Annotated in this window: 55 protein-coding genes and 5 pseudogenes (2 of these 60 running past the window's edge); 31 read left to right on the forward strand and 29 right to left on the reverse strand. The window is 66.3% G+C overall.

The features are described from left to right. Nucleotides 1–158, forward strand: partial view of a DUF2637 domain-containing protein gene (locus AC5W7N_RS29860; RefSeq protein WP_194989627.1) — the end only. It extends 826 nt beyond the left edge of the window; 158 of the gene's 984 nt are visible here — the last part of the coding sequence; the start codon falls outside the window, past its left edge; its stop codon occupies nt 156–158. 89 nt (nt 159–247) lie between these two features. Beyond that, nucleotides 248–913, forward strand: a complete 666-nt coding sequence (locus AC5W7N_RS29865) for a hypothetical protein (protein WP_495922495.1) — start codon at nt 248–250, stop codon at nt 911–913. Between the two features lie 69 nt (nt 914–982). Here AC5W7N_RS29865 and AC5W7N_RS29870 read toward each other — a convergent pair whose 3' ends face one another. Further along, a complete protein-coding gene (locus AC5W7N_RS29870) occupies nt 983–1,519 on the reverse strand; it encodes a hypothetical protein (protein ID WP_194989625.1) in 537 nt (178 codons plus the stop codon). A gap of 84 nt (nt 1,520–1,603) precedes the next feature. Here AC5W7N_RS29870 and AC5W7N_RS29875 point away from each other — a divergent pair, with 84 nt between their 5' ends. The 7 genes and pseudogenes from AC5W7N_RS29875 to AC5W7N_RS29905 form a co-directional block, all read left to right on the forward strand. Further along, the gene (locus AC5W7N_RS29875) at nt 1,604–2,785 is read left to right on the forward strand and encodes a DUF4192 domain-containing protein (RefSeq protein WP_495922497.1); all 1,182 of its coding nucleotides are present in this window, start codon (nt 1,604–1,606) and stop codon (nt 2,783–2,785) included. 113 nt (nt 2,786–2,898) lie between these two features. Further along, a complete protein-coding gene (locus AC5W7N_RS29880; RefSeq protein ID WP_495922499.1) occupies nt 2,899–3,579 on the forward strand; it encodes a hypothetical protein in 681 nt (226 codons plus the stop codon). A gap of 1 nt (nt 3,580) precedes the next feature. After that, on the forward strand, nt 3,581–4,180 hold the full coding sequence (locus AC5W7N_RS29885) for a hypothetical protein (protein WP_194989622.1): 600 nt from the start codon (nt 3,581–3,583) through the stop codon (nt 4,178–4,180). A 352-nt stretch (nt 4,181–4,532) separates the two neighbouring features. Beyond that, the gene (locus AC5W7N_RS29890) at nt 4,533–5,336 is read left to right on the forward strand and encodes a class I SAM-dependent methyltransferase (RefSeq protein ID WP_495922501.1); all 804 of its coding nucleotides are present in this window, start codon (nt 4,533–4,535) and stop codon (nt 5,334–5,336) included. Nucleotides 5,337–5,563: 227 nt separating this feature from the next. Further along, entirely contained in the window at nt 5,564–5,995 is a 432-nt protein-coding gene (locus tag AC5W7N_RS29895) for a hypothetical protein (RefSeq protein ID WP_194989620.1), read from the forward strand. Between the two features lie 298 nt (nt 5,996–6,293). Further along, entirely contained in the window at nt 6,294–6,983 is a 690-nt protein-coding gene (locus tag AC5W7N_RS29900; protein WP_495922503.1) for a DUF5753 domain-containing protein, read from the forward strand. A 161-nt stretch (nt 6,984–7,144) separates the two neighbouring features. Then, nucleotides 7,145–7,339 (forward strand): annotated as a pseudogene (locus AC5W7N_RS29905) (hypothetical protein); the annotation flags it as partial. A gap of 64 nt (nt 7,340–7,403) precedes the next feature. Here AC5W7N_RS29905 and AC5W7N_RS29910 read toward each other — a convergent pair. The 4 genes from AC5W7N_RS29910 to AC5W7N_RS29925 all read right to left on the reverse strand — a co-directional run bounded on the left by AC5W7N_RS29910 (nt 7,404) and on the right by AC5W7N_RS29925 (nt 10,864). Next, nucleotides 7,404–7,835, reverse strand: a complete 432-nt coding sequence (locus tag AC5W7N_RS29910; RefSeq protein ID WP_495922505.1) for a hypothetical protein — start codon at nt 7,833–7,835, stop codon at nt 7,404–7,406. A 240-nt stretch (nt 7,836–8,075) separates the two neighbouring features. Then, nucleotides 8,076–8,549 carry a MerR family transcriptional regulator gene (locus AC5W7N_RS29915; protein WP_495922507.1) on the reverse strand — a complete coding sequence of 158 codons (474 nt, stop codon included), beginning with the start codon at nt 8,547–8,549 and terminating at the stop codon, nt 8,076–8,078. 19 nt (nt 8,550–8,568) lie between these two features. Then, nucleotides 8,569–9,798 (reverse strand): SDR family NAD(P)-dependent oxidoreductase, encoded by a 1,230-nt coding sequence (locus AC5W7N_RS29920; RefSeq protein WP_324197298.1) that lies wholly within the window; start codon nt 9,796–9,798, stop codon nt 8,569–8,571. After that, a complete protein-coding gene (locus tag AC5W7N_RS29925; RefSeq protein ID WP_495922509.1) occupies nt 9,731–10,864 on the reverse strand; it encodes a GDSL-type esterase/lipase family protein in 1,134 nt (377 codons plus the stop codon). The genes AC5W7N_RS29920 and AC5W7N_RS29925 overlap by 68 nt, the downstream gene beginning before the upstream one ends. 112 nt (nt 10,865–10,976) lie before the next feature. On the opposite strand from AC5W7N_RS29925, the gene AC5W7N_RS29930 reads away from it, so the two are divergent. Further along, complete coding sequence (locus tag AC5W7N_RS29930; RefSeq protein WP_194989616.1) at nt 10,977–11,450, forward strand: MarR family winged helix-turn-helix transcriptional regulator; 474 nt, start codon at nt 10,977–10,979, stop codon at nt 11,448–11,450. A gap of 18 nt (nt 11,451–11,468) precedes the next feature. On the opposite strand, the gene AC5W7N_RS29935 is transcribed toward AC5W7N_RS29930, so the two are convergent. Both AC5W7N_RS29935 and AC5W7N_RS29940 read right to left on the reverse strand, forming a co-directional pair. Continuing rightward, nucleotides 11,469–11,633 (reverse strand): hypothetical protein, encoded by a 165-nt coding sequence (locus AC5W7N_RS29935; protein ID WP_194989615.1) that lies wholly within the window; start codon nt 11,631–11,633, stop codon nt 11,469–11,471. A gap of 426 nt (nt 11,634–12,059) precedes the next feature. Continuing rightward, nucleotides 12,060–12,515, reverse strand: a complete 456-nt coding sequence (locus AC5W7N_RS29940; RefSeq protein WP_195007132.1) for a helix-turn-helix transcriptional regulator — start codon at nt 12,513–12,515, stop codon at nt 12,060–12,062. Nucleotides 12,516–12,761: 246 nt separating this feature from the next. Here AC5W7N_RS29940 and AC5W7N_RS29945 point away from each other — a divergent pair. Continuing rightward, nucleotides 12,762–12,812: pseudogene (locus tag AC5W7N_RS29945) on the forward strand (hypothetical protein); the annotation flags it as partial. Between the two features lie 57 nt (nt 12,813–12,869). Continuing rightward, a complete protein-coding gene (locus AC5W7N_RS29950) occupies nt 12,870–13,220 on the forward strand; it encodes a WYL domain-containing protein (protein WP_495922510.1) in 351 nt (116 codons plus the stop codon). Nucleotides 13,221–13,346: 126 nt separating this feature from the next. Here the strand turns inward: AC5W7N_RS29950 and AC5W7N_RS29955 are convergent, their stop codons facing one another. After that, complete coding sequence (locus tag AC5W7N_RS29955; protein ID WP_495924265.1) at nt 13,347–13,469, reverse strand: hypothetical protein; 123 nt, start codon at nt 13,467–13,469, stop codon at nt 13,347–13,349. On the opposite strand from AC5W7N_RS29955, the gene AC5W7N_RS29960 reads away from it, so the two are divergent. After that, nucleotides 13,434–14,195: a VOC family protein gene (locus AC5W7N_RS29960; protein WP_495924210.1), complete on the forward strand. Its 762-nt coding sequence runs from the start codon at nt 13,434–13,436 to the stop codon at nt 14,193–14,195. The genes AC5W7N_RS29955 and AC5W7N_RS29960 overlap by 36 nt on opposite strands. A gap of 177 nt (nt 14,196–14,372) precedes the next feature. On the opposite strand, the gene AC5W7N_RS29965 is transcribed toward AC5W7N_RS29960, so the two are convergent. The 4 genes from AC5W7N_RS29965 to AC5W7N_RS29980 all read right to left on the reverse strand — a co-directional run bounded on the left by AC5W7N_RS29965 (nt 14,373) and on the right by AC5W7N_RS29980 (nt 18,823). Beyond that, on the reverse strand, nt 14,373–14,804 hold the full coding sequence (locus AC5W7N_RS29965; protein WP_462747236.1) for an aromatic-ring hydroxylase C-terminal domain-containing protein: 432 nt from the start codon (nt 14,802–14,804) through the stop codon (nt 14,373–14,375). Beyond that, nucleotides 14,711–15,121: a hypothetical protein gene (locus tag AC5W7N_RS29970; RefSeq protein WP_195007131.1), complete on the reverse strand. Its 411-nt coding sequence runs from the start codon at nt 15,119–15,121 to the stop codon at nt 14,711–14,713. The genes AC5W7N_RS29965 and AC5W7N_RS29970 overlap by 94 nt, the downstream gene beginning before the upstream one ends. Before the next feature lie 192 nt (nt 15,122–15,313). Next, entirely contained in the window at nt 15,314–16,912 is a 1,599-nt protein-coding gene (locus AC5W7N_RS29975; RefSeq protein ID WP_228815376.1) for a protein kinase domain-containing protein, read from the reverse strand. A gap of 81 nt (nt 16,913–16,993) precedes the next feature. Next, nucleotides 16,994–18,823: a sensor histidine kinase gene (locus AC5W7N_RS29980; protein WP_194992504.1), complete on the reverse strand. Its 1,830-nt coding sequence runs from the start codon at nt 18,821–18,823 to the stop codon at nt 16,994–16,996. Nucleotides 18,824–19,132: 309 nt separating this feature from the next. Between AC5W7N_RS29980 and AC5W7N_RS29985 the strand changes: the two genes are divergently transcribed. Beyond that, the gene (locus AC5W7N_RS29985; RefSeq protein ID WP_194992503.1) at nt 19,133–19,546 is read left to right on the forward strand and encodes a hypothetical protein; all 414 of its coding nucleotides are present in this window, start codon (nt 19,133–19,135) and stop codon (nt 19,544–19,546) included. Nucleotides 19,547–19,771: 225 nt separating this feature from the next. Next, nucleotides 19,772–21,211, forward strand: a complete 1,440-nt coding sequence (locus AC5W7N_RS29990; protein ID WP_194992502.1) for a DUF1254 domain-containing protein — start codon at nt 19,772–19,774, stop codon at nt 21,209–21,211. Between the two features lie 236 nt (nt 21,212–21,447). Here AC5W7N_RS29990 and AC5W7N_RS29995 read toward each other — a convergent pair whose 3' ends face one another. Beyond that, complete coding sequence (locus AC5W7N_RS29995; RefSeq protein WP_195007129.1) at nt 21,448–22,311, reverse strand: MerR family transcriptional regulator; 864 nt, start codon at nt 22,309–22,311, stop codon at nt 21,448–21,450. A gap of 312 nt (nt 22,312–22,623) precedes the next feature. Between AC5W7N_RS29995 and AC5W7N_RS30000 the strand changes: the two genes are divergently transcribed. Both AC5W7N_RS30000 and AC5W7N_RS30005 read left to right on the forward strand, forming a co-directional pair. Further along, nucleotides 22,624–23,109 carry an FAD-binding domain-containing protein gene (locus tag AC5W7N_RS30000; RefSeq protein ID WP_495922905.1) on the forward strand — a complete coding sequence of 162 codons (486 nt, stop codon included), beginning with the start codon at nt 22,624–22,626 and terminating at the stop codon, nt 23,107–23,109. 55 nt (nt 23,110–23,164) lie between these two features. After that, on the forward strand, nt 23,165–23,827 hold the full coding sequence (locus AC5W7N_RS30005) for a fasciclin domain-containing protein (RefSeq protein ID WP_194992023.1): 663 nt from the start codon (nt 23,165–23,167) through the stop codon (nt 23,825–23,827). Nucleotides 23,828–24,156: 329 nt separating this feature from the next. On the opposite strand, the gene AC5W7N_RS30010 is transcribed toward AC5W7N_RS30005, so the two are convergent. The 7 genes and pseudogenes from AC5W7N_RS30010 to AC5W7N_RS30040 all read right to left on the reverse strand — a co-directional run bounded on the left by AC5W7N_RS30010 (nt 24,157) and on the right by AC5W7N_RS30040 (nt 32,409). Further along, complete coding sequence (locus AC5W7N_RS30010) at nt 24,157–25,509, reverse strand: HAMP domain-containing sensor histidine kinase (RefSeq protein WP_495922907.1); 1,353 nt, start codon at nt 25,507–25,509, stop codon at nt 24,157–24,159. Further along, nucleotides 25,509–26,221: pseudogene (locus tag AC5W7N_RS30015) on the reverse strand (response regulator transcription factor). The gene AC5W7N_RS30010 and the pseudogene AC5W7N_RS30015 overlap by 1 nt, the downstream one beginning before the upstream one ends. Before the next feature lie 43 nt (nt 26,222–26,264). After that, the gene (locus AC5W7N_RS30020) at nt 26,265–27,767 is read right to left on the reverse strand and encodes an alpha/beta hydrolase (RefSeq protein ID WP_495922909.1); all 1,503 of its coding nucleotides are present in this window, start codon (nt 27,765–27,767) and stop codon (nt 26,265–26,267) included. A 222-nt stretch (nt 27,768–27,989) separates the two neighbouring features. Next, a complete protein-coding gene (locus tag AC5W7N_RS30025; protein ID WP_495922911.1) occupies nt 27,990–28,946 on the reverse strand; it encodes a phytoene/squalene synthase family protein in 957 nt (318 codons plus the stop codon). Then, entirely contained in the window at nt 28,943–30,469 is a 1,527-nt protein-coding gene (gene crtI / locus AC5W7N_RS30030) for a phytoene desaturase family protein (RefSeq protein ID WP_195019375.1), read from the reverse strand. Before crtI ends, AC5W7N_RS30025 begins: the two co-directional genes overlap by 4 nt. A 46-nt stretch (nt 30,470–30,515) precedes the next feature. Next, nucleotides 30,516–31,694 carry a polyprenyl synthetase family protein gene (locus tag AC5W7N_RS30035; RefSeq protein WP_228815078.1) on the reverse strand — a complete coding sequence of 393 codons (1,179 nt, stop codon included), beginning with the start codon at nt 31,692–31,694 and terminating at the stop codon, nt 30,516–30,518. A gap of 217 nt (nt 31,695–31,911) precedes the next feature. Continuing rightward, a complete protein-coding gene (locus tag AC5W7N_RS30040) occupies nt 31,912–32,409 on the reverse strand; it encodes a DUF6764 family protein (RefSeq protein WP_194992381.1) in 498 nt (165 codons plus the stop codon). A 390-nt stretch (nt 32,410–32,799) separates the two neighbouring features. On the opposite strand from AC5W7N_RS30040, the gene AC5W7N_RS30045 reads away from it, so the two are divergent. Further along, nucleotides 32,800–34,284, forward strand: a complete 1,485-nt coding sequence (locus tag AC5W7N_RS30045; protein WP_495922914.1) for an SDR family oxidoreductase — start codon at nt 32,800–32,802, stop codon at nt 34,282–34,284. Between the two features lie 693 nt (nt 34,285–34,977). Here AC5W7N_RS30045 and AC5W7N_RS30050 read toward each other — a convergent pair. The 3 genes and pseudogenes from AC5W7N_RS30050 to AC5W7N_RS30060 all read right to left on the reverse strand — a co-directional run. Then, nucleotides 34,978–35,742, reverse strand: coding sequence for an FHA domain-containing protein (locus AC5W7N_RS30050; protein WP_495922916.1), 765 nt, complete (start codon nt 35,740–35,742; stop codon nt 34,978–34,980). A 64-nt stretch (nt 35,743–35,806) separates the two neighbouring features. Further along, on the reverse strand, nt 35,807–36,601 hold the full coding sequence (locus AC5W7N_RS30055) for a hypothetical protein (protein ID WP_495922918.1): 795 nt from the start codon (nt 36,599–36,601) through the stop codon (nt 35,807–35,809). A 280-nt stretch (nt 36,602–36,881) separates the two neighbouring features. Further along, nucleotides 36,882–37,607: pseudogene (locus AC5W7N_RS30060) on the reverse strand (serine/threonine-protein kinase); the annotation flags it as partial. Between the two features lie 73 nt (nt 37,608–37,680). Between AC5W7N_RS30060 and AC5W7N_RS30065 the strand changes: the two are divergent. Next, nucleotides 37,681–38,073, forward strand: a pseudogene (locus tag AC5W7N_RS30065) (IS110 family transposase); the annotation flags it as partial. Here AC5W7N_RS30065 and AC5W7N_RS30070 read toward each other — a convergent pair. The 3 genes from AC5W7N_RS30070 to AC5W7N_RS30080 all read right to left on the reverse strand — a co-directional run bounded on the left by AC5W7N_RS30070 (nt 38,068) and on the right by AC5W7N_RS30080 (nt 40,141). Continuing rightward, nucleotides 38,068–38,673 (reverse strand): hypothetical protein, encoded by a 606-nt coding sequence (locus AC5W7N_RS30070; protein ID WP_495922920.1) that lies wholly within the window; start codon nt 38,671–38,673, stop codon nt 38,068–38,070. The pseudogene AC5W7N_RS30065 and the gene AC5W7N_RS30070 sit on opposite strands and share 6 nt — an antisense overlap. A 985-nt stretch (nt 38,674–39,658) precedes the next feature. Continuing rightward, nucleotides 39,659–39,961, reverse strand: coding sequence for an Rv0361 family membrane protein (locus tag AC5W7N_RS30075; RefSeq protein WP_495922921.1), 303 nt, complete (start codon nt 39,959–39,961; stop codon nt 39,659–39,661). A 9-nt stretch (nt 39,962–39,970) separates the two neighbouring features. Continuing rightward, the gene (locus AC5W7N_RS30080; RefSeq protein ID WP_495922923.1) at nt 39,971–40,141 is read right to left on the reverse strand and encodes a hypothetical protein; all 171 of its coding nucleotides are present in this window, start codon (nt 40,139–40,141) and stop codon (nt 39,971–39,973) included. A 401-nt stretch (nt 40,142–40,542) separates the two neighbouring features. Between AC5W7N_RS30080 and AC5W7N_RS30085 the strand changes: the two genes are divergently transcribed. From AC5W7N_RS30085 to AC5W7N_RS30110, 6 genes are all read left to right on the forward strand, one after another. After that, the gene (locus tag AC5W7N_RS30085) at nt 40,543–41,133 is read left to right on the forward strand and encodes a hypothetical protein (protein WP_495922924.1); all 591 of its coding nucleotides are present in this window, start codon (nt 40,543–40,545) and stop codon (nt 41,131–41,133) included. Nucleotides 41,134–41,390: 257 nt separating this feature from the next. Beyond that, entirely contained in the window at nt 41,391–41,954 is a 564-nt protein-coding gene (locus AC5W7N_RS30090) for a dihydrofolate reductase family protein (RefSeq protein WP_495922926.1), read from the forward strand. A gap of 210 nt (nt 41,955–42,164) precedes the next feature. Next, nucleotides 42,165–42,368: a hypothetical protein gene (locus tag AC5W7N_RS30095; RefSeq protein ID WP_495924236.1), complete on the forward strand. Its 204-nt coding sequence runs from the start codon at nt 42,165–42,167 to the stop codon at nt 42,366–42,368. A 788-nt stretch (nt 42,369–43,156) separates the two neighbouring features. Continuing rightward, complete coding sequence (locus AC5W7N_RS30100; protein WP_195007127.1) at nt 43,157–43,474, forward strand: hypothetical protein; 318 nt, start codon at nt 43,157–43,159, stop codon at nt 43,472–43,474. Between the two features lie 312 nt (nt 43,475–43,786). Beyond that, nucleotides 43,787–45,064 (forward strand): MFS transporter, encoded by a 1,278-nt coding sequence (locus AC5W7N_RS30105; RefSeq protein WP_495922928.1) that lies wholly within the window; start codon nt 43,787–43,789, stop codon nt 45,062–45,064. A 123-nt stretch (nt 45,065–45,187) separates the two neighbouring features. Continuing rightward, on the forward strand, nt 45,188–45,775 hold the full coding sequence (locus tag AC5W7N_RS30110) for a P-loop nucleotide/nucleoside kinase family protein (RefSeq protein WP_195007125.1): 588 nt from the start codon (nt 45,188–45,190) through the stop codon (nt 45,773–45,775). A gap of 16 nt (nt 45,776–45,791) precedes the next feature. On the opposite strand, the gene AC5W7N_RS30115 is transcribed toward AC5W7N_RS30110, so the two are convergent. Both AC5W7N_RS30115 and AC5W7N_RS30120 read right to left on the reverse strand, forming a co-directional pair. Continuing rightward, on the reverse strand, nt 45,792–46,775 hold the full coding sequence (locus tag AC5W7N_RS30115) for a dihydrodipicolinate synthase family protein (RefSeq protein WP_195007124.1): 984 nt from the start codon (nt 46,773–46,775) through the stop codon (nt 45,792–45,794). A gap of 125 nt (nt 46,776–46,900) precedes the next feature. Continuing rightward, nucleotides 46,901–47,491: a DUF3558 domain-containing protein gene (locus AC5W7N_RS30120; RefSeq protein ID WP_194991172.1), complete on the reverse strand. Its 591-nt coding sequence runs from the start codon at nt 47,489–47,491 to the stop codon at nt 46,901–46,903. A 428-nt stretch (nt 47,492–47,919) separates the two neighbouring features. Between AC5W7N_RS30120 and AC5W7N_RS30125 the strand changes: the two genes are divergently transcribed. The 6 genes from AC5W7N_RS30125 (at nt 47,920) to AC5W7N_RS30150 (ending at nt 55,717) form a co-directional block, all read left to right on the forward strand. Beyond that, a complete protein-coding gene (locus tag AC5W7N_RS30125; protein WP_194991173.1) occupies nt 47,920–48,840 on the forward strand; it encodes a hypothetical protein in 921 nt (306 codons plus the stop codon). Further along, complete coding sequence (locus tag AC5W7N_RS30130) at nt 48,837–49,802, forward strand: hypothetical protein (RefSeq protein WP_195012576.1); 966 nt, start codon at nt 48,837–48,839, stop codon at nt 49,800–49,802. Before AC5W7N_RS30125 ends, AC5W7N_RS30130 begins: the two co-directional genes overlap by 4 nt. 1,067 nt (nt 49,803–50,869) lie before the next feature. Next, nucleotides 50,870–51,985 carry an alpha/beta fold hydrolase gene (locus AC5W7N_RS30135; protein ID WP_280499301.1) on the forward strand — a complete coding sequence of 372 codons (1,116 nt, stop codon included), beginning with the start codon at nt 50,870–50,872 and terminating at the stop codon, nt 51,983–51,985. Then, on the forward strand, nt 51,982–53,112 hold the full coding sequence (locus AC5W7N_RS30140) for a hypothetical protein (RefSeq protein WP_194991175.1): 1,131 nt from the start codon (nt 51,982–51,984) through the stop codon (nt 53,110–53,112). Before AC5W7N_RS30135 ends, AC5W7N_RS30140 begins: the two co-directional genes overlap by 4 nt. Further along, on the forward strand, nt 53,109–54,308 hold the full coding sequence (locus AC5W7N_RS30145; protein WP_495922931.1) for a WD40 repeat domain-containing protein: 1,200 nt from the start codon (nt 53,109–53,111) through the stop codon (nt 54,306–54,308). Before AC5W7N_RS30140 ends, AC5W7N_RS30145 begins: the two co-directional genes overlap by 4 nt. A 914-nt stretch (nt 54,309–55,222) precedes the next feature. Beyond that, nucleotides 55,223–55,717: a hypothetical protein gene (locus AC5W7N_RS30150; protein WP_495922932.1), complete on the forward strand. Its 495-nt coding sequence runs from the start codon at nt 55,223–55,225 to the stop codon at nt 55,715–55,717. Nucleotides 55,718–55,788: 71 nt separating this feature from the next. Here AC5W7N_RS30150 and AC5W7N_RS30155 read toward each other — a convergent pair whose 3' ends face one another. Then, nucleotides 55,789–56,099: the 3' portion of a histone-like nucleoid-structuring protein Lsr2 gene (locus AC5W7N_RS30155; RefSeq protein WP_194991178.1), read on the reverse strand. Its footprint extends 43 nt past the window's final position; the window shows 311 of its 354 coding nt (coding positions 44–354); its start codon lies beyond the right edge, outside the window; its stop codon occupies nt 55,789–55,791.

Raw genomic sequence — 56,099 nt, forward strand, 5'->3', positions numbered from 1 at the left:
CATTGAAACGCCACCACAACGATGGCTGGAGTCCCACCCAGATCGCCAACGAACTGAACAAGAGCCGCTCGACTATCAGCCGCATCCTCTCCGACGCGGCCGCCACACAAGCAATGCACGACTCACCGGACAGCTCGCAGACCGCCAGGGAGTTGTGACCGGCGCCAGCGCCTGCCGAATCAAAGAGGCTGTGGCATCAATCGGCTCGACATACCGCCCACCGTGTCGGATTATCGAAGGAGTCTTCGTGACAGCATCACCATCCGCGCACACGGCAGGTGTGCCTGTCGCCCAGGGAGTTCCGATCGACGTCGACTTGAGCTGTCCGCACTGTCACCAAATTGACCTGGTGCAAAGCGTTCCAGCCGTATACACCAACGGCATCTCCTCCAGTTTCGGCACCGGCACCCACTCCGGTATCGGCGTGGCCTCCACAGGGCTGGTACCCGTTATCGGCACGGCCTCGATCGACCGCACTCACGTGACGATGCTGGCCGCCAGCCTGGCACCCGAGCCCGCGCTGGAGTCGACCACCCGACTCACGATCGTCGGTCTGCTCGTACTGATTCCCGCATTCTGTATGACCGTGCCGTTGGTGGGCGCTACGGCGATGGGAGACCCGGGCATGTCCTTGGCGACCTGGGTGGTCGGGCTTCTGTTCTTCATCGGCCCGGCAGCTGCACCCGGCGTGGTCACGCTCGGCATCCCCGTCGCCCGCGCCCGCTCCAACAGACGGATAGTCCGCGGCCGGGCGAAGGCGCACGCCGTCTGGCGGAGCGCGGTCTACTGCCACCGATGCGGACTGGTCTTCTGGCCCTTCTCCCCAGCGCCTGGCATACCTGCACGGCAGGCATTCTTCCCGGAGAAGTTCCGATCGCTGGGCTGGAGGGCCGGAGGCTACCTCAGAACCTGAACCAGCCCGTCGCCACAGCTCGGGGAGGGCGTACGGCGCCTTCTGGGCAGACTCGTCCGATCGGAGTCTTCAGACGACTCCACCCACTCCCGAATCACCTCTACTACCAGGTGTTCCAATGTCTGGACCGGTGCTGCCGGGCTGCTGATTCGATGCTTCGGTCAGGTCGATGGGCCGTTGACCGGTTGCCTGGCTCGCGGCGGCGTCACTGGTGTGAGCCGCACGCGCAGCCGCCAATAGCTGGCGGACGTGTTTCGGGGATGTCTCGAGGAGTTCACTGATCTCGGCTTCGGTCAGCCCCTTCTCATGCATGCGCGCAGCTGCGGCTGCTTGCCGGGCGTGGTGTGCGGCTTTCTCCCGGCCGGCGCGTTCCTCGACCGCTCGTATCCGCTGCTGGAGTGCGGCCACTTCGCTGACGAGTTGGGCTTCGCATTCGGTGATCGCGTGCCATTCGGCGATATAGGTCGTGATCGCGGCGTGTATCACGCGTTCGCGTTCCCGTACTTCGTCTTTGCGGCGGCGCTCGCGTTCACGTGAACGTTCGAGTCGTTGGATGAGTTCGGGGGGACGCGATGTGCGCGACGAGCGTGTCGGCTTCGACGACATGGGCATGGCCTTCCGCCGTGACCGGCCTGCCTGTTCTCCCGCCACCAATAGTACCCATGCTCCCCGGCCTGCTGACGAACAGATATGGCCACGAACGACTCTGAATGGTCCCGATCTCCCATGTCGGTCTGTCGGGCCGCTGCTTGCGCCGTCAGCGCCTCATCTCTGAAAGGACATTTGATGCAAGTCGATCTGGATTGTTTCTTCGTGCCCGCGCGGTTGATCGCGTCTGTTCCGGGTGCGCTGGGGTACTGGCCGCGCCGACGTCTGGTGTTGCTCATGACCGTAGCGCCGGCACCGGATGAGCAGCCCCAACGGGTGCAGCCTCTATTTGTCACTTGGCCGTTGGAGGTGCCGTCGGCCACCGCGTTGGCCGACGCGCGGCGTCTGGCCACGAACGTGAACGCCTCCGCTGTCGCTGCGCTCATTGTCGACGACCGGCTCGCCAGCCCCGATTCCGCCGAGCTGGGCTCGGCGGCGCATCGTGAACTCGTCGATGCGTTGGTCGAGGGATTCGATGCCGGTCCGCCATCATTGGTCGCGGTCTGGGGTATCAGCGACATCATCGCCAGCGCCGAATGGTTCACGTTGTGTGGTTCACCCGAGCGCGGTCTAATCGGGGACCCGTTGCATGATCCGGCCACGCGCGAACGTACCGAGCGCGGCCAGGAGGTGCAATCCAGCCGGGAAGCAGTGGTGCAATCTCTGGCACCTGACCGCCAGCTGATCGAGCAAATCCGCAAGCACAACGCCTCTGCTGGTGACCCCGATTCTCGCGTACCGGGGCGCCGGCGATCAGCAGCGCATGACGTATCGGAGCATTCGGCTCGGCAGAGTCTGCGTGCGGCGCTCGAGCTGCTCGGCTGCTGCCAGGACGAACGTCGGTTGAGTGCTGTGCAACTGGCTTGCTTGGCCGGGTTGATCGCCGATAGCAGCGTGCGCGATTGTTTGTTCGCGGTAGCGAACACCGCCCGCGCCGCGGTGGCTGAGGCGACGTGGGTGATGCTCGTTCGCGGGCTCACTGGACCCGACCGGGCACATGCAGCCGTCCTACTCGCCTACTTCGCCGCTGTCCGGGGCGATACGGTCCTCGCGTCGATCGCCGTCGGCATCGCCCTCGAGGCCGGCCCTCACTACGAGATCGCGGTCCTCCTGGATGCAGCGATCGAGATCGCGATCCCACCGCAGAAGCTGCTGCGGTTGGCCCACAAATCGGCACGAATAGCAGCCGCCCTGGGCGTCGAGATCCCCCAGTCGTCGGCCTGACACGCCGGCGGAACGCCCTGGCCGGACCCACTCCCGTTAACGAACAGCTCGTCGCCTGCCCCGACACGTGGCCGGGCGAGTCTGAACAGCTGTCTACCGCAAGGAGTTACGTCATGAAGTTCGACATCAGACCAGACCGGGGCGCAGGCCGACGCCGGGGTGGGCACCGACTGCGCCGCCGCACAGCTGCCCTGCGTGCCGGGCTGGTCCGCTGGCGCGCCTACAGTCACATTCCGGCACAGCTCGAACTCACCGTGGCCGAGCAGCGGTGGCTCCGCGTCGATGCCTGGATCAGCACGATCGACGGGGCCGCCGTGGTCCAGGTCGACACCAGCGCGCTCGACCAGGCGCGGCGCTGCCGGGTCTACGTCAACGACGGCGCCGTCTATGACGCCGTGCCCAGTGACGCAGACCACGACACCGGCCGGCTCGCCGACGACCTGACAGAGCTCGGCCGCGGTGAACGCGTCAACCTCGCCCGGGGCCTGGCTGCTGCGCGCACCCGACGGCCCGACCTGCCCGAATGGCCCTATCACGATGTCGGCGCCGACGATCTCGGCCGAGTCTGGCCCCTGATCACCGTCGATCAGATCGCGCACTGGGCGGGCACTGCCTTGACCGGCGATGAGATCGACCGGGTCGCTCGGGCGATCCCGAAGTCCTCGATTCCCAAGGCGATCGGCGACATCGTCGCGGCGATCACCGCCGACCGGGCAGGTGCGCATAACCAGCACGACGCGGCAGCCGAAGCGGGCGAAACGGCCCGCTGCAGTCTGCCACAACGAGGGGAGTGATATGGGTCTGCGAACACCGCCACGATCGATCATCGAAGCGTTCGCTGGCTTGTTCGGTGCGGCCGGCGCCGAATTCGCCAGCACCATGGACGTCACCTTCGACCAGTTCAACTGGGCCGAGGACGAGATCCACGGTGCGCAGCGGCGCCATCGCCGTCACCGTGACGTGCTGCATCACAGCTTCGGGCTCTTGGCGCCGACCCATGACCTGATGAGCCGGGAGTTCGTCTACCGATCGCACTGTCGTGAACTGCTCGACCGGGTTGCCGCTTGCTCCGACACCACGCTTGCGACCGCGGCCGAGGTGGCGCTGTCGCTGGTGCAGGCCAGTCACTCAGCTCCTTTGAACACCGTCGCGTTCGGGCTGTATGTGCGCATGTGGAAGCTCGCCGGGTTTCCGGCGCTGGATGCGCTGGGATCTGTCGAGGTCCACTACGAGGCGATCGCCGCCTCCGAGATCGACGATCTCGAGAACTGGACCCGTCAGAAACTCGCGGTCCGCGACCGGACCCTGACCGGCATCGCCTGCCGCGGCCGTCACCACGACGAACCCGTCACCTGCCGATTCGCACACCCTACCGACCGCCCCGCGGCGGCCTGAGACAAAAAGTCAGGCAACGGCCCTGAATGCGAGCGCGAAACCCGCAGTCTCGCTGGGGGCGCCGCCTGTAGGCCGCGCAAACCGCGCCCGCAGGCGCGGAATTTCCAGTTCCCGCCTGAACACCAGCGGCCTCGACTGGCACTCACAGTCGTCGGCGCCCCGGGGGTGATCTGGCCGGGAGTAGGCCAGCTGTCCGGCCACCGCACGGGCGATCGTTCATCATCCCCACAACGCCTGTGCCGGGTTGCACCACGCTGTTCGACCCCCCGTGCTGCAGAGTTCGGTCGGCGGTCGAGGCCCTCTGAGAGGGACGTATCTGCGGTCATCCCAAACATCTACGAGCAGGAGGTCGATGGTGGGCAAGTTGTCTAAACGCGCGGCTGCTGCGCATCGTGAGGCGTGCGCGTTGGTGGCGCTGCGGCGCGAGTTGTGTGAGGACGAGAAGTTGTTCGTTCTGGCCAACTTTCAGGAATCCAGTGTCAGCGGTCAATCCGCGGTGGGGGCGTTCTTCACTCCGGCCAGGTTGGCGCGCGATATGTCGATCGAGGTGGTGGGTCGTCGTCTGATCGATCTGGGGGCGGGAATCGGCCAGCTGGCGTTCGCGTGCCGAGATCTGTGGGGCCGGGCCAACGGCGAACCCGTTCGGGACCTGGTGTGTGTGGAACGCAACCCTGTGTTCGTGCGGGTGGGCCGGAAGGTGCTGCCCGAGGCGCGGTGGTTGTGCGGTGATCTGTTGCGCGCGCACCTGGAGCGGATGCCGTTGTTCGACACCGCGATCGCCAACCCGCCCTTCGGCGCGGTCGCCCGCAGCAGCGATGCTCCGGGCTATCATGGGCCGCGTTTCGAGTACCACACGATCACGATCGCAGCACGGGTGGCTCGCCACGGCGTTTTCCTGATTCCGCAGTCCTCGGCTCCGTTTCGCTACAGCGGCCAGCCTCGGATGCACGACGGGTGCGCTGATGCGGAGTGCCAGCGTTTCCACGCCGCCACGGGCATCACCCTCGATCCCAGCTGCGGAATCGACACCAGCGGCTACCGCGACAACTGGCACCACCCGACCGTCGCCACCGAAGTCGTCACCAGCGACTTCACCACCCTCGCCAGCGCACACGAGCCTTCCCCGCCCGCGACGCCAGAGTCCTGGGCCGCCTGAGCACGAGTGCGTAGCCAGCTAGCACGCTGGCCGCGATTGAGTGCGCCGGCTTCACTGCGATCTGATCGAGGAGACCCGTGGTTATGGATGTTCATGAGCCTGTCGAGGTTTCGGTCGGCGACGGCCGCGCCTACCGCGTGCGCTTTCTACGCGATCCGGACGCCGAATGCCCTCGCAGTTGGGACGGCAATCGCGCGCTGCTGATGAGCCGAGATGGGGGTACCGCCGTGAACGAGATCGCGGCGAGCAGCGCGCCACACGCGCGAGCGGTGGCGCATCTCCTCGATCAGCACGACGGGGATTGCGATGCGGTGGTTCGTGGCTACGCGATGTGGCGGGCCATCACGGGCAGCCCGTACCGGCTGTTCGTCGGCAGCGGGTATGCCACAGCCTGGCAATCGGATTGGCTGGTCTGGTACGCGCTGGCCGAGAACGTCGACATCGCCCGCGTCGAGGTCGACATCTATCGGCAATGGCTTGCCGGGGAAGTGTTCGGCTGGTGTCTGACCGGGCCCGACGGCGGCCAGGTCGATTCCTGCTTCGGCTACTACGATTGCGAGGCAGCCGATGCCGACTGGCGCGCCGCACTGCGAGCCCACGAGCGTCAGTTGTGCCGGCAGGCCAGCGCGGCCGGCACAGGCGTGATCGGTGTCATCTGAAACATCGTGCCGGATGGTGCCCCTCGATGCAGTCACGTCTGGACCATCGGGCGCCGGCGGCGGCGCAGCCGCTGGCCGATGATTCGTTCATGTGAGGTGAAGCCACAGAACGGTTTCGTGGTCCCGAAGGACGGCGCATATCCACGATGTGCGGACCAAGCCGCTCCTGGTCTGCAGATTCGAGCCTGGATCGAAACGCCCGACTGCACTCCCGTCCTGGCGACCCGGATTCGGTCGGATACGAAGCCACGTACTGAGGTGGCGTGGGACCGGGCGATGGTTGGGTCGCTACCGGCCGATGGTGCGTACCGGATTCCGCGGAGGTTCCATACGGGGGCATACCCGGTGGCCAGCGCCCCTGAGCCGCCGCTATTCGCGCCGGCGCGGCGATCGGGTCAACATCCGCGAACTGGCGACCAGCAACCGCGGATGGTGGCTGAAGTACCCCGCACTGATCCGCCCCGAGATGCAACGCCTCTACGGACTCGAATACGGCGCCCACAGCATCCGCGCCAACAACCGCCTCCTCATCCCCGGCCTGCTGCAATCCGAGGGATACGCGCGGACCATCATCGGCGCCAACACCATGATCCGGCCGTTCGAAGTCGAGCGGCATCTCGCCGTGCGGATGCAGCGGCAAGGTCGGCTCACCGATGACGACTTGCTCCACCCCGTTGCCGTATTCAGTCAGGCGGCCCTGATCCAGCAAACGAGAGGCCCTGCAGCCCTGCGAGAGCAGTTGAATCACCTCATCGAGCTACTGGGGGGCCGGCCGGACACCATCCAAGTCCGAATCATCCCGTTCACCGCAGCGGAAGGCACCGCCCTTGGCGGCTCGACCTTCCATCTGCTGGACTTCGACACCCCACCAACAGCTTCTTACGCTCGGATGGTCCGAGACCCCGACGAGGGCAACCATCATCGAGGACGAGAGCGAGGTCAACAAGCTCGCCTATGCGTTCGAAGCCGCTCTCCGGCAGACCCTTAGTGCAGCCGATTCGCTGGCCCTCATCAAGGACTACGCGCGTGGGTAAAGTACTGGATACGAACGCTTGCGAACCAGCAGCGTCCGGGTCCACCGGCTGGTAAAAGGCCAGCTTCTCCGATCACGGAAATGCGTGCGTCGAGGTACGGTTCGAGGGCGAGGAAGTACTCATCCGCGACAGCAAACATCGGGGCAACGAAGCCCTGCGGCCGATCATCGCCGTCCCTGCCCACGCCTGGGTCAAGTTCCTCTCGATCGCCACCGGCGACGCAACCGACCACCGCACCACCCTCGGCGTACCGAGCATCCATCCGGAAGTACGCGAGACGAGCGAACAATATGGATTGACAACTTACTAGGACCGACCGCCCTGTCGTGTTGTCAGCGTCGGATCGTGGAGGGATCCGAATCTCTTCGCGCCCTTCAGATCCGGTTGATCCCGGCGACGAGCGTCGCGATTCCCGACACCAGCAGCCCGGCCATCAGCAGCGTCGCACCCAGCCAGACGCTGACGATCATCCGGTTCGGCCGCTGCGGTTCGCGGCCGAGCACCGAGAGGAAGAAGCCGAGCGGCATCAGGATGGCGGCAGCCAGGACGGCGATCGCGCCGCCATCGGCCCAGCCGCTGCTCGCACCCGTCGCGTTGCCGAGGACGGCCAGCAGCAGGCCGAGCATGACCAGCACCCCGGCATGCGCGTGGCCGGCGCGGAAGAACGATTTCTGCAAGTCGTTGGTGTCGTGAGCGCCGGTGAAGACGCGGAGGAGGAATGCGCCGCCGAAGGCGATGGTGACCACCGAGAGGATGGTCGCCCCGAGCAGGATGCTCATGAACGGCGAGATCAGCGAGGTATTCATGACTGCTTTCTGATGTCGAGAATTGGAGGAGGAGCGGGCTCGATGCTGATATCCGAGTTGGAGGCCCGCACCGAAGTGACGGCGGCCCTTGGCCGCGGTTCCTCCTGTGTTCGAAAGTGATTGTCGGAAACGAACTCAGATCCATCGCCGGCGCGCTGTGAGTCAGCGAGCCGATGAGGACGGCATCTATCAACTGGGTGGGCTGTGATCGGCGGGCTCTCGGGTAAGCGGCGGCGGGTGTCAGCCTTCCGGGTGTCCGTCGTAGACGCCGATTTTGTACTCGGTGATCTCCAGCGCCAGGCCGAGCTCACGGATCTGCCGCATGATTCGGTGTTGCTGGTCGAGCATGATGCGGCGGCGTTCGGGGATGCTGCTCGGGCCCTGCTCGACGAGCAGGATGTAGCGCTTGAGATCGGCCATGGTCATGCCCGACACGCGCATCCGGGTGAGGAAGACGAGGCGGCGCAGGTCGAACGCGGAGTACTCGCGGTACCCAGAGGCATTACGAGCCGGCCGCACGAGTCCCTCCTGCTCGTAGTACCGGAGGGTGTGCGCCGACAGGCCGACGAGCCTGGCCGCCTCGGCGACACTCGTCGGCCTCGCCGAGTCCTCGATCGTGGCATCGTCGAGCAGCCCGTGCAGCGCAGCGATCGGCGACGAGGATGGCCCGTCGCTGGCAGCGAGGATGCGTTCGATCAGCGCTTCAGTGGCCATGGCCGACAACGTACGGCGATCAGAACGCGCGCACCGCGGGCGGCAGGCCCGGGAAGTCTGCCGACTCGCTCACCGACGCCCATTTCTCGACGTCGTCGAGTGCGCCGCGGTACACGCGGGTGAGATTGCGAACCGCCTCGGCACCGAGCGGGAGCCGGAGCGGCGCCTCCGGGGTGTCGAGCATGTCGCGGATCACCTGGGCCGCGCGTACCGGGTCGCCCTCCTGAATGCCGTCGGCCTCGGCCATGTTCGCGCGCACAGCACCGATCGCATCCTCGTAGACCGAGCTCTGCTGGGCCGTGTTGAGCACGTCCGCTGCGTTGAAGGCGGTGCGGAAGCGACTGGGCTCGACGATGAGAACGCGGATGCCGAACGGCGCGATCTCCCCCGCGAGCGCCTCCGACCAGCCCTCGAGCGCGAACTTGCCGGCCGAGTAGCTGCCAACGGCAGGAAACGACATCCGCCCGCCCTGGCTGCTCATCTGCACGATCGCACCCGAACCACGCTCCCGCAGGTGGGGCAGCACGGCACGAACATAGGCGGCCGGACCGAACAGATGCTGCTCGAGCATGGCCCGTAACGCGGCATCAGTGATCTCTTCGGCCGCGCCGACCTGTCCGGCACCGGCATTGTTGACCAGCACATCGACGCGCCCGAACACCCCCAGCGCCCGCCGCACGACCGCGTCCGCTCCCGATGTGTCGCGCACATCGTGCTCGATGGCGAGCAGCCGTTCCCCATATCGCGCCTGCAGCCCGTCGAAGCGGTCGATCCGGCGCGCGGTCCCGACCACCTGCTCGCCGGCGGCGAGTGCCGTTTCGGCGAGCGCCAGGCCGAGACCCGAACTCGCGCCGGTGATTATCCATGTCTTCGTCTCGCTCATCTCGGTCATGACTCCGACGCTAGGGCTTCGAGCGCGCTCGAAAGCAAGCCGTGCTCGGGCTCGGGAGGCGACGAGCGGTCCGCCCGCTCGATCCACTGGGCGACTATCTCGGTCTCGGCGCAATACACGCCGGGCAAGCGCGCCGCTGCGTTCGGCGATATACCGGCGCAGGTGGCAGTCGTCGGCAAGTTCGCGGAACGCGACGATGCGGCCGACGTCCGTGATCGTCGTGGCGCACACGAACTCGGGAGGCGTGACAAGCGCATTCGCGGCATCGCCGAGCGCGCCGGGGTGCCCATCATTTGCCGAACCCGGCGGGCAGCACCGACAGATCGAAGGCGGCCGCGATGGCGCGATGCCCCGCATCGTTGAGATGCATACCGTCGTTGTCGAATTCGGGGCGGATGAAATTCGGCCGGGCCGGGTCCTCTACCGCCGCGGCCACATCGAACACGGCGTCGAAGACATCGGTGCCGCGCAGCCAGTCGTTCAGTTCCCGTCGCACCGGAATGCCATCGGCGATATTGAGTCCGGGGTAGATCGCGCCGCCGAACGGGCCGATGGTGTTGATGTAGATCGGCAATCCGGCCTCGTGCGCCAGCTCGGCCAGTTCGGTGTAGCCGGCGATCATGTCCGCGGCGGTCGCGGTGTGTTCGTCCAAGATCAGGTCGTTGATGCCGAAGTTGGCCCACACCGCCGCGACACCCGGCACCGACAGGACATCGCGCGCGAACCTGGTCAGGCCACGCTCACCGATCTGATCGGTGAGCAGGCGATTTCCGCCGATGCCCTGGTTCACCGCCCAGCCGCGATGTAACCGCTCGTTGAACTGGTCGACCGAGCGCCGGTTTTCGCCGTGCGAGGAGCCGACGCCCTCGAACCAGGAATCTCCGAAGGCGACCAGCACCGGGGGCGCATCTTCGGCGAGTACGTCCACCCCGGTGAGGAAGAACCGCGAGGTGCTTTCCTCGGCGTCCGACAGCGCCTGCGCGGTGACCTGATCACCCGGCACGATCCACGCGGTATCCACCGGCATATGGGCGAAGGCGGCGGGCCCGGTGGGCTCGGGCAGATACAGGCTCAGCGCCAGGTGCGTCCCGGCGGCCACCGGCAGGTCGATCGGATCGCTGACCACGTCGCCGAAGGCGGGCACCCGCACCCGTGCGGAGCCGGCGAACCGGACCTCGGCAGCAGTCTCGGCGACGATCTCGTTGCCGGCCTTGCGTTCCGCCACGGCAGCCGCGCCGATGACCAATTCCCGATCCGAGTAGCGATTGGTCAGCCGCACCCGCAGCTGCTGCCCGCCGCCGGCCAGGCGCACCACCTGTCGCAGGGTCTGCCCGGCGAATGCACGCGGCTCGGCGAGCCGGATCTGCTCGGCCGGATTCACCAGCGGCGCACGGAATCCGGCCACCCAGTGTTGCGTCGACATCGAGAACCTCCATTTAGTTGCTGCGCGGAATATTGCGTAGGCAAGAACCTAGAGCGCATGTATTCCTCGTGTCAACTATCCTCGCGGAAACTTCTTGGTTTAGGCTGCTCACGTGGACACCGAAAAACTCTTCGACGATCCGCGACTGACCGCCGTCGGCCTGCTCTACGAGGCGCACGACGGGCTAGTCGCCCGCCTCGAGGCCACCTGGAAGAGCAACGGACTCTCCGGCCTCGATCTCAACGCCCTGATGCGCCTGAGCCGCTCACCGGGCCGCAAGCTGCGCATGACCGATCTGGCCACCCAGACCAACCTGTCCACCAGCGGCGTCACCCGGCTGGTGGACAGGTTGGAGCGCAACAAATTCGTCCGGCGTGAGCCAGACCCGCACGACCGCCGCAGCTCCTACGCCGTCCTCACCGCCGCCGGCGCCGCCCGTGTGGCCCAGGTGCTGCCCGCCTACCTCGAGGGTGTGGACAGATGGTTCACCAAACTGCTCACCCCGAAGCAGCTCGCCGACCTCACCGCGAGCCTTCGCATCATCCGTGACGCCACCGCGCCGGGCGCGGCTCAGGTCTCGGAATAGCCGAAACCGGTTCCCGCCTCAGCAGTTTTGGACGGCAGTGTTCAGACTTATCCGGAGGCCGTCGACTTCGCCGAGCCAGCCGCGTTCGGTGGCTTCGCGGAGCTGGTCGTTGAGGTTGACGACGATGGCCGGCAGCCGCAATTCATGGTTCGGGTCCGGGCGCAGAACTGGGCGCAGATGCAAACATCCTCATGACGGCAGGTCATAGGGGCTCACAACCGTTTTCGGTTAGATGTGCAGGGTGTTCGTTCATCTCGATGCGGGCTGTTGTCCGCGTGCCTGCCAGACGGTGCCTCGGCGCTCGTATTCGACGGGAATGCGCTGTGGCTCGCTCGAACTGTGGCACCGTACTTGCGCGTTGCATGCCAAGAGCTGAAACAGAGGCCGCAGTGTCCGAATGTCGTTAGCTCGCATAGCATGCGAATCCGCGCAGGTACTGCCCTGCTAGAGCATCTGGCTCTCGGTACGGGCTCGACCAATCCCACGGCGGTTGCCCCAATGGGCGGCGGCTCGACCGGAACCGAGTGTGCCGCGCGGTTCGTCGCTGCGGACCTACCGCAGTCAGATCGACAGAAGGGTCCAGTACCCCTGCCCGACAGGGTAACTCGGTCACCATTCAGTGTTGTCGAGACAGCCTTCGGCGCGGCGCAGCCGGTCGGCCATGTCGACCAACAGTTGCTGGCTGCGTAGCGACAGGTCGACGGCAATCCTGAGGAGTTGGCGTAGTCGCTGGTCGGCGAGCTCTGCGCAAATGGCCGTGTCCGAGCGAGTCTCGTCGGGCCGGTCCGGGTGATAGAAGTAGGCGGCAGTGACGCCGAACACCGTGGCCAGTGTCTGCACCACCCGAGAAGAGGGATGTTGCCGATGCCCGTTTCTGAGCTGCGAAACATACGTTGCCGATAGCTTGCAACCCACATCGTCGAGCAGCTCGACAATATCTTGGTTACCCAGATGCTGGCCGGTTTGATGCTCCCAAGCGGTGAGCAACGCAGTGAAACGGTCACTGAAGCTCGCCCCCTCGACCAACCCCGACCTCCTCAACACCCACACCACCACCTTCATCACCGCTTACCCGGTACGGCGGCGGAAGATGCAGACCCGAACTGTAGCGAGTGTTGAGCAAATGTCCAGCAGGCTCGCCGGTCTCGCACGGCTGGCCCTTGGTGTTCGCCACCTACCTCGACCGGACCTTCGGCGCCCCGAGGCCTCGGCGGAAATCGTCGCCGCTCACGCCAGCTCTCACGATCCGTTCTGGCGTTCGCTGCGCTGGCCGCCTGTGGGGATAAACCCGGTGCCGAGCCCACCAAACGACTGGCCGAACCACACCGGCTAGTCGCCGCCGGAACCCGCTGGTATCTCATCGCTTTCGACAACGACCGCGGTGACTGGCGAACCTTCCGGCTCGACCGCATCACCACCGTGCACCGCACTGGCGTCCGCGTGCCCGCCCGCGAACTGCCCGACGGCATGGACGCGGCCGCCTGGCTGACTCGATCACCGCGCCGTACGGCCGGTGTCCGTCAAGCCCGCGTCCTGCTGCACGAGCCCCTCACCCACGCCCAACACCGGCTCAGCGCCCGCCAAGGCATCCTCGAACCCGCCGACGACAACACCTGTCTCCTCACCACCTACCCCGACACCCCCGAATACCTCGCCGCCCAACTCGCCGTCCTCCCCATTCCCTACACCCTGCTCGACCCACCCGAACTCGCCCCACTACTACGCCGACTCGCCGAACGAGCCATGGCAGCACTCCCCGACGACCACTGATCCGCCGCGAACCAACCCCAGCCGACGAGAAGGGACCCCACATGATTCACCTCACCTGCATCGCTATCGACGCCGCTCGGCCGCCGGTGCTGGCCGAGTTCTACTCCGAGCTGTTGCGCCGGCCATCTAGGAGTGCAGCGAGGAGTACGCGATGGTCGGCGACGGGCACACCACACTGTGCTTCGGCGCCGTCACCGGCCACACGCCTCCGCGCTGGCCCGCCACCCGCGCACCCCAAAACGCGTCCATCTCCACCTCTCCGTCGACGACCTGACCAGCGCCATCGAGCGCGCCGTCCAGCTCGGAGCCACCGTGCCCGACTTCCAGCCCGGCCGCGCCCCCAACTGGGAAGGCCAGCCGCCCTGGCAGATCGTTCTCGATCCTGAAGGGACGCCGATCTGCCTCAACCCGAACCCGCAAGAACCCTCCCTCCGGCTCACCGCTGACGCCCGCTCCATGACGTCCGGCAATACGGCGGGCCGGTCATCGCAGGGAAGGGAGCGTTCGATGGCAGCACACAGTGATCGCCGTAACGACCACACCACGGCGACCGGTGTCCGGCCGGGCAGCGAGATCCGGTTCGCATTCACGATCCCCAACTTCGGAGATTTCGCCGAGTCCCGCTTGCTCGCCCGCTGCGCTCACACTGCCGTGCAAGCCGGGTGGGACGCCGTTCTGGTTTGGGACGCACTGGTCGGCGAGCGGCGATGGAGCACTCGCAGCGCGGATCGCTGGATCCTGCTGGCCTGCGCGTGCATGCTCACCTCCCGTATCCGCCTCGGCACCCCTGTCACCCCGCTGCCGCGCAGCCGAATCCGGAGGCCGGCCAAGGAAATCACCAGCCGTACTCCCCTACCACCAGTACATTCTGAGGTGCGCTGGGCAATCCCGCCCGACGCCGGGCATTTCGAGCACTTCGATTCACGCCCGGCCGCCGTAGCCACCGTTGAGGACTTCTTCACCAGCCACGACTGACCGCCGCCCCGACCGAGTGCCGCGTGTGAGCGCGGGGCCCAGTCACATCGCGGGCGTGCGAATCCACTGCGACGTGGTGTTGTCCCTCGGCTTGGTCGAAGGACCTGCGTCACCGGGGTCGGCCCTGGACGATCCGGCGCGGTACCGCAGTCCCCTATGTGATTCGGGGCTTCGGGTTCAGGCGGTAGCCGGGTCGGTGGGTACGCCCGGCCACCAGTCGAGGGCGGCGGTCGGTGCGTCGGGGTCGATGGGGATGCCGACCGGGTTGACCCGGGCAACGTGGCCGTCGGGTCGGACGAATGTGGCGTCGCACACGGGAACCGCGCCGAATGCGGATAGTTTCCACGTGTTCATCGTGAGCGCGGGGTCGAGGCGGACGTCGAGGTAGTCGACGCGATCGGCCCACCCGGTTGCGGAATTTGCCCAGCTCGGCCCCGAAGTCGCTGCCCCTCTCATGCCTCCGGCCGCCAGCAGTCCAGCGTCGTCACAGGGCAGGGCGGAGACACTGGAAACGATCAGGCGATGAGCGGTCTCGGTTCGAAAGCGGTGTCGAGATGCTCCTCTCGACCTTCGCCGGTCGATAGACCCGCCGCGACGGCGGTGACCCATAGGTACTCGACCCGAGGCCGCACGGACCGCGCTCCGTGGCAGCACGGTATCCGCTGATCGGCCAGCCGGAAAGAATTCTTCGTGACCAGCATTCGCTGGATCATTCGCCCGGCGGCATCGGCGCCGGAAACAAAGGAGATCACGATGAAAACCACCATGAAACGTGTCGCAGTGGCAACGGTTTTGGCTGCGCCATTGATGATGTCCGGTATGGCGCTGGCGGCGGCCGCGCCGTCGGTGACTCCGGGGCCGCCGCTAGCGCCGTTCGACGGCACTGTCAGCGCACCCGCGGGAGAGGTCTGGTCGTGCCTGGTCACCGCCCCCGGGTTCGGATGGACTGTCGCGACCAGCGTCCCGGCACCGCTGGTGACGGCACCGCCCGCGGCAGCCCCGGGAGCAGTGTCGGGATGGTGTGTCGGGCTACCGGGGCTGATCGCACCCCTGACCGGCAGCGTGGCCTGATCGATCGTTGAACACCCGGTATCGCACCGGCATACCGTGCCGGGTGTTCACGCGTTCGCCGAGCGCAGGTGCTCGAGGACCGCGAGCACGCGCCGGTGGTCGTCGGGTTCGGGATGCAGCCCGAGTTTGACGAAGATCGCCCGCACATGCGCCTCGACGGTGCGTTCGCCGAGGAACAGGGCCGCGCCGATCGCCTTGTTCGATCGGCCTTCGGCCATCAGTGCGAGCACTTCCCGTTCGCGTTCGGACAGTCCGTCGATCGGGCGCTGCTCCCGATGCGGGCGAGCCACCATACGGCTGATGACGCTCGGGTCGATGGCGCACCCGCCGTCGGCGACCCGACGCAGATCACCGACGAATTCGTCGATGTCGGAGACCCGATCCTTGAGCAGGTATCCCAGTCCCGCGGTGCCGGCCGCGATCAGGCTCGACACGTGCTCGGTCTCGACGTACTGGGACAACAGCAGCACGGCGGTGCCGGGAAAATCGCTGCGGATGGCCATCGCCGCATCGATGCCTTCGGTGGTGTGGGTCGGCGGCATCCGGATGTCGACCACCGCCACCGTTGGCCGATGCTCGTCGACCATGCGCAGCAGCGTCGGCGCGTCACCGGCTTCGCCGACCACATCGATGCCCTCATCCCGCAACAGCCGCACGACCCCGCCCCGCAGCAGGGCCGAATCGTCAGCGAGCACGACCCGCAGCGGAGTATCGCGCCGCTCGGGCGAGGCGCGCAGCGAGTCGAATCGCGTCGGATCGGCGTCCGTCGACACGGCGTCGGGCACGACGGCCGGTTCGATCCCGAGTGCCTCGGCGGCAGCGGCCACGAATGCTCGGCAGGTCCGATACCGCTCCCCGGGTGTTTTCGCGAGCGCTCGGGCCACCACGGGGTCCAGGCGCGCGGGAATGCCGTCCCGGCCCCGGCTGGGCCTGGGGATCGGGCCACGACTGTGGGCCTGCCACAGTTGCGCGAGGCTGCGGCCGGAATACGGCGGGCGGCCGATGAGCAGCGCGTAGAAGGTGCACCCGAGCGCGTAGATATCGCATCGATCATCGATGGCGCTGTCGCCGAACTGTTCCGGCGCGGCGTATTCCAGGCTCGCGACGAACATGCCGGTGCGGGTCAGCCCGGTGGCGTCGTCCAGCGCTTTGGCGATGCCGAAGTCGGCGAGCAGGACGCGTTCGGGTTCGTTCGGGCCCGGCGGCGGACCGAGCAGGATATTCGCCGGCTTCACATCGCGGTGCAGCACACCGCGGTGGTGCGCGTAGTCGAGTGCCCGCCCGATCTCGCTGACGATGTGCAGCGCCCGCCCCGGCCGTACCGGCCCGGTGCGCACCAACTCGGCGGCGGTCGTGCCCGGCACGTACTGCATGGCGATCCACAACCGGTCCGCGACGTGCCCACGGTCGTAGACGGCCACGATATTCGGATGCTCGAGCCGGGCGGCGTGGTCGGCTTCCAGTTCGAAGCGCGCGCGCAGGGACTCATCGACTGCGGGGCCGGTGTGCAGGACCTTCAACGCGACCTGGCGCGGCAGGTGCGGATGCGCCGCGAGATACACCGTCCCCATGCCGCCGGTACCGAGCAGCCCTTCGATCCGGTATCCCGCGAAGAGGCTGCCGGTCGTCAACTGCCCGGTCTCCATCGCCAACCACCATCCTTCACGGCGGCCCATCTCCATTGAACTACGTTCGCGCAGGTCGGGAAACCGCCTGCCGGGCCGGAGTCAGGACGTCGGGTCGGGGTCCACGGGCAGGACGGCGGTGATCCGGGTGCCCCCGCCTGCCGGGCTGTCGACAGTGAGCGTGCCGCCGAGTGCGGCGGTGCGATCGCTCAGGCCGCTGAGCCCGCCGCCAGGGGCGATGACGGCACCGCCGACGCCGTCGTCGGCGATGACCAGCGACAGGGCGGCACCGTCGCAGCGCAACTCGATGGCGATCAGCCGCGCCGCGGCATGCTTACAGCTGTTGGCCACCGCTTCGGCGGCGATGAAATAGGCCGCGAGCTCGACGCCGGCCGGTGGCCGCGACCGCAGGCCGTCGTGGATCTCGACCGGCAACGGGGCACGCTCGGCCAGTGAATGCAGCGCCGCGGCGATGCCACTTTCGGCCAGCACCGGCGGATACACCCCGCGGGCGAGCTCACGTAGTTCGGTCAGCGCCGTCGCAAGTTCGGTGGCGCCGTCGGAGAGCAGTGCGCGCAACCGTTCACCATCCGGGGCGCGCTGGGCGCGCCGCAGCAACAGTTCGGCGGCGACCAGGCGCTGCTGCGCGCCGTCGTGCAGATCGCGTTCGAGGCGCCGGCGCTGGGCGTCGCCCGCGGTGACGATGCGTTCCCGGGACCGGCGCACCTCGACCAGTTGCGCGCGTAATTCCTGTTGTAGCCGGGCATGTTCCAACGCGAGCACGGTGGCTCCGCGCACCGCGGCCAGCAGCTCCGGCTGGGCTCGCAACGTCTCGTCGTAGACGAGCGCACCGACCGGAACTCCGTCACGTTCAAGCACAGTCGCCGCCCGCGGACCGCTCCCGCGCGGCAGCGCGCGCGGTGACCCGTGCTCGTCCACATAGGTGCCGCGCTCGGAGTCAAAGGTCCACAGCACCAGTGTGGGGTCGCGCAAGGCGCGTCGCAGCGCGCCGACGAAGCTCTCCTCGATCGGGGCGTTACCGATCTCGACCATCGCGTCACTGATGGCGGCCTTGGCCAGCCGATACCGGACCAGACCCCAGACGACGGCGATCGGCAGCAGCGCCGTGGTCGGATACCGCAGGTCATTGGCCCATCCGGCCTGCCAGCCCGGGAACCGCGCGGCGCCGAGCAACAGCCAGATGGTGACCGCCGCCGACAGCAGACAGGCGACCGCCAGTGGCGTATACCCCGCGCGAAACGCCGCCGAACCGGCCCACCAGCGATACCCGATCACCCCGAGCAGCGCCGCACCCATGAAAAGGGCGAGCGCGCCCGCGCCCAGCTGGATCGGCTCGGCCAGGGCCGGCACATCGCGGATGAGCAGCAGGTTGATCGAGGTGGATGGGTAGGTACTCGGGGCGAGCCGAGGATCGAAGAACAACCATTCGGCCGCGACGCCGACCGTCGCGAGCAGCCAGGCGGCACCCACGAACCAGCGCTTCCAGCGGCGACGCAGCCGCCCGGACGGGAAACCGAGGACCATCTGGATCAATACCGGCAGATACAGATTGGTGAGCAGAACCCCGGCCGTGAACAGCACCGGGTCACTCGCGCGACGGATTCCGCCCAGCAGCCACAACACACCGGCCACCGCGATCAGCGGTCCGGTGAGCATCTCCGGCCGGGTGCGCCATGCCAGAGTCCCGGACACCACGAACGACAACCCGGCGCACAGGAACAACCCGAGCTCGACCACCCCGAACACCGGCGGATTCGGGCCCTGCGCCGCCACGAACGCTTCTCGCGGCCCCAGCAGCAAAGCCCGCGCCGGATCGTGGACTGCCCGATCGGACCAGTCCACCGCCACAATGACGGCGACCCCAACCGCCACAGTGGCAACCACCGTCACTACCAGCGCCCGACGACTCATCGCCCGTCCTACCATCACCCGGTCGACATCCAGTCTTGCCCACCTGGCAGCCACGCTCCACCGTGCAGGCACCGAAATCTTCCGTGCGAGCCCGGGTATCCCGCTCCGTGCGACCAGCACCTCGGCGACGGTCTCGATCCGCCCGCGCAGCGAGAGACTTGCGAAGCACGAGCGGCACTCGCAGCCCGCCGCATGCACGCAGGCATTTACGTGCCACCCCGGCCAGGAACCCGTGCCAGCACGGAGGACCAGCGACGCGTCAATCCACACACTGGGTTGCAGCACATTTCGGACTCCCCAGGAGAAATCATGAACGCCAGAATGCTCGGAACCCTCGCCACCGCAGTCGCCATCGCAGCCGCGCCGATGCTGCTCACCGGCCCATCGGCCGGGGCCGCAGCGATTGGATTCGACGCCGTCGGCGGGCGGGAGAAGGTCAAGATCACCGTCCACGCCGACGGCGCCGGCGCCGAGGACTGCGCACTCTATCTCCGCGACGGCGGGATCCAACACCCCAGGTTCGACGTACCCGCCAACACCTCACGGTCCCAGGTGTACCCGGTGCACGAGACCGGGCAGGTGTGGATCCAGGTCTACTGCGACAGACGCGTTGACGGGATGAACGTCGAAATCCTCCCGGCAAACCCGCTGCTGGACGCCGTGGACGCCGCCCTCGCCGGCGCCGGTAGCTCGGCATTGGTGACCGATCCAGCGATGCGTTGACCGTCTGCCCAGCGGGGCACGATCGGCTCCGACAGTGCTCCGCGGCGACGCTCAGCGCGGACCGACCAGCACCACCACCCACAACACAGCCAGCGACGAAAAAGACTCGCGCAATGCCCGCGTATTCCGCCCCAGGACGCAGGTGCTGGCTACTCTGGGTAGGAAGCTGACAGACCGACGGTCGGCTCTGCTGTGCTCGGCGACATTCCTACCAAGGAGGATGCGGTGGTCAGCAGCTCGAAGTCTCGGCGCGGCAGGGCCGCAGCCGCGATCGGTTCGGTTACCGCGACCGCGATGGCCGCCGTCACGCGTACGGCCGAGTCCTCGGCGTCTTCGCGCGCAATCGATTCGGCAGCCGGTGATCTCGAGGTGCAGGCGTATGTCTACACCTATCCGCTGGTGTCGGTGGAAGTGAGCCGGCGTCAGGCGACGAACTACCCAGTGCCGGATCCCAGCATCGGAGCGGCGCCGATGAACCAGCTGGCTCATCTGCATTTCCTGCCCGGCGCCGGCTTCACCGACGTTGTGCGCCCGAACGTCGACACCGTGTACACGTCGATGTTCTTCGATGTCTCGACCCAGCCGCTGGTGGTGAGCGTGCCGGACATGAGCGGGCGTTATCACCTGTTCCCGATCATGGACATGTGGTCGAACGTCGACGCCTCCGCTGGTCCGCGCACGCTCGATGACCAGCATGGCTATCAGTTCGCCATCGTCGGCCCGGACTTCGCCGGTACCCTCCCCGCCGGTGTGCACGAATACCGCCTGCCCACCGACACCGGTTGGATGATCGGTCGCATCCAAGTCGACGGGCCCGAGGACCTGCCCGGCGTCATCGCGCTCCAGGACCGCATGAGCGCGGTCCCACTCGGCTCCTACGGCAGCCCGTACACCCCGCCGACCAATACCGAGATCCACACCGACTGGCAGCGGGTGCAGGTGGCCGAATACATTCACGACCTGACCCCGCAGCAGTACTGGGACCTCTATTACGCGGCGCTCTCACACGCCCAGACGCGCCCCGGTGACGAAGTTCTGCTGGCGGAACTGGCCTCGATAGGCTGGCGCCCCGACACTGCGCTCAACCTCGCTTCCCTCCCCGAGTCCGAGCGCACGCGCTGGGAACTAGCGTGGCCGACGGCGCTGTCGCAGATCGAGAGGGATATGGGTAACACGACGGTCAACGGCTGGACCGTTTCCCGTACCGGCGTCGGCGACTACGGCACCGCCTACGCCGACCGGGCGGTGGTGGCCTACGCCGGGCTCGGCGCGAACCTGCCACAGGACGCCATCTACCCCTCGACCCGCCTCGACGACACCGGCGCCCAGCTGAGCGCGGACAACAACTACGTGCTGCACTTTCCCGCCGACCAGAAACCACCGGTCACGGGTTTCTGGTCCCTGACGATGTACAACGACAGCGGCTTCTTCGTCGACAACCCGATCAATCGCTACGCCGTGCGCGGGGAACATCTGCGCGCCAACTCCGATGGTTCACTGGACATCCATATTCAGCGCGAAACCCCCGGTACTCCAAGAGAATCCAACTGGCTTCCCGCGCCTGCCTCAGGTGAGTTCAATCTCATGCTGCGCCTGTACTGGCCCGACCAGGCCGTCATCGACGGCAACTGGAACCCGCCCCCGGTGACCCGCACTGACCGTTAGCTCGAATAACGGCGCGGCCCGAGTTGGCCGCTCCTGCGCCAGGGTAGCCACGGCCGAACTCTCCGCCGGCAACCTCCGGGCCACGCGTCGCGTCCTGGCAGGCGTCCTCGCGGCCATGCGTGACCACTCGAGGAGTCGCTGTCCTGGTCGGTGGGATGCTAGCCACGCCTCGATTACGCGTCGTTCCATCGGCGGAGTGACGGGGCTCTCCCCGGATACGGCCGGGGGCGGTCGGCTCAGGCGTCCGCGGCGAGGATCCGGTCCACGGCGTCGGCGAGTCCGGACAGGCTCTGGGCCGATTCCGGCAGAATCGCCGACTCCCAGCCCGGACCGCCGACGAATACCCGCGCACCGGTCGCGCCCGCGGCGCGAATCGCCGAGATCAAAGCGGTCGACTCCTGCTGGGACCACAGCACGACGGCGGGCGGGCGATCGGTGCGGGCGAGCGTATCGGTGAGCGCCGCCGTCGGAACGTTCGCGCCGAGCATCCGCACCCGCACACCACGTTCGGCGAGCGCGGCGCGCAGCGCTTCCAGCGGCAGCACATGGGTTTCGCCGCTGGTACAGGCCAGCACCGCCGACTGCGGGCGCCGCGCGCCGACGGAGGGCGGCAGGTAGGTGTGCAATGCGGCGGTGATCGACCACGACAGCAGATGCTCGACGTCGACGCAGCCCTCGCCGCCCAGCTGACGTGCCACGATCTCGGCGAATGCGGGGCGGCACAGCAGTTCCCAGGTGTCGATGACGCCGAAGGTTTCCAGGTGTGTGGCCAGCAGATCGGCCATGGCATGGGTGTCGAGTTCGAAGGCCGCGTCTAGCAACGCGGCCCAGCCGCCGCGCTCCGGCGCGGTGCGTTTGCCCGCGATGGAGGCCGCCGCACTCGACGGGCTCGCGCCCGCGCGGATCAGCGCGAGCATCTGCTCCAGCAGGGCGATATCGGATTCGCTGTAGAGACGATGACGCCCTGGCTCGCGGGCGGGCCCGATGCCGTACCGCTGGTTCCAGCTGCGCAGTGTCGCCGTCGGGATGCCGAGGCGTTCGGCGACCACCCGCACCGGATAACCGGGCGAGTCGGGAGCGGGAGGCGGGCCGGCGAGCATGCAGATCATTCTGCCCCGACGACGCGTGCGGCTCGCCGCCCGAGAGCCGCACGCGCGAGGCCCGGAGCGCACCGCGCGGTGCCATCGCGGCCATGCACCCGGGCAGGCGAGTGAGATCAGCCCACTAAGCCCGGCGAGCCAATGTGCTCCATGCGTCGTTTATGCATCGTTTTGTGCTAGCGTTGATGGAAACCGGACAGAAGCCGAGGAGTTGCGGATGCAGACGTTCACCACGGCCGGACGGAATCGGATGGCGATCCTGCTGGCGGGATTCGCGACATCATCACCCGTTTCGGCGAATCGGTGACCGCGGTGGATCCGGCCGCCTTGCGCCCCTCCGGTGGCGGCGATCATTTCGCGGTCTTCACCCCGTATTCCCGGCCTTGGATCGACGACCACCGCCGCGCATTCCCGCACCCACCCATCTCACGACACCAACCGTGCCCACCGACCAGCTACCGGCCGTTGCCGAACTCTGTCGAGAACCCAGCTCCCCGCAAGTGCACGTCGGCGGCGCAACCACCGGACGAAAGCTGCTGCACCAGTCGGTCTCTGGCGCTGTGCGCGACTGCGACCGGCTCAGCGACGCGCTCGACGCCGACGCCACCTCCCACCTGTCGCCCTATCTGCATTCGCACCCTCGATCCGCTACGGCAGGCCGCCCGCTTCGATCCCGACGGCGATCACGTCCGGCGCTGGATACCCGAGCTGCCCGGCGCCGCGATCCACCGTCCCTGGCGTCACGGCGTCGACCTCGCCCGCTATCCCGCACCGATCGCGGAGTGCGCGGGCATGTGAAGAACATCGGCAGTTGCGACGGACCCCCGCCGCCCGAGGAAAGTTGGTGAACGACATGAGAACTACCAGAGCCGCCTTGGCTACCGCTCTGCTCGCCTTCGCCGTCACGGCCGCCGCGGGATGCACCGATGACGAATCGGACTCCTCATCGCCGGCGACGACGACGGAGGCGATGCAAACCACCATGACGCCGGGCACCTCGATGCCCGCCGGCGATCCCGCCGCCGGATTGGTGGGGCCGGGCTGCGCGTCCTACGCCGAGCAGGTGCCGAGCGGACCGGGCTCGGTCCAGGGCATGGCCGCCGAACCGGTGGGCGTGGCCGCGGCGAACAATCCGTTGCTGACCCAGCTCACCGCGGCCGTATCCGGGCAACTGAATCCGCAGGTCAACCTGGTCGACACGCTCAACTCCGGCGAGTTCACCATCTTCGCCCCGGTCGACGAGGCCTTCGCGGCGGTCGATCCCGCCACCATCGAGACGTTGAAGACCGACGCCCAACTGCTGACCACGGTGCTCACCTACCACGCGGTGCCGGGCCGGCTCTCGCCGGACGAGGTCGCGGGCACCCATAAGACCGTTCAGGGAGCCGAGGTCACCGTCACCCGGTCCGGTGAGGATATTCAGGTCGGTGATGCCGCGGTGATCTGCGGCGGCGTGCAGACCGAGAACGCGACGGTCTACCTGATCGACGCGGTACTCATGCCGCCCACGAACTGACCCTGGTTACCGCGCGGCACCGATCGGGCGTTGGGGTTCTCTTCTCACTCGATGGCAGCTCACTGGGTCGTTGGGGAGAAAAGGAATCGCAGGATCGCGCTGTGGTTCGATCCATGCTGGACGATCAGGCTCGCGATAGCCGTGCATCCTGGCTCGATTGAGGCCGCATCACCGGCAGTCGGGCGGACCGGCCTGTCCCGCATCGCACCATACAGTTGACAAGCCGCGAAGCTGCGATGGCAGCCACCGAGGAGACTTCTGCGGTCACCGCCGATCATTTGAGATCGTCGTCCACGCGGTGAACGCGAGCCGTCGATGTTGCCGTGTCCCTACAGCTCGACCACGGAGCGCTTTTCCGGCGGTTCGCTCCCGTCAGGTCTTGCTTGGGGAAGGACGAATCCGACCTCCGCCCCTCCAGCGGTGTGGTTCGCGGCCAAGACGTCGCCGCCGTGTGCGGTGACGACGTCATGGACGATGGCCAGCCCGAGCCCGGAGCCCGGTGTGGACCTGGTGTGATCGGCGCGGTAAAAGCGCGCGAAGATCGCGCGGCGCTCGCGGGGGTCGATGCCGGGGCCGTGATCGCGGACGGCCACTCGGCTGCCGTGCACGGTCACGCTGACGGTGGTGTCGGCGGGGCTGAATTTGGTGGCGTTGTCGAGGAGATTGTCGATGGCGCGGGTCAGGGCTCTCGGTCGTGCCGTCACGGTGGCCGGCGCCTCGGCGGTCACGGTGACGGTGCGTCCGGTGCGGCGCCGGATCCGGGATACGCAGTCTTGCACCAGATCGGCGAGCGCCACCGGCGTCGGCGTTTCGGTCGCGTAGCGGTCGGCGGACAGGTCGACGAGTTCGCCGACGAGCGCGTCGAGGGCTTTGGCTTCCTGGACGAGGGTTGCCAGCACTTGAGTTTCGTCCTCGGGCGCCAGCCGGCCGCGGGCGCGCTGTAGGAGTTCGGCGCTGCCGCGGATCGAGGTCAGCGGGGTCCGCAGTTCATGGCTCGCGTCCTGTACCAGCTGCTGCTGTTGGGCGCGCGAAACGCGCAGCGCCGCGAGCATGCTGTTGAAGTTGCGGGTCAGCTCGGCGACCTCGCCGCGGTCGGGGTCCGGCAGCACGGTGGACAGTTCTCTGGTGGTGGAGATGCGGGCGGTGGCGGCGGCGAGCTGGCGGATCGGTCGCAGGATCCGGCCGATGAGCAGCCAGCTCGACACCGCGACCGCGATGACCGCGGCGGCGGTGATCAATGCTGTGCGCCAGAGGAATTCGCTGTCGATGCGATCGACCTCGGCGATGTTCTGGCCGACCATCACCGCGCCCTGGCCGTGCGCGCGAGCCTTGGTCAGCACGTCGTAGCCCACGCCGTCGACGACGATGCTGTTGGCGTTGACACCGTGCCCGGCCGCGGCGACGGCGCGGTCGGCCGCGCTGACCGGCAACGCGGCGCGCCCCGGCGTCAGCGGCTGCACCGTGCCGTCGGGCCACAACAGCTGTTCGGTCATGTCCGGCCGGGCCGGTAGCGGCGCCGACACGTCCAAGAGTGCGAGCACCGTGTCGGCCCGATCGGAGAGGCCGCGTTCGATCTGCGCGCCCACCAGCGGCGCCACATTGTGGTACGCGGTGGCGACGGTGACCAGGATCGCTGCCACCGCCGCGGTCACCGCGACCAGCGTCAATCGAGCCCGCAGCATCAGTGCTCCCGGATGGTGTAACCGACGGCGCGCACGGTGTGGATGAGGCGCGGCTCGCCGCCCTCTTCGGTTTTCCGTCGCAGGTACCCGATGTAGACATCCAGCGACCGCGATTCGGTGTCGAAGTCGTAGCCCCAGATGTGCTGGTAGATCTGACTTCTCGACAGCACCGCCCGCTGGTTGCGCATGAGCAGTTCCAGCACGTCGAATTCGGTGCGGGTGAGGTCGAGCGGTCGCCCACCGCGATGGGCCTGCCGGGTGACCGGATCGAGGGTCAGGTCGGCCACCGCCAGCGCCGCCGCCTGCTCCGGCAGATCGAAGGTGCTGCGCCGCAGCAGGGCGCGCAGCCTGGCCGGCAGTTCCTCGGTGTCGAAGGGTTTGGGCAGATAGTCATCGGCGCCGGCGTCCAGTCCGGCGACCCGGTCGCCCACCTGATGCCGCGCGGTCAGCACCAGGATGGGCAATCGGCTACCGCGCCGCCGCAGCAGCCGGCCAGCGACAGGCCGTCCAGCTGCGGCATCACCACATCCACCACGGCCAGATCCGGGCCTTCCCGATCCAGCAGCTCGAGCGCCTCCCGCCCGTCGCGGGCGAGCAGGACGCGGTAGCCCTCGAAACGCAGCAGCTGATCGAGGGTGGAGCGAACGTTCGGGTCGTCCTCGGCGATCAGGACGGTCGCGAGGTGCTCACGCGCCTGCGTCGATATGGTCATCTGTCCAGTTTGCGGCATGCCGGACGCCACAACCACCGCGACCTCAGTCGGTGACCGGCCGCACCGCGATCGGCGGGACCGCGCCGATGCAGTCGGTAGAACCCACCGCGCCCGTGCGGACGAACTCGGTGATCACGCCCGCCACACAACCGCTGGGTTCGACCTCGGGCACATGACCGGTATTGGGCACCGAGACGAAGGTGGCATCCGGGAACGCCGCGGCCGCCAGCTTGCCGTTCGCATCCGGGGTGATGGCATCCAGATCACCGGAGATCACCAGCACCGGCACCGGCGGGCGGAGATCGCGGATCCGGTCGGGCCGCTGATGGTCCGCGAGGCCGGGCCAGCGCAGGCAGACGTCGCCGCCGTCGCGTTGCCCGCTGAGCCAGCCGGATGTACTGAATCCACCCAGCGTCGGTCCCACCGTGGCCAGGGCATCGCGGTACTGCTGCTCCCGTCGGGCCGGCGGGGCATCCATCGACCACAGGGTCGGGTAGTCGTTGCAGGCAACCGCCAGGTAGGAGTCGACGTTCTCATACCCAGCCCCGCTCAGTGCGACGCGGACGAATTCACGCAGCTCGCCGTCGTCGCCGCGCGCCGCGGCGTGCAGTGCCGAGGGCAGCAGCCCGAGGGCACCGATCTCCGCGGGCCGCGCCCCGGCGTTGGTGGTGGCGGCCTCGAACACGAGGTTGGCCAGTTTGCCTTCGTCCAACCGCATCGGCTGCGGATCGTGCACCTGAATCGGTGTCTCGCGCAGCCGCGCGGCCACCGCGGTCAGATCGGCCACCGCCGTGCTGCCGTCACAGACGCGGCTGCGTTCGCAGATCCGGTGCAGCGCCAGCGACACCGCCTCCGCGTTGGGTCGCTGGAACCGATCGAAATCGGCCGGATAGGCGCCGCTGAGGACCATCGACCGCACCCGATCCGGATGACGCTGCGCATACACCGGCATCAGGTAGGTGCCGTAGGAGATGCCGTAGAGCACCACTGTGTCGATGCCGAGGTGTGCGCGCACCGCGTCGAAATCGTCGGCCGTGGCCGCCGAGGTGTAGTCGGCGGCGCGCGCGCCGAGCGTCGTCCCGCAGGTCTGCACCGCGGCCTGCTGCCGTGCACGGGTGCCGAAGGCGAAGGCGTCGTCGTCGAGGCCGCAGTCCAGCGGGCTCGACACCCCGGTGCCCCGCGCATCGATCAGCAGCAGGTCGTGATCGTCGAGCAAACCCTGTGCCAGCGCCGCGGCCTCGGCAGCGTGGGCGATCATCGGCACACCCGGCCCACCCGGATTCGGCAGCACGGTCCCGGCGGCCGGTTCGTCGGCCTTCGCACGTCGCACCAGGGCGTAGCCCACGTCCACGGTGCCGAGGCCGGGTTGTTCCGCGACCAGGGGGCGTTCGACGACACCGCAGTCGACCGCGTGCCCGGCCACCGTCGGACACCAGGGCAGACCCTGCTCCCCCGCAACCGAATTCGTTTCGCCACAGCCCGTCACCGAGCCCGCAACGACAGCGGCGATCATCGCCACCACTGCCGAACGCCTGAATCCACCCATACCGGGGCACCTTTCCGATCCACCGCCCCGGAATCGGCCCGGAACGCTCCTGGCGATCCTGCGGCAACGATCGCAAAGCACCCTCAAGCCGATGACAAAGGAATGTAAGGATTCGCCACCCATCGCCGCGGTGAACGGCTCGCCCCGCCCCGTCTTCGATCCGATGGCACCGCGCTCAGGGCAGCGCAGACCTCCGACCGCCGCCACCGCGGTGGTACCCGATCATGGCAGTGCCGGGGTACGGGTGGAGGCGCGGCCAGTGCGGCGCGCCCACAGGGCGCGCGCCAATGCCGGACCGGCGACGCGGGCACGGCGCGCCCGGCTCACGGTCGCCCGGCGGGCGAAGACCGCGAAATCATCGGCCTCGATGCGATCGAGGATTTCGCCGTAGAGCACGGCGGCGGTGGCCACACAGGGCCGCGATACCGGGTGCAGCAGCGCGATACCGGGCCGGGCGATGCGGTACCAGTCCCGGGTGATGGCGTGCTGGGCGGCCAGCGCCGCCCGGACCCTGGAATCGGTGCGCCGGTGGTCGCGGCACCAGTGCAACCGGTCCCGGTCCACGTCGAAAGCGGCCAGTTCGTCTGCGGGCAGATACACCCGGCCGCGGTCGAGATCTTCGGCGATATCGCGCAAGAAGTTGGTGAGCTGGAACGCTTTACCGAGCGCGGCCGCGTACGGTGCGGCGTCGTCGGCGGGCACGATCGTGCCGAGGACGGGCAGCACTTGCAGGCCGATCACCTCCGCCGAGCCGTAGACGTAGCGGTCCAGCGCGGCGCGATCGGGATAGGCGGTGACCGTCAGGTCCGCGCGCATCGAGTCCAGGAAGGCTCGAAACAGCGCGTGGTCGAGCCCATAGCGGGTGGCGGTATCGCTCACCGCAGCGAGGATCGGGTCGCTGCGGTCGCCGGAGCGCAGGCTGTCGAACAGCTGCCGGGACAGGGTTTCCAGGCGGATCTCCGGGGTTTCGCCGGTGGGGTCCGGCTCGTCGACGATGTCGTCGGCCCAGCGCGCGAACCCGTACAGGGCGTGGATCGCCGGGCGCTGTGCCGGTGTGAGCAGGCGCGTGGCGAGAAAGAAGGTGCGGCCGTGTGTGGCGTTCAGCGCGCGGCAGCGCCGGTAGGCGCGGCGTAGCCGTGGGTCGGTGATAGCCGCGGCGTCGAGTTCGGCGCTGATCATGAACGTGTGCCCCCTGTCCAGGCGATGGTGGTGCCGGTGCCCGGGGCGACTGCCCCGGTGATGCGGTCTGCGGCCAACCGGCCCGATAACAGTGCGGTGGGGACACCGACGCCCGGAACGGTGCCGCACCCGGCCAGAACCGCGTTCGAAACCCCGCGCGGGAGGTTGGCTGGCCGGAACGGCCCTGTCTGGCTGAAGGTGTGGGCCAGCGAAAACGGTGTTCCCGCCAGCATTCCCTGACGAGCCCAGTCGGCGGGTGTTGCCAGGTGCACGATGTCGGCGTGCTCGGCGAAGCCGGGCACCAGCCGCGAGTCGACGACTCCGGCCAGTTTCCGACCGTAGCCGTACCCGCTGTGATCCCAGCCCAGATGCGGCCCGAGGTCGAGGTTGGGTACCGGGGCGAGCACGTAGTACAAGTCGCGGCCTGCCGGCGCGAGTGCCGGGTCGGTGGAGGTGGGCCGGGTGATCAGCAGTGAGGGATCGCTCATCAGTTCGCCGCGGTCGATGATCTCGTCGAAGGTGCCGGCCCATGCCTCACCGAACAGGATGCTGTGGTGGGCGGTCGCCGCGCCGGTCGGCATGCCGGCGTGCAGCACAACCGCCGATGGTGCCGGCCGTAGGCGAAGCGGGCGCCTGGGCCGGCGGTCCAGCAGCTCGTATGCGGTGTCGAGTTCGGTGGCGATTACGACAGCGTCGCAGGTGATGCGCTGTCCGCAGGTGGTGTGTATGGCGGTGATGCGGCCGTGGCGCTGTTCCAGTTCGGTGACCGTGTGGCTGTAGCGGAGGTCCACGCCCGCATCGCGGGCAGCTGCTGCCAAGGCGTCGGGCAGAGCCCGCATTCCGCCTCGCGGGAAGTACACACCACCGACGGTGTCCATGTAGGCGATCACCGCATACAGCGCCAGCGCACGTTGCGGCGAGACTCCGGCATACAGGGATTGGAAGGTGAAGACTCGTCGTAGCCGCGGGTCGGTGAGGAACTGGCCGATCACCGCATCGAGGCGACGGAATCCGCCGAGGGCGACGAGACGGGCCAAGGCCGGGGTCACCAGCGATAGTGGTGAATCGAAGTTCGCAGCGATGAACCGTTCGAGCTCGACGCGATAGATCTCGCTCAGCCAGGCCCGCAGTCTGCGATATCCGGCGACCTCGACCGGGCCGGCGAATTCGGCAATCGCCTGTTCCATCGCCTCGGCGTCGTGGTGGACGTCCAGCATGCTGCCATCGGCGAAACACGCACGATAGGCCGGCACCAGCGGCTGCAGTTCGAGTCGGTCGCCGAGTTGTTCGCCGACCGCGGCGAGGGTGTCGCCCACGATGTCGGGCATGGTGAGCACCGACGGGCCGGTGTCGAGCCGATACCCGTCGACGTCGCGCCGCCCGGCACGGCCCCCGGGTACCGGGTCACGCTCGACCACCGTGACCGTCCGTCCGCGCCCGGCGAGATGCAGCGCGGCGGATAGTCCGGCCAGGCCTGCACCGACCACCACGACATGGTCGGTTTTTCCGGCAACGGTACGCATCTCGGCATCCTTTGATCGTGAATGGGGTTGATTCGGAGCTGGCGTCTCAGTGCTCGCGCTCTGTGCACAACAAGGCCATTCGCCGTAATGACGTGGCGGCCGAAGGATCGAGAACGCCGTTGTCGAGGATCTCTTGTGCGAGCTGGAACCGTTCGGTGATCATCTGCTCGGCCCGCTGCGCAGCGCCGCTGTCGACGATCACGGTCAGGGCTGCCTGGACCGCCTTCTCGTCGACCTCGCGACCTGCCCACAGTTCATGCAGCCGCGCCCGGCCTGAGGGGCCGGTCAGGTGTTCTGCCAACGCGACGACAGTGGTGGCCTTGCGTTCGTACAGGTCTGCCCCAGTGGGTTTTCCGGTGACTGCGGGGTCCCCGAAGACGCCGAGCACATCGTCACGGATCTGGAAGGCCTCGCCGACGACGGCTCCATATTCGCCGAGCGCCTGCATCACCGCAGGCGGGCATCCGGCCATCGCCGCACCCAACTCCAGGGGTCTGCGTACGGTGTAGTTGCCGGATTTGCGGCGCGCGATGTCGAGCACGTCGCCGAGTGCCGGAATCCGTCGTGCATCGTTGAGCAGGTCGGCCAGTTGCCCGATGGCCAGCTCGGTACGCATCGCATCGTAACGTGGCCACACGCGCGCCAAATCCGTTCCTTCGATGCCGCTTTCGCGGAGCATTCGTTCGCCCCACACCAGGCACAGATCGGCGAGCAGGACCGCTGCGGAATCACCGAAACGCGACGACGACCCCGACAACCCCTGCTCGGCGTGCCAGGCGGTCAGGCTCCGGTGCGCGCACGGGCGGCCGCGGCGGTTGTCGGCGGCATCCATGACGTCGTCCTGTAGCAACGCGAACGCGTGGAGCAACTCCAGGCTCGCCGAAGCGCGGAGGGCGGGCGTGGATTCCGTTGCACCGCAGAGCCAGCCGAGGTACATGAAGGTCGGGCGCAAATATTTGCCGCCGGAAACGAAATCGCACACTATCCGGCCCGGTTCATCGAACCCGGCGGTCACGAGTTCCTCGCCACACCGGGCGTCTACGAACTGCTCGATCTGGGTACGCAACTCATTCTCTACCTGTTCGTGCCACGTCTGGAATGGGTCCCGCTGGGCGCCGTCTGGTCCGCCAGAGGATGGCGGCTGCGGGCGATGTTGTGAACGTCCTGTCCGCTGAATGTCATGGCGTGCGACAAACTGCATCGTTTCCGAGTCGGATATTCTCATTGGGCCGTCCTCTCGTCGGGGTGCGGGAGCGGCCCGTGGCCGCGGCCTGAGGCAGTGCCGGCCGTGGACCGCCGCGCGCACGATGCGATGGGTGGCGTCTTCGAGCGCGTGGACCGAGCATGCGCCGGCTGGTATGGCTGCGCTGGCCCATACGGGTCCGGCCAGAAGCAGACGCCGGACCCGGACCCGGCGACTATTCCTCGATTCGGCGCGTCTCTCACCTCATCGAGACGCAGCCCTGCAAAGTCTGGAAGTCCCCGGCGAAGCCGAGGCCGCCGGTGCAGGTCGGTGTCGAGGTTCCGGTGACGGTCACCGTGGCTCCCGGACCGGCGATACCGATGGACAACCCCGGCCGCACGCCCATGGTCGAGACCTGCGCGCCCGGACCCACGGCGATCGCGGCGGGGCCGGACAGGAATTGGGAGGTGGACGCGGCGATTCCGCCGTTCGCGGCGATGGCCAGCGACAGGCTCGTGGCCGCGGCGTCCGCGGCGGCGTCGCCACCGAGGCCGTATGCCGCGGCGGCACCACCCGCGTCGCTTTCAGCCGAGCACGACGCGCCGGCCTCGCCTGCGACGACGACCGCCTGACCGGGTGCTTGGCACGACGCTGGTGGCGCAGCTCCGACAGTAGGCCCTGCGGCCAGTGACCACGCCGAGGCCGCGCCCACGCTCACCAGCAGTCCGAGCGTACGTGTGGTTGTGAGATGGAACATGACGATCTCCCTCGTTCTCGATTGCCGGTCGCTCCCGCGTCGGGCTGCGCACGGACGCGCCGGAACTTCCGCCCGTGGTCTTCACACTACCCCGGATAACGATGCAGAATCGATGCATCGCGTAGATTTGCGCGCGGGCGTCCACGGAGATCGAGCCGACGGCGCGGGCGCACCCACAGCAACAGAACGATCAAGAGCCATCTCGCGGCAACAGGCCTCACGGCCATAGAAATCGCCACCGCCACCAGGGCAGCCGCGTGGTAGTTGTCGATCGGCCCACTCGTCCATCCGTGACGGGTATTGGCCGCAGCGCACCGGGCCTCGGTGACCACGGTCGGTGGCGACAACTCCGCCTCAGGTGATGTCTCAGAACAGGAAGACGGTAAGGATATGAGGTGCGTAGTTTTCGGAGCCACCGGATACATCGGCGGCCGGTTGGTGCCCGAACTGCTACGAGCGGGTCACCAGGTCCGCGTCGTGGCCAGAACACCAGCGAAACTGAACGGGGCCCCATGGCAGGACCGGGTCGAGGTGATGCGCGGCGACGTCACCGCCGAGGCGAATGTGCATGCCGCGGTCGCCGGCCAGCAGATCGTCTACTATCTGGTCCATTCATTGACGCGGCGCGATTTCGCCGATGTCGATCAGCGCGCAGCGCGCACGGTTGCGGCGGCCGCGCGATCAGCCGGGGTCGGGCGCATCGTCTACCTCGGTGGCATCGTCCCGGACCAGACCTCGCTATCCCGGCATCTGGCATCCCGCGCCGAGGTCGGTGCGATCCTGCGGGAATCAGGGGTGCCCACCGCCGAACTGCGCGCCGCAGTGATCATCGGATCCGGCTCGGCCAGCTTCGAGATGCTGCGCTACCTGTCCGAACGCCTGCCCGCCATGGTCACCCCGCGCTGGGTGCACAACCGGATCCAGCCCATCGCCGTCCGCGATGTGCTCCATTACCTGGTGCGCTCGGCTGACCTACCCGTCGACGTCAGCCGGAGTTTCGATATCGGTGGGCCGGACGTCATAACGTATCTGACGATGATGCGGCAGTACGCAGCCGTCGCCGGACTGCCTCGCCGCATCATGCTCCCCGTCCCGGTACTCACCCCATGGCTTTCGGCCCAATGGGTCAACATCGTCACTCCGGTTCCGCGTGCCCTGGCCGTCCCCCTGATCGAATCCCTAGTGCACGAAGTGATTTGCCACGACCACGACATCGCCGACTACATACCGGCCCCCGAAGGTGGACCGACCACCTATGAACGGGCCGTCGAACTCGCGCTCGCCCGGATCCGGAACGCCGACGTCCCGACCCGGTGGTCGGACGCCGATACCGCCCGCGCGCCGTCGGATCCGCTGCCCACCGATCCCGACTGGTCCGGCGGATCGCTGTATGAGGATCTTCGTGAACAGCACACGACTGCTGATCCGGAGACCCTGTGGGCGGTCATCGAATCAATCGGCGGCGAGAACGGCTGGTACTCCTTTCCACTGGCGTGGTCGCTGCGCGGCTGGATCGATCGCCTCAGCGGCGGGGTCGGACTGCGCCGAGGCCGGAAGCACCCGCATCGTCTACACCCTGGCGAGGCCCTGGACTGGTGGCGCGTCGAGCACATCGAGCGCCCCCGCTTGCTGCGTCTGCGCGCCGAAATGCAGGTCCCCGGATCGGCCTGGCTCGAACTCGGCGTGGAGCCCGAACCCGATGGTGGAGCTCGCTACCGGCAGCGCGCCGTATTTCAGCCACGCGGACTGGCCGGACATCTCTACTGGAAAGCGATCACGCCGTTTCACGACGTCGTGTTCGGCGGGATGGTCCGCAATATCATCGGCACCGCCGAACAACGGGCGGCAGCCTCGGAGGGTGCTCGCCGCCGGTAAAGCACATGCGCATCAGAATATTCCCACTCGGAATAGCCCCAGGCTCGACCTATTTAGCCACCTCGGCCCCGACGAATGCACTGGTTTCGCACGGCCGGTGATCACCACCCGGTCTTGTCGAGGCAGCCTTCGGCGCGGCGCGGCGGGTCGGCCATGTCGAAAAGAGTTGCTGGTTGCCTGGCGAGAGATCGGCAGCGACCCGAAGGAGGCGCCGCAGCCATTGATCGGCAAGTTCTCCTCAGATGACCGCATCCAAGTGCAGGTCGGCGCGTCCGTCGGGGACGAAGAAGCAGCGACGGTGTCGCCGCAGCAATCGACTGTTCAGGCGCCGATAACCATGGACGGCGGCTATACCTTCGACACCATCGAGCACAATGGCATCTGGCCAGCGGACGTGGAGGCGATACCAGCGTCTGCGGCGATCTACGCCAGGTCCGGCTCGGTGCAGCTCCCGTTCGATTCGGGTAGCGGTTTCGGTCAATGCCGCGGCGACCTGTTCGGGGCTACCGGTGTTGCCGGCCTGCCAGCACGGCGATCCGCAACCACCGCCTGGATGGGAGATTTCGACCAGGTACATCAGCGCTGGAACCGGGTGCTCGGTCGCCTGGTCTACCTTGCCAGAGCCAGACCCTGCTGGGCCGGCGCATACCGCAACGCGCCGCCAGCAAACATGGAGCACGTCTCGCGCGGTGTCTATTCAGCCGGATCATCGAGTAGGCGCAGGTCCGGGGGCACGAGGGTGGTGCTGTCGAGAAGTTCCCGAATGAGGTTGTGGTTCAACATATTTCCGATCGGCTCCCCGACCTCTTCGCGGGTCAGCCCGGACACTCCGGCAGCCGAAAGGCGGGATCTTACTCCGCTGACCAAGTGTTCGACCTTCTTGGCGGTCCAGCCCTTGTCCGGTTGCAGCTCGGCCAGATGTGTTGCGGCCAGGTTCCAGGAGACCGGTTGCGGATAGTGGTCGTGCAGCAGATAGCGCTGTGCCAGCGCTACCAGCACCACCCGCTCGCTCGGCGACAACCGCCACGCTCTTGGCGGATGGGTGAGCGCGTTCGGACCCGCCGAGCTGGCTGCGTCGTCTCCGCTGGCTACATGCAACTCGATCAGATGCTCACGAGAGGCGGTGCCACGCACGAAAACCGGTGTGTATCCGATATCGAGCGGCACCGGCTCCTGTTGCGGAAATAAGGTCAAAGAACCGGAGACGCGTATCGGTCGGCGACCGGTGTTGGCCAGCCACCATCGCCGGTCGCGGTGGACCAGCAGACCGTGGCGCCTACTCACCCCTGGGTCGTATCCACCGACGCAAATGTCGACTACGTCCCAGTCGCGGCCGAAAACGATACGACTGCCCTCGATCGGGCCAGCGGAGTACTGCGCGCTGATCGACAACAGGTGGATGGTGCCCGCGGGCGCCTCGGGAACACCGTATGCCAAGCTGGCCCGGCGATCTGGCATGTCGACCTCCTCGAGTGTTGGTCCCAGCTTCCCAGACCCGGGTGGGACCCCTCCCGCGATCAACTCACACCGGCGGCAACGCCGAAGCTACCGATTCGGCCACCCGGGTAGCGATCTCACAGCGCCGCTCCGCCGGTTGCGGCCCTGCGACCACCACAAGCACGAGTTCCATCGCGGTACGGGAGTATTCGGTGGTGTATTCCCGGTGCACGATGTCGATGCGGCAGGTGTTGGATCCGAACCCGTTGACGGAAAGGAAACTGCGGTGCCCGGCCAGATTCAACGGCCTGCCGTTACTCGCGTTCAGCGGCGGATTGCGGTCGAAGAACACCGCCAACGACCCTGGGCTGGTGGTGCTGCTCCACCGGCACAGCCAACGCCCCAGGCCCACCTCCGGCCGCAGCGCGTCGACACCGGGATCTTGCGACAGACCTTCCAGGCTGGGCAGTGTGCAGGCGTCGAGGTTGAACAACGAATCCGACGAGACCGGCCCCGTGCGCCGCACGATGCCGTGGCGGGTCAACTTGTGCACGACACCGGTGGTCGCGGCTTCGGCGACTTCGCACAGCGCCTCTCCACCGACATTGGTGAGAGCCTTCACCTGAATCTGATGCCGGTCCGGCAGCAGCACGGTGCGCTCGCACTGATCGCTGCGTTCGGTGATCCGCACGATTTCGAGATCGCCCACGCGCTCGATTCTGCCCTCCGGTTCGAGGTGTGTGGGGTTCTCGAATGAGATCTGCACATTCACCTCCTTGCCGCTGACCGGCCGGATCATGAGGTCGCAGCGATTGAAGTTGCCGAGGTCGGCTTCGACCTGAACTGGTCCGAACCGCGCTACGGAGTCGGGATCGGCCACCGAGCAAGGGTCGATCGTGCGCGGGTCGCCGAGGTCGAGGCGGTGTCCCTGCTCGACGGGCGGGCTTGTGGGCCACCACCTGAGGCCTGCCCCTAACGCGAGTGCGCCAACAGTCGCGAGGATCAAGGAAATCCGTAGCGCCCGTGCACCGAAGGCGTCCCGCCACCGAATCGACCGACACAGTCCGGCCGGGCGCCGACTGCTCAGCTACCCCGGACAGCATTCGCTGCGCCTGCTCCGCGGTGGGACGCTGTGTCGGCGATACACGCATCAGCTGAGCCAGTACCGGCGCGAGGGGCCCAGCTCTGCGTGAGGACGCGACGTCGCCGTCCATAGCGCGCCGCAACAGCGCCATAGGATTCTCATCGGTCGAGCCGAACGGACTGCGTCCTTCGACCGCCGCGTACAACGTCGCTCCCAAAGCGAATACATCCGACGCGCAACTCGGCCGGCCACCGTTGGCGATCTCCGGCGCCAAATAGCCTGGCGTGCCGGGCACCAGCACCGCCCCGGTAAGGGTGACATCGCCGTGCACGTCCCGGGAGATACCGAAATCGCTGAGTCTGGCTCGGCCGTCGGCTGATATCAGGACATTGGCGGGGCTCAGATCGCGGTGGACGACACCGGCCTCGTGGACCGCCAGAGCACCGGCGAGTTGGGCGCCGTAGCGCGCGACTTGTTCAGTCGGGAGTGCGCCCAGTTGGACCAAGGTCTGGCCCGACACGTACTCCATGACCAACCACAGCTCGCCGTCCTGCCTCGCGACATCGAAAACCTGAACCACATGAGGGTGGCGAACCCGCGCCAACAACCGCGCTTCGCGCCGCAGCACCTCGGCGTTCACGGCTCGAGCGTGCTTGAGCGCTACCTCGCGGTCTAATTCCTCGTCGTGGGCGCGCCACACCACCGCCTGGCCGCCCGCCCCTGCTTGTTCGATCAACCGGTACCGTCCGGCAATCAGCTGACAAGCCTGCACGCCCACTCCGATCCGCACCCCAAACCGCACAGTTCAGTCTCCGCCGCACGGACTTACGTCGCCCAGTAACCTACAACCCGAACGCCTCCGGTTCGACAGCGAAATCAAGCGGGGTCGGCGACGCGAAATCCCGAACAAAGTGGCACAGGCATACGACGTGTTCTGCGTGCATCTATGTCGGCAAAGGCGAACACCACGCCGTGAGTTGTTGATCGTGGTCGATCAACCCAACATCATCAGCGCACTGCCGTTGAGCGTCACCCGCGCCTGCGTCCACGACATCGCGCAAGTAGCCCGGTTGTCGATGCGTCGCATCGCCGACGCCGCTCGCACCATGCCGCACACGCTGCGTCGAGTCCACACGGGCGATGAAACTCGCACCGAGCTCGGTGTCCTCGTCGGGTTCGACGACGACCTCGCCGGGGAAGCGACCCGCACCAGCAAACGCATCCGCGGTCGTTGCAATGGCTTTCCGGTGGTGCCCCGGAACTCAGGATTTCAAGACGCCTGCGTAGGCCGAAACAGCGAAGAACAGATTCAACAACAGCACCGCAACGCCGAGGCCGCCCAACACCCACGCCAGCTCGACGCTCCCGCCCCACAGCGCCACGAGCAGACCCGCGGGCACGCCGAGCAGCGGCGCCAGCGCGATCGCCGCCATGGTGCCAAGACAGCCCGAGTCATCGCGCCACGTGAGCCATGCGGAAACGATCACAGCGGGCAGGACCGTGCCGACGACGCATCCGGTGACGACCGTGCGCCAATCACCCGATACCGACCAGACGATCGCGCCGACAGCAGCCGGCACCGCAACGCCCACGATCACGATGAGTTCCGGCGCTTTGACGTAGATCTGGTCGACCAGGTCGGTATCACGGTTCAACCGCCTGGGGAACATCGTTCGACCGGCCGTGTAGTAGAGTCCCCCGGCTGCGGTCGCCGACGCTGCGGCACCTGCGGCGATCGTCGGCCAGATCTGTTCGGTGGTCCACCAGCCAAGGCCGCCGACGGCCAGCCAGACAAGGGCGGTCAGCGCGAAAATTGCCTGTATCCAGCGAGGAGCCGAGTGTACGTCGGGATCGTCATTCCACCCCATGCGGGACCTCCAGGCGTGGCCAGAAGCACCACAACGATATCGGTGCTAGCCAAATCGGCACGCTCCCAGTGTGTCCGGAGTGGCCGGGACCGGTCCCGGCACGTGTGTTCCGTGTCGCTGCAGATCGGCGACCGCCGTGATCGAAACTGGAACCCTCAGGGGCTGGCCGTCGCGCGCAAGCGGTCGGCGAGCGCGCGGAAGGCTAGGTCTGTTGGGTGGGAGGGGTCCCGGGTCACAGGCCCATAGTTCTGCGGGAGCGGGCTCGAACTCGGTTCGAGTGTCCGACGACCCGGAGGGGCAAGCGTCGGGAAGTCCACGACACTCGGTGGGGCGCGCCGGGGGCGCAGGGGTCCTCAGACACAGATCGGCTCGGCGCGGATTCGCAGCGACCAACGGCCATACTCGAGGAGAGTTGATCGCGTGCCGGAGAACTCAGACCGGTACTACCGTCCGGTGATCAAGGACGCGCTGGCCGACTTCCTCTTGGAAACGACTCGGGTCGGCAGCGATCGATGAGCTCGATGGCCATGAGCCCGCCAGATCCATGGTTGGTCGTGACTTGCCCAATCCGCCCAAGCCCTGGGAGAAGCCCACTGACGATATCGTTTGCTGCGTGGTCTGCACCCGTCCCATGGTGTGTTCGATCGCCGAGAGTCTGTATCTCAGCCGCTTGATCGAGCCGTGGCCGTGTCCGCCGGTCCGGGTACTCGCCGCACGTTTCCGCGAACACCCGGGTTATAGGTCGTCGTGGCGTCCGGAGTCGTGAAACTTCGGCACCACATGACGTGCGGCCGGCGAACAGACGGGACCGCCGAAGCAGTCTCCGGCACCATAAATGGGCGAGCCCAGCCCACTGCGTCTCGTGCTCTACCAAGCAGAGCGACGAAGCGTCCGCGACCGTCCGATGTCGTACGTCTGGGCGTGGATGCCTGGTCGCCCTTGCGCCGACGGCCGCGATGCGTATGCGCCGAAGGGCGGGCAGGGTTCACCTCGAGAAGCCGACCGAAGCGCAGTACTTCCATCTCCCGTCCTCCTTCGCGAAGTAGTGACGAGTGGTCGAACCATTTCCCAATTTCGTCACCTGGCCATCGTTCTCGACCTCGAATTGCCCACTCACTCTGGCGCTCGCCTGATCGCCGGTGATGTCCGTGACGACCACCGCATCGACCCGCATGCGGTATCTGGCCTTGTCGAGCTTTTCGCGTTCAGACACCGGTTGCCGGTCATACTGTTCGCGGTCGGCCTGGCAGGTCGTGGCCACCGCACCGCGCGGCCCCTCGGAATTCAAGGCTTCGATTTAGTCCCGGATCGCTTCCTCGATCTTCTTCTCGTCGGAAGCGAAAGGCCCGACGCCCGCAGTGATCAGCGCTATCCCAATACCCACCAGAACCAGTACCAGCACCGCGGCGCCGACGAGCAACTGCAGACCCGCTCGCCTGCGCGACTTCGTGGCATCGTTACTCGTCATCGTTACCACTTCCTCTGTCGACTTGCGCGTGTTGTGCCGAGTTGGGCGTTGATCGGCTGAATCTCTAAGGTAGCGGCGCGATTCGGGAGGGGTCCCACAGCGAGTGGCTACGTTCAACCGAGCTGGGGAACGCCGGGCTCGCATCGGCTCGATCACCATCCGATTGATGCCTCACGCCGCGGAGATCCCGAAATGTCCGAAAGCCCGACCCGGCTCCCTGACCTAGGCAAACATGGAGGTCGTATGCCACCCGAGTCACAACCCCGATAGTGGAGAGTCGTGATGTCCGACATCATCGACCACCCCGATCTCACCTGCAGTCGGGAACACCACGGACTGACAGATCTTCGCGGCCGGATCCCTTTCGAGCCCCGTCCAGAAAAGACCGCAGGAGAAGATTCTTGGCTACCGCGATCCTGGCATTGACCCTGGCGGGTTGTTCGATGACGGAGAGGGACCGTGCCCCAGATGGGGGCGGCCTCTACAGTGGCGAGGATATCGAGAACCCGTGTGTGCTGGCGGACTTCGTGCCGCCGTGGGCGCCGGTTCCGAACGCCGACTACGGGTCACCGAAACCGGAGAAACGTGACAACGGTGTCCGGCTGGTCCTGGAATGCCGACTCGATTTCGAATCGGCAGACAGCCCACGGGTGGTGAGTACCGCCGGAATCCGGTTGGAAGCAGACATCTTCAGAAACCGGGCCAACGCGCAGTCCTGGTACCTAACTCTCAAATCGGTCAACGACAAAAGTGACAACGGCGAGACCGTCAAGGCCATTCCGGGGCTGGGAACCCAAGCGCAAGCCGCCGCGCTCGCAAAGCCTGGTATCCGCGGACTATCCGCCACCTACGACTACGAGATCGTTGTGCTCGACGATAACCTCACGGTCGAATACACACTGCATGCCAACAGCGATGCTGTCGGCCTGGAGGAGATCCAGCGCGCGAGCATCGATCAAGTACGGCGGGTTCTCGACCGATTGAAAAGCTGAACAGGCACGGAAACCAGTGCTCGGACATCGGATCATGCTGCGGTCACGGACGCGCACATACCAGTGAACAACCGGGATCGACCCCGACACACCTATCCATAATGGATCTCGATTCCGCCCGTGAGGTCAGGATCGAGACACAAAACATTCAGCCTGGCGAGCTGATGCGGGCAATCGGCATTGCCTCTGGCGGCCGGGACCGGTCCCGCCTCAGGTGATCTACCGTCACGGCAACCGACTCACGAGAGGCCGACACTATGCGGAAACTCACCTACGCCATGAACGTGAGCCTGGACGGCTACATCGCCGCGCCCGGCGACGACCTCGGCTGGAGTGTGCCGAGCGACGAGCTGTTCCAGTGGTGGTCCGACCGGGCGAAGGCGCCGGCCATGGCGCTATACGGGCGCAAGTTGTGGAAGACGATGAGCTCCCACTGGCCGACCGCCGACCAGCAGCCTGGCGCCACACCGGCGCAGATCGAGTACGCCCGCCGCTGGCGGGACATGCCGAAGGTGGTGTTCTCCTCGACGAGTAGCACAGTCGACTGGAACACTCGCCTGGCCACCGGCGACGCGGTCACCGAGATCACCCGGCTCAAGGCCGAGGACGGCGGCCCCATGGACATCGGCGGCGCCACACTGGCCGCGGCGGCCATGCGGGCCGGACTGATCGACGAGTACGCGATCGTCACCCATCCGGTCCTGGTGGGAGGCGGCACGCCATTCTTCACGACCCTGGACAACTGGGTGAATCTGACCCTGGTGGAGACCCGGACGTTTCCTGACGGTGCGCTCCTGACCAGATACGAGACCAGGCGTTAAGTAGACCCGATTCGAAACAGGCCGGGCTGGCCCAAGAATCCGGGAGGACCGCCCCTCACCGGAGCAGACGTTCCACCGCGCGGACGGAACTACTCCATCGACGTCGGCGACACGGTCGAGGAACCGATTCCCGTCGCGATCGAAGCACCCTGCGGCCTGATGGCGCCCATAATCCGGGCACCTGGCCGCCCGGTATTCGCGATCAACCCGATGGTGGTGTCCCGCTACCGCGAACACCACACCTTGGCCCGCGCCAAATCCGACCACGCCGATGCCATGATCTTGCCCCACATACTACGCGTCGACGCTGACCTGCACCGCACACTTCCTGCCGCTTCCGAACTTGCCCAAACGATCTCGGTGTTGGCCCGGGGACCAACAGGATCTTGCAGACGACGCACCAAAGCTGGGTAACGACCGCCAATGTCGTCGCTGCCTTCCAACGACTGACTGGCCAGAACTGGTCACTGACACGGGAATGCCTCTCACCCCGCATCGGCCACTGAGGGGCTGCGGAACGAATGCAGTTGGCCGCACAGCAGTCGCACCCCTGTCCATCTCCCATTTCATTGCGGTGATGGCCACAGCAGAAGTGAGTCCGCTCCAGTAGATCTGATGGGCAGCTGGCCCGACCGAGCGCCCGGGTCCAGTATCCCGCCAGCGCACACACCACGGCAGAGATCGCATCAGGATCAATGTCCCGGGCGACAGGATGCGAGCCCAGGATCGATTCCGGATCGACCCTATGCACCGCCAGAATCGGTCCCCCGGACCACCAAGCCCAGCCACGCCGCACCAACGGAGGGCCACGCCCAATCCAACACCATCACTCCGCCGCCCGGGCGCACCACATAGTTGTCCGTCCGAAGATCGGTATGCAACAGCGTTTCCCCGACAAATCTGATTCCACCCCTATTCCGGAGCAGCAAGCCGACCACGTTTCGATAGCACCACTCACCCAAGTCACCCGACCACTTGCCACAGGCGCGGAGTCGTCCTATCGGAGGACGCGCACCGGCCGGCGCGTGCCATACGGTCGACGTATGGTGCCGCCGACCGCTTCCCCGCCGACCCGCGCCGCCGTATCCGCCGGAATTATCGTGGTATTCGCGGCTGTCACCGGTTGGTGGATGCTGCTCATCGATGGAGTGGACGCAGTCACCGGCACCGAGTACACACGTGGGGGGCATATCGTCCGGGCAGTGGGGGCAACACTGTTCGTGGTTCCCCTGATCGCGCTGATGCTGCGGTTCCCCGTCCGGCTCCGCTGGTCTGATCTGGGGATCACAGAATGGCGGAGCGGGTGGAAACAGTTCATAGCCGGTGCCGCCTGCTGGGCCGTCCCGGCGTTGCTCACCCTCGCCGTACTGGTAGGAGCAGGATGGACCGAGTTGACCGTGCGGGCGCCGGCGGCCGAGATCACCGACGCGCTGCTCGGACTCACCGCGCTCGTACTGCCCTACGAGACTGCAGTGGCGGCCTGGCCCTACAGCACACCGAGCAGTACCGAACGCGCCTGAACCGAGTGCTCGCGCGCATCGACTCGGTCGTGATCGCCACGGCAGCAAGCGACAGGCAGGCTTCAGTCGTGGACGAGCTTGTTCGTCGGCTGCGGCATCGCAGTGACGATCCGCATGTGGAAGAGCGGGCAATTCGCGGCGGCCGGAACCTGTTGTCGCGATTGGAGGACGCGGGGGGGGCTCGATCACTCACGACAAAATGTACAGGGTTGTCACAGTCGATGGTGCTGACGCCGATTCGCTTGCCGGATCGCTGGGCGAGCGAATCCTCCGCCGACATGCAAACTGTTCGGATAAGGGTGGTGAGAGCGCGTGAGCGTCCTGGAGGTCCTGCGGTTCCCGGTATTCCGGCGCGTGTGGGCAGGCCAACTGGTCAACATGGTCGGCGATGCCATGTTCGCGGTTGTCATTACGCTGTTCCTGGCCAAGCGCGATGACGGAGTACAGGCGATCGGCGTCGTACTCGCGTGCGTCGCGACCGGCGGTGTGGTCTCGCTGCTTATCGGCAGTGGCCTGATCGACAGATTCCGGCGCACCCGCGTGATCATCGTGTCGGACCTCATCCGAGCCGTCGCGGTCATCTCGATCCTGACCTTGGGAGTCGACGCGCCGCTGGTGGTACTGGCTGCGTTATCTCTGTGCATGGGCGTCGGTGGGGGTATCTACCGGCCCGCCTACGGCGCCCTTATCCCCTCCTTGGTGCCCGCTGATCATGTGCGTCCGGCCAATGCGCTACGGTCGATGTCGAACCGGCTGGCCGCCATCGTCGGAGCCGCGATCGGCGGTATCGCGGTTGCCTCGGCCGGCGCCGAGTTCGCCCTCGTCGCCAACGTCGCCGCCTTTACCGTCAGCGTCCTCACTCTGCTCGGCGTCGCAGATTCCGCACCATCCCGGAACGACGACGAATCGTCATTCCTCGAAGAGGCAGTCGGCGGGGCACGATATGTGCTGACGCAGCGGTGGCAGCTCGCCATCCTGATCCAGGGCGCTGTACAAATCGCGTTGGTTATGGGCCCGCTCTCGGTGCTCATACCCATGCTCTACGCCGAGGAATGGGACGGCCGCTTGGTCGGCTTGATCGTTGCCGCCGAAGCGCTGGGAGCGTTCGCGGGTTCAGCGTGGGGCGGCACAGTGCAAACCACACGCCCCGGCCTGTGGGGAATGCTCGCGCTTTCCGCGCAGCTTCCCCAGGTCGCTGCGGTCGCGATGGTCGCCCCCGCATGGGTCATCATTCCCGCCAGCGCCGTCGCGGGGATCGGACTGTCCCTATTCGGTGTCCTGTGGATATCGGCCCTACAGACCGGGACACCCCCCGACTTGCTGGGCCGCGTGCTGTCCATCGACGCCCTAGCGAATTCTGCCCTCAGCCCGGTCGGCCTGCTCCTGGCCGCCGCCACGATTCCCCTGATAGGGCCCGAACCAGTAGCTTGGGCCGCGGCAGTGATCCTGGTGGCCTCGATCGCTGCCGTCCTTCCCGTCCGCGGTGTAGCGAAACTGGGTAACCCTCAGCTCTCGCCGGAAATCAACGACTCGGCCCACCCAGAGACGGATGGCGAATCTCGCGAAGCGAGCCGTGACGAAGGCCGGTAGCGCAAAGGATGTCCGTAGCGTTACGGTCTCCACGAGGGGAGGCGAGGACAGTTGACAACCGAGCGCGCGGAAGACGCGGGCCTAGTCACCGGGTCCGAACTGACATCGCCGGATGCTGGTTCAATGCTCTGTGATCATGTGCGCGCGGCGCTGCGTGACAGCCTGGAGCGTCACCGTGGCGGTGGTGTGGTGGTCTTGTGCGGCTTCCCCGGTTCGGGCAAAACCACTGCGTCGAGGTTCGCCGCCGACTACGTGGGCGGGGTTCGGCTGGACAAGGATACGTTCGCACCGCTACTGGAGGAATCGGTGACCGAGCGGTTGACCGGGGATCGCTTCGACCGCGATTCCGCGCTCTACCGACAGGTGGTCGCGCCCGGCATCTACGATGGGCTGCTTCGCACCGGACTGGCCGTGGCTGCCCGCTGCCCGGTGGTGCTCGACGCACCGTTCCTTTCGCCGATCCGCGCGGCGGCCGCACGTCGCCTCAGCCTGGCCGACCATGTCCGCAGCGACTTCGGTCCGACCGAGGCGCCGATCACCACGATCTGGATGGATACCCCCAGCCACGTCATCCGTGCCCGGATCACCGCTCGCGGTCTCGACCGCGACAAGCCCAAACTCGCCGACTGGGCCACCTACCAAACAGAAGTCCTCGACAGCGGAGTCCGCGAGACAGCCCACGACGTCGTAGATCTCGTCATAGCCAACTGATCGGGACGGGCAATACCTACCGACCTCTGTTCGGATCTGCGCGTGCATCGAGCGACATCTCAGCGCGCATGAATCGTCTGATTTCGTCCTGTTGTGCGGCGGTGGCGGTCACCAACGGCGCCCGTACGTCCGCCGGGAAACCCGGCAGGCGTGCGCCGAGCGCAGCCTTGGCGAAGGCTATGTCCGAGACCGGCATCGCGCGCCGGTAATCGCTGTACCGGTCGAACCGCCCCTGAAGCCGCGCCGCGCGATCACGATCACCGGCCGCCACCGCGGCGGCGATCGCTACTGGCAGCTCGGCGACCGGGCTACCCGCCCCGGTGACGACACCGCCGAACCCGAGGTCGCCGACGCTCGCCCCGATACTGTCGTCACCGACCAGAACCTCCAGCCCAGGGGCGCGGCGCTGGTAGGAGCGGGTGATGTCACGGTCCTTCCCCGAGTCCTTCAGCCCGATCAACTGTCGATAGCGCGCCGCCAACCGGCCGACCATGTCCGGATCGAGGGTGAGCTGGGTATGGCGGGGAAAGTTGTAGAGCACGACCGGCACTCGCGCCGCGGCAAGGACCCGATCGAAGAACGCCTCGACACCGTCCACGCCGACACCGGCGAAGTAGAACGGGGCGATCAGCGCGACCGCATCGGCATGGTCATTGGCGTGCTCGACCATCGCGATGGCGTCGGCGACAGAGGTCGCACCCGCATGCACGATCACCTGCGACCTCCACCGGCGCCGGCACAGCTCGACAGCCGTGCATCGCTCCGCCATCGTCAAGCTGGGGAATTCGCCGGTGGTGCCGTTGACCAGAACACTACGAACTCCAGCATCGGCCAGCAGGTCCAAGTACGCGCCGAAAGCACCGGCGTCGATACCGCCCGCGCGATCGAACGGAGTGACGGCTGCAACGACGGGAGACAACAACGTGACCACCGTGGCAACTCTTCGCCCACACCCCGTTCGCCGCAACAGCAGACACCAGTTAGCGGCGTGCGCCTCCACCAACAGCCGCCGCCGACGGAATGGAGCGACAGAGATTGCCAACACGACACGCCTGACCGACTTCGGCTAGTTCCCTCACCCCGTCATGACTGCTGGGCCGAGTCGCGCGTGCCCGCGGCCGCGAGCTACACACCATCAGGGATCAGCGGGACGACCTTTTCGGCGAGCCCGACAGCTAGGTCGCAGGAGTAGAGGTGCCCGGTCTTCCGGTTGGACGGCATGTTGTCGACGCCGAATTCGAGGCTGCCGCCCTCCATGTCGACGTAGAGTTCGCAGCTGTAGGTGTCTTGGCTGTCTGCCTGATGAGTGGCCACGGCGGCACGGCCTGCCACCGTGGTATCGCGCACAATCTCGAGATGTTTGGCGTGGCGGATGTGGTCGAGTGTCAGATTGGTGACGCTGATGTTGGTGGCGTAGCCGTCGGATACCACCCATCGACAGCCCATCCATCTGGCCCCCTTGCCTCGGTTCCAGCTGTCGTCCTTGGTTGGCACGCCACCAGCGTTGGTGCCGTGCAGGCCTTCGGAGTCCAGCACCGACTGAGGAATATCGGTGCACGGGTTGAATCCGCTGGGCACCTCGTCGGCGATCGGACGCCCGTCCAACACCTGGCCTGCCGGTACGGCGGAGCCCTGCACGACGGACCCACACCCAGCCAGCAGCACGGCCGCGCCCAGCACTTGGAACACACCCGCAGTGGTGCGTTTGGTGTTCATTCAACCCCCATGGCCAAATCGGTGCCGTCCCCGGCCAGCACCAGCGTGGCCCGGTTCAAGGCGTCGAGGCTATCAGCAGCGCGAAGGAGCGTAGGCGAGGATCGACCAGAACAAACAACTGGCACCAGATCTTTCACGCGGACAGTGCGCTGTTGCCGAAGTCGCATCGCTAGTGGCTTCCTCGGCGCGAGGCTGGGCCGCGGACAGTGCACGGGTATGCTGACCGGCGATTCGTAAAGGAAGGGGGGTCCCGGTTCATGCATGCCGTGCTGAGGCTGCCGCCGGTAGTGGTGGCCGCTGCCGTGCTCGCGGGTTGTTCGCAGGCGCCGGCCGCCTCCACCGGCGACGGCCGGCCGATCATGGCGTCGGCAGCGCCGCAGACGTTCACTACGTTCGGGAAACAAGTGCCGTCGGGCGATCATGCGAAGTTGCGAGTAGCTGACCAGGTGCGATCGGTGGATCCGTGCGCGCTGATCAATCCAGACGCCCTCGCCCGCTACGGCCGTGTCGTGACTACCGGCCCATATATAGTGATTTCCGAATGCGTGGTGCGGGTGAAGGTGCCGGGGCAACGGCTGACGGCAACGGTCACCCTCGACTTGGCCGCCTACGAGCCATCCGAGCAGGACACACCAGCCGTGATCGCGGGTGAGTCGGTCGCGATGGACTCGATTCGGAACTCGAACTACCAATGCGCCTACAAGGTTCCGATGCGATTCCACTCCTCGGCACCCGACACGACCACCACCGCCGTGCCCGATATCGAGGAAGTGCCGCCGGTGCCGTATCTGACGGTGGTCGTCGACAGCCTTTCCCCACAACGCGACGCCAACTGCAAGGTTGCCGGCGAGGTTGTGACCCAGGTGGTGGCGGCGTTCGCCGAAAACCGAGTACCTCGACGCGACGCCGCGCGGGTGCGGGTGCCGTTGACCGACCGTCGCCCCTGCGAGCTGCTCGAACACCTTCCCGACGGGTTCACCGTCGACCGGTTCGACGCCACCACGACACCCTACGAATGCAAGTTCTGGTCCGGCAACGAGATCTTGGGCGCTTCGTTCACCGTCACCTACGGCAAACGCCCCATGACACCGATGAGCGCGGAAAAGATCGAGAACTTCGCCGGCCGCCCAGCCCTGGTCGAGGAGAAAGACAACCCGCTGGGCCCCAAAGACTGCTACCTGCGGTTCCCGGTCGGCGAGGCTGTCGACGGCGTCCTGCCCGGAGCCGAGGTCACCGAATCCGAACGCAGCAGCGCACGTATCCAAGCGATGGTGAAACTGTCCGGCAGCTGCGCCTCGGTGCGGAAGCTGGCGCCGGTAGCGGTCGAATTGTTCGGAGCCAACCAGTGAACCACTTGCGCAACCTCATCGCCGGGCTCGTGACGGTGTTGGCGGCCGGTTGCAGCATCTCCGTCGACGGGGCCGCGATCCCTGCCGGCTCGGGCTACCGAGCCAACATCGACGACGAAACGCGGCAGGCCTTGGCCGACAGAGATCGAGTGCGGCGCATCGACCCGTGCGGGCTGTTGGATCAGGCCGCTGTCACCGCGGCCGTGGGCCCACCGCGATTCACCGGCCCGGGAATCGACGCCGACGAATGCGAGATCCGGTTCGACCCCTCGACGCGAATCAACTACGTCGGTGTATCGATGTCGGTATCCGCGGTGGGCGACGGTGGCACGAAGTTCCAGGTCGGTGACCGCACCGCATACACCCTCGACGGCGGCGACCTGTGCCACATCAGCCTGACCTACGACGACAACCGCGCATTCTTCTACGCGATCAGTGGCAACTCAGACCAACTGTGCCACAAGCTACGCCAGATCGTCATCGCCTCCGCACCACTGCTGGACAACCCACCCCAACGCGCAGACTCGACCACCATGCCCGACACCACCAGCTGGAAGCTCGACCCATGCACCGGCCTGACCGCCGCCTTCGCGCCCGGCCAAACCTTCGACTTCCTCGGCCTCAACCCCTTCGAATGCGACGTCTACGCCGGCGAATACGACAGCGACAACCCAGCCAACCGATACACCGTCAGATACATCAACGTCTCCACCGGACTAGCACGCTACGTCGCCGACGAAGACCGGCGACTACGGATCGTCGGCGTCGACGCCACTGAATCCAGCGGCGACAACGAGTACTGCCAAATCAAAATCTTCGTCGGCGCCGACCACACCTTCCCAGTCATGAACCACGACGGCGTCACCGAACAATGGCTCGAAACCATCCACGTCACCGGCCACGGCTGCGCCGAAACCCGCCAGATCGCCGTCGCCGCAGTCAAAGCCCACAAAAACCGATAGCGGAAAGGTCTCTGCACCAACTGCCGGGACGGCCCATCAGCTACCAATCCCGAGCCGCGACCCCCACTCCAAGCCGCTGCAGGCGTTCGACCAGCCGTCGCGCTCCCACGCGTCTCACGCAGCCGGCCTGGGGTCTTGTCCAGATTACCGTGCAACTCGGTGTGATTCGAGAGCGACGACAGCGGGCCTCAACACACAGGTCGAACTCGTGTGTTTCGACCATTTCACAGATGCCGCACCGCAACCAGGGAGAGTTCCTCTCTGGTTGCGGTCCGGGAGCCGAGACTGTCGACGTCGCACCGTACGCTCCAGCGGACATGACTCGCGGGGATGTTCCAGATTACGGGAGGATGAGCGGTCGCGGAGGGCGCGTTCGATGGGTTCTTGAAGAGGCCCAGAGCCTTTCTCGGGCTGCATCCCATGTCGCGGTCAGCAGGGTACCGTTCCATTCGCCTGGACCTCGCGCGCACCGCGTTCATTTCCGGCTGACCGATGGGTTCCAAGAGTGGCGGGGACGTTTGCGTGGAAACCAAGCGTCGTCCCGGGTTCAGGCGGTTGCGATCACCGCGTCGTTGATCGCCCTGATGACGCCGACGAGCCGCACCAGGTGTATAACCGGAAGGCAACCACCGATCGGGTTCGGTAGCGAGGATGGCGATGATCTCTGCCGCCTTCAAGTGCTCCTCCCGCCGCAAGCGGCGCAGCTCCCGAGCAGCATCGAACCGGCGCGCAGCGGGATGAGGAACGAGTTTGGATCCACGTCGTCGTCCTGTTCGACACCCAAGCCAAGCGCGATCGGTGCCTGAGAACGTCGGGTCGCCGCCGAAGCCCTAGCGACCGACCTGATCGCCGTCCGCCTCAACTACGCCGAGACGTCAGACCCCACAAAGTATCTCGCCCGCTATCGACGTCCGGGAGTGCACCTGAGCTACTGTCGATAGACAGATAGCTCGTTGTACCAGCGCGTCGAGCGAGAGCAGCACCACCGATTTCGCTGCGGCGCCGCCGTTTACGAGTACGATCCGTAGAAACCTAAGTCTCAGCTGGCAAGCGGGGGAGGATGTACGGTGCCGACAACCATCGGGCTGATTACGGTACACGGAATACTTTCGAGCAGTCGCACGTGGCATCCCCTGACCGAGCTCGTGCGCGCGGACTCCGAGATATCCGGACACGTGGACATACTGAACTTCGAGTATCCGACCCGCCTCGTCAACATGAGTGTGCAGCGGAAATTACCCGACTTCGACGAACTGGCCCAGTATCTCGACACTGTCTTGCGCGAAGAGTTCGATGCGAATCAGCCGATCATGGTGCTCGCCCACAGCCAAGGCGGATTGATCGTCCAGCGATACCTGGCGCAACAGTTGGACCAAGGACAGGCCGAACGGCTACAGCGGATACGTCGAATCATGATGTTTGCCACCCCAAACTCCGGCTCCGAATTCATGCTCTCGGCCCGGAGATGGCTACTGCGAAACCCGCAGGAAAGAGATCTTCGCCCGCTGTCCGCGAAGATTTTCGAGACTCAACAAAAGGTTCTCCAGCAGATCGTTTACGCGCAGGACCTGACCAGTAACACGGTTCCGATCGACATCGAGGCGTTCGCCGGACTGGAGGATGGTATCGTCCTCCGACAGTCCGCGGCGAGCGTCTTCCGATTCGGCGGCATGCTTCCGGGTGACCACTCGTCGATCATCAAACCGACCGCTTCAACCGATCTCGTCTATCGAGTCGTGAAGTCTCGAATTCAATCGGAATTGGAGCGCCACAGTAGGAACGGCGCATCGGAGTCAGGAGCACGCGACGAGCCTCCGCTACTGGAGACATCACGCGACAGCGTGATCGATCCTACTGCCGGATGTTCGGCGGAATCGGCGCGTCGTATCGCCTCGGCCCTCGCTGACGTGCCGACCTTGCGAAACCCGGTGGCGCGGGTGCAACTGGGTATGGAACTCCCCCCATATATCCAGGAGCGGGCTCCGGTCGGATCCGGAAACGCCCGGCTGGATCTCGTGACTCTCGTCCGGGTCTGCGCCGAGTTCGGTCGAACTGGGAGGGAAGCGTTGCTGGTGTCTCTGGAATTCGGTTTCCCCGATGACCCCATGCTTCAGCAGGCTCTGAAGGTCATACGAGCTGAATGGCCACAGCCTCGTGACGAAGACGCGTGGATTGAGCCGTGACTGATTTCCATCCATCGCGGAACCCCGGCAACAATCGCCATTCCGAACAGCAGGCAGCCGGCCCTCGCACCAACGCGGCAGCGCGACAACGTGTTATCGACGCGATATCCAGCATCGGCGACCTCGGGAATCCCATGGCGCGTCAACAGTTCGCCGGACTGCTGCCCGGGTACATTCGGGACAGAACGCTGATTTCGGGAAGACCTGGGCTGGACGTAGCCACGCTCGTCGACGTATGCATCGAGTTCGGTGAGGACGGACGTTCCGCACTGCGCGACGCACTACTGAGCACACTGCCGAAACAGGACCCGGCTGTTGCCGCTGCGGTCTGGCTGATCGATCACCACTGGCCCGAGCGCAACCATAACCCGCAACCACGGCGCCGCGCCCGCGGCACGAACATCGCAATCCTGGTCGGCATGCCGACTGTGGCGCTTGCCATCGTGGCCTACGCCTTGCTGCGAACAGACGGCAACCCCACCACAACTGAGACCGGGTCCCCGGCTGCACAGGAATCCGTTCCCGGCCTCACTGTGACAATTGCCTACGATGACAACCACGCCGACAACGGCGACCCTGGCTGTGGGAACATGTGGATTTTTCGAAAGCCACCAAACGCCATACCCATCCCCAACCCCGGTGAGATGGATTTCACGTGGGCCCACAGCGTGGGCGGAATCGATCTCAACGAGACGTTCTTGAAATTGTCGTTGCAAGGAACGAGTTCGGATGCGGTCAATATCCAGAGCATGAGAGTGATCGAAGTCAGCCGCACCCCGGCTGACGCCGATACAATTGTCCTCGACCATCCATGCGGCGGCAGTACCAATGTTCGCAACTTTACCATCATTCTCAACGATTCTCCGCCTCGCGTTAGTTACAACAATGGCATGGCATTTGCTTTCACCGTGAGCAATTCCGAAATAGAACAATTCGACATCAAGGCCGCGTTCGATCCGCGGGCGGCATGCGATTGCATCGTGAATTGGAAACTCGCCGTCGAGTGGTCCTCCATGGGGCAACGCCACACCACGATCATCGACAACGATGGCTCCCCATTTCAAACGGCCACCCTGACGAGCAACCTTCCGATCCATACCGTGCACGACGGTAAGTGGGTGAAATGAATCCTGAGCCAATGCTCACCCGGCGTAGGGCGATCCTCGGGGGCACTGCCCTGGCTCTGACGGTCACTGGAGCTGGAATCCTCGGCCTTAACATCACCGACACCGACGCGGTCGATGAGTCCGCACAGCCCGCGCCGTCCGCTGCGACTGGTGGAACGACAGGCTCCTGGCTGACCTTGTCACCTCGCGACGACAAACCGCTGCGAGCAATTCTCTTTCCCTACGACGACGGCTTCAGACCTGCACACCTCGCGTTCTCCAACGACGGATCGACACTAACGATGGCACGATTGCCGGTCAACGGCACCGGGATCGACGTGCAAACGTGGAGCCTGGACCAGGAAACCCGGGTGAAGTCAGGAACGCTGGAACTGGGCCGGTTCGGGGCGTTCGCCGTCGGCCCCGCTGGCGTCGCATTCCGAGATGACCGCTGCATAGGAATATCACGGACGGCGAAGCCGATCTCCACAACACCCTCGGTTCAATGCAGGCAAAAGGAAGGGTCCACCACCGTCGCGGTCAGCGACGACGGAGCTCTACTCGCCGTGTCCATCGGCTCCTACCGGAATTATCTGGACATATGGGAAATCGACCCGCCCGAATTACTCCACTCGACATACCTGCCCTATCAGCCGAACAAGCTCAAATTTTCTGCCGGTAACCGAGTTCTCGCCCACGCCGGCCGCTTCGGCGAATACGGAGAGGCCGGAACCCGGCCTATCGTCGGACTCGTCGATATACCACAGAAGTCGGCGGGTCCCGAGTTTACCGATATCGCGGCAGGCAATCCGAATCGACACGCACGAAACGTCGACGATTTCGACATATCGGCGGACGGCTCGACGATTGCGATCAGTCTCAGTGATCCACTCAGCAACCCCATGGGAAACCCACTGTTCGATGAAGTACAGGTATGGGATGTCAGAGACCGCAGTCTGATAACGAGCCTCCAAGGTAAAGGGGGGGCGGTTAAGTTCACCCGACAGGGCAACCTCCTCGCGACTGGCACCTTCGATGGATATGGGCTTGACATTTGGGACGTCCGACATCGCACCGTTCATAAGTCGCTGAACCTCACAGCCGCGCCAGAGGGAGCCCGTGGGTTGAACGGCTCAGTTGCCTTCAGTCCCGACGGTCGCCTCCTCGCAGTTCCTGTCGGACGCACGGTACAGCTGTGGGACGTCTCGCTGATGTAGGTCGGGCAACGTTCAACACCCGCACGCCCTCGCCTATCGGCCCTCGACCGATGCTCGTTCGATGAACGGCAGCCGACACGCGGCAAGAGCACCAAAGATGCCGGGCGTAGACGCCGGACTCCGAGCGAATCCGATCCTCGACTGCATGCGCCCCAAGCCTTCGGCCAAGTCGCAAGATCGTCTCGTACCGTGATGAAGCAGTTCCTCCGGGCACGGCGAGCCCAGTCTTCTCCTGGCTACGCCTGCGGTTCAGCCGTTGGAGGCACCGTGGTCGGTGCACTGCCGAGCCGCGTCGCAAGAAGGTGGTGGTCGTGATGGCGTCGTCCGCGGTGAGCTCGCATCGCAGCGCCCGGCCGAGCATTTGACCGAGCGCCCCGACCGGAGCCGCTCGCCCTTCCCGGAATTGCTTTCTTCGGCGCTCCGCGGTCGGCCGTGACATGCAGGCCGAGACCGCTGGGCGCGATGCCCGACAACATCTTTGAGCGAGCACGGCTGGAGGGTACCGACCTCGAGCTGGGCCAAGATGTTACTGAGATGAAGAGGTCACTGGTGACGCCCTGGTTGCTGGCAGCTCCATCCCCGCAACCGCGCCGTAATGGCAAGGTTGTCAAACTAGTCGTCTGGCACGCTGTCGGCCGTTCGACCGATATGCCGGGCACACCAAGCGATGCCATCATCAGCGCATCAGATATGGCGGAGTCGCTCGCACGGCCAGAGATCAGCAGACCCACACCGGGCAGCCGGCCATACGAAAAACAACTCGATGCACAATGCGCGTGCGCGCGGCCGCCGGGCCGAGTGTAAGGAGCAAGCTCTTGACCAGACGATATGTACCAGCTATCGCTGCCTCATGCGTACTGGCCGTAGCGGTCCCCGGTGCAGGATGCTCGAACGGTCCGTCTTCGACGACCTCGATGCGTTACTTTACGAACGATCCGGCGTCGACGTTGGTTGGCGAGTCTGCACCCGCATGTGCGTCGGGATCGCGGATCCTGCGACGAGGTGACTACTCGGTCGAGAGCGCTGGCGGCCCGTTGGTGGCAGCAAGCGACCGGGTGGCCTACGTGTACATGTTGTCGATGTACCAGCCGGCCTACTGCAACGACACCAGCGATGACGAGTTGACCGCGGCGGGCCAGCACGTTGTTGCCACCATTCCTGAGATCTGCTCCGGCATCTCCGAGGACAAATCGACACGCTCCGAGCCGTTCGCCGAGGCGGAGATCTTCGAGCAGTGGCCGGCCGAGATCACCGACCGAGCGATCCGGGAATTCATCGCGCGCACCGACGGAGGGCCGCTCGGTGCGGGCGATAGCGCGGGCAATATCAACGAGTCACCATCGTCGCGCCGCTATCACGCCGAATATGCTGTTCAGGCGGCCGCTTTGGAGTTCTGTCCAGGCTATTAGGCCAAACCACACCGTGGTCAGCGGCTCGAGCAGCGAAGACCGCGCGGCCCATGGTTGCGTCGCGGGACGCGCTATGCCGTTGCAGCCCTCCACTTTTCGATCAACGACTGCGAGACCCGGCCGCGGGCAGGGACGTCCATTCCGTTCTCCAACGCCCAGGCGCGGGCCGCCGCCGCGTCCGCGCGCCCCGAACGGCCGGTTCGTGTGGGTTTGTGCGCTCGCTGCTTCCGTCCCCCGACGCGCCGGGCATTTGCGATGAACGGTTCCAGCGCCTTGCGCAACTTGTCTTGATTCTTCTGCCCCAGATCGATTTCGTACTCGACACCGTCGAGTACGAAGCTCACCGTCGGCTCGGCAACAATATCGAGATCGATATCGTCAC

It is taken from the genome of Nocardia sp. CDC519 (assembly GCF_059509835.1).

What these genes read in the sequence shown, in the direction of transcription:
- AC5W7N_RS29870 (WP_194989625.1), bottom strand. Translation starts at nt 1,519, where the DNA reads ATGTCGTCGAAGCCGACACGCTCGTCGCGCACATCGCGTCCCCCCGAA.
- AC5W7N_RS29875 (WP_495922497.1), top strand. Translation starts at nt 1,604, where the DNA reads ATGGCCACGAACGACTCTGAATGGTCCCGATCTCCCATGTCGGTCTGT.
- AC5W7N_RS29880 (WP_495922499.1), top strand. Translation starts at nt 2,899, where the DNA reads ATGAAGTTCGACATCAGACCAGACCGGGGCGCAGGCCGACGCCGGGGT.
- AC5W7N_RS29885 (WP_194989622.1), top strand. Translation starts at nt 3,581, where the DNA reads ATGGGTCTGCGAACACCGCCACGATCGATCATCGAAGCGTTCGCTGGC.
- AC5W7N_RS29890 (WP_495922501.1), top strand. Translation starts at nt 4,533, where the DNA reads ATGGTGGGCAAGTTGTCTAAACGCGCGGCTGCTGCGCATCGTGAGGCG.
- AC5W7N_RS29900 (WP_495922503.1), top strand. Translation starts at nt 6,294, where the DNA reads ATGGTGCGTACCGGATTCCGCGGAGGTTCCATACGGGGGCATACCCGG.
- AC5W7N_RS29910 (WP_495922505.1), bottom strand. Translation starts at nt 7,835, where the DNA reads ATGAATACCTCGCTGATCTCGCCGTTCATGAGCATCCTGCTCGGGGCG.
- AC5W7N_RS29915 (WP_495922507.1), bottom strand. Translation starts at nt 8,549, where the DNA reads ATGGCCACTGAAGCGCTGATCGAACGCATCCTCGCTGCCAGCGACGGG.
- AC5W7N_RS29920 (WP_324197298.1), bottom strand. Translation starts at nt 9,798, where the DNA reads ATGCGGGGCATCGCGCCATCGCGGCCGCCTTCGATCTGTCGGTGCTGC.
- AC5W7N_RS29925 (WP_495922509.1), bottom strand. Translation starts at nt 10,864, where the DNA reads ATGTCGACGCAACACTGGGTGGCCGGATTCCGTGCGCCGCTGGTGAAT.
- AC5W7N_RS29955 (WP_495924265.1), bottom strand. Translation starts at nt 13,469, where the DNA reads ATGGACGCGTTTTGGGGTGCGCGGGTGGCGGGCCAGCGCGGAGGCGTG.
- AC5W7N_RS29965 (WP_462747236.1), bottom strand. Translation starts at nt 14,804, where the DNA reads ATGGGTCACCGCCGTCGCGGCGGGTCTATCGACCGGCGAAGGTCGAGA.
- AC5W7N_RS29975 (WP_228815376.1), bottom strand. Translation starts at nt 16,912, where the DNA reads ATGGAGACCGGGCAGTTGACGACCGGCAGCCTCTTCGCGGGATACCGG.
- AC5W7N_RS29980 (WP_194992504.1), bottom strand. Translation starts at nt 18,823, where the DNA reads ATGAGTCGTCGGGCGCTGGTAGTGACGGTGGTTGCCACTGTGGCGGTT.
- AC5W7N_RS29985 (WP_194992503.1), top strand. Translation starts at nt 19,133, where the DNA reads ATGAACGCCAGAATGCTCGGAACCCTCGCCACCGCAGTCGCCATCGCA.
- AC5W7N_RS29995 (WP_195007129.1), bottom strand. Translation starts at nt 22,311, where the DNA reads ATGCTCGCCGGCCCGCCTCCCGCTCCCGACTCGCCCGGTTATCCGGTG.
- AC5W7N_RS30005 (WP_194992023.1), top strand. Translation starts at nt 23,165, where the DNA reads ATGAGAACTACCAGAGCCGCCTTGGCTACCGCTCTGCTCGCCTTCGCC.
- AC5W7N_RS30010 (WP_495922907.1), bottom strand. Translation starts at nt 25,509, where the DNA reads ATGCTGCGGGCTCGATTGACGCTGGTCGCGGTGACCGCGGCGGTGGCA.
- AC5W7N_RS30020 (WP_495922909.1), bottom strand. Translation starts at nt 27,767, where the DNA reads ATGGGTGGATTCAGGCGTTCGGCAGTGGTGGCGATGATCGCCGCTGTC.
- AC5W7N_RS30025 (WP_495922911.1), bottom strand. Translation starts at nt 28,946, where the DNA reads ATGATCAGCGCCGAACTCGACGCCGCGGCTATCACCGACCCACGGCTA.
- crtI (WP_195019375.1), bottom strand. Translation starts at nt 30,469, where the DNA reads ATGCGTACCGTTGCCGGAAAAACCGACCATGTCGTGGTGGTCGGTGCA.
- AC5W7N_RS30035 (WP_228815078.1), bottom strand. Translation starts at nt 31,694, where the DNA reads ATGAGAATATCCGACTCGGAAACGATGCAGTTTGTCGCACGCCATGAC.
- AC5W7N_RS30040 (WP_194992381.1), bottom strand. Translation starts at nt 32,409, where the DNA reads ATGTTCCATCTCACAACCACACGTACGCTCGGACTGCTGGTGAGCGTG.
- AC5W7N_RS30045 (WP_495922914.1), top strand. Translation starts at nt 32,800, where the DNA reads ATGAGGTGCGTAGTTTTCGGAGCCACCGGATACATCGGCGGCCGGTTG.
- AC5W7N_RS30050 (WP_495922916.1), bottom strand. Translation starts at nt 35,742, where the DNA reads ATGCCAGATCGCCGGGCCAGCTTGGCATACGGTGTTCCCGAGGCGCCC.
- AC5W7N_RS30070 (WP_495922920.1), bottom strand. Translation starts at nt 38,673, where the DNA reads ATGGGGTGGAATGACGATCCCGACGTACACTCGGCTCCTCGCTGGATA.
- AC5W7N_RS30080 (WP_495922923.1), bottom strand. Translation starts at nt 40,141, where the DNA reads ATGACGAGTAACGATGCCACGAAGTCGCGCAGGCGAGCGGGTCTGCAG.
- AC5W7N_RS30090 (WP_495922926.1), top strand. Translation starts at nt 41,391, where the DNA reads ATGCGGAAACTCACCTACGCCATGAACGTGAGCCTGGACGGCTACATC.
- AC5W7N_RS30095 (WP_495924236.1), top strand. Translation starts at nt 42,165, where the DNA reads ATGGTGGTGTCCCGCTACCGCGAACACCACACCTTGGCCCGCGCCAAA.
- AC5W7N_RS30110 (WP_195007125.1), top strand. Translation starts at nt 45,188, where the DNA reads ATGCTCTGTGATCATGTGCGCGCGGCGCTGCGTGACAGCCTGGAGCGT.
- AC5W7N_RS30120 (WP_194991172.1), bottom strand. Translation starts at nt 47,491, where the DNA reads ATGAACACCAAACGCACCACTGCGGGTGTGTTCCAAGTGCTGGGCGCG.
- AC5W7N_RS30145 (WP_495922931.1), top strand. Translation starts at nt 53,109, where the DNA reads ATGAATCCTGAGCCAATGCTCACCCGGCGTAGGGCGATCCTCGGGGGC.
- AC5W7N_RS30150 (WP_495922932.1), top strand. Translation starts at nt 55,223, where the DNA reads ATGCGTTACTTTACGAACGATCCGGCGTCGACGTTGGTTGGCGAGTCT.